Raw genomic sequence first — 57,671 nt, forward strand, 5'->3', positions numbered from 1 at the left:
GCAATCCGCCTGCGACGCGCTGCTGGCGCGCGAGAGCATCGTGCTGACCCGCGAACGCAAGCGGCGGCTGCGTGAGATGGAGTTCCGTCCCACGCTGCGCGCCCTGCGGCCGGCCACGCCCGGCGAGTTCCCCGAGGCGGAGCGCTTGCTCGAGGGGGGCGACTCGGCCAGCGTCGTGGTGGAGCTTCAGGTCCAGGGCGCGGCGCTCAAGGCCGCCGAGCTGGTGGAGCTGCTGGGCGGCGATCCCGAGAGCACCCGCGCCCTGCGCCTGGGCTTTGCGCTGGCGGAGCTGGCGGAGCCCTTGGAGGAGGAGCCCCGTGAGCGACTCCGCGCCTGAACCCCGCCTCCAGCTCCTGATGAGCACCGTCCCCGACGCCGCCACCGGCGAGCGCATCGCCGCCGCGCTGGTGGACGAAGGCCTCGCCGCCTGCGTCCAGCTCCTGCCCGGGCTGGTGAGCCACTACCGCTGGCGAGGCGAGCACGAGCGCGGCGAGGAACTGCTGCTGCTGGCGAAGACCGTCCGCGGCGCGGACTGCCTCGCGCGGCTCGCGGCGCTGCACCCCTACGACGTCCCCGAAGGCCTGCTGATCGACGCCGCCGCCACCCTGCCGGCCTACCTGCGCTGGGCCCTCGACGCATCGGCGAATTGAAGCCCTGCGACTCCGCTTAGAATCGCGCAACTTTCGTGGAAAAAGACGCTTAACCCCTGGCTTCCACCCTCACGATACCTTTAAATGGAGGCCCCCGCTGCGGAGGCGGGGCGAGGAGAGACGTCGACTCCGACCATGGCACGCGACATCGCCAGCAACAGCGCCAGCCTGCCCTTCGTCGAGGCTCTCTACGCCGCCTATCGCGCCGACCCCGGCAGCGTTTCCCCGGACTGGCGCGCCTACTTCGCCGCCCTGGACGAGGAACTCGGCGCCGCGCCCGGCCCCAACGGCGCCCCGCACTTCCCCAAGCGCAGCATCTTCGACCCCGGTGGCCCGGCGGCGCCCGGTGGCGAGGCCGACGCGGCCATCGCCCTGCAGGACCGCGTGGACGAGATCGTGCGCGCCTATCGCGTGCGCGGCCACCTGATCGCGCGCTTCGATCCGCTCGGCCTGCCGCGCGCGCCGCACCCCGAGCTGGAGCCCAGCTACTACGGCCTCGGCCCCGAGCACATGGACCTGCGCTTCAGCGCGAATACGCTCGTGGGCCGCGAGGGCGGCCGGCTGACCCTGCGCGAGATCCTCGAGCGCCTGCGCGAGACCTACACGCGCTCCATCGGCGTGCAGTACATGCACATCGACGACGTGGCGCCCAAGACCTGGCTGCGCGCCCGCATGGAGGAGAGCCGCAACCGGATCGCGCTGAGCCAGATGGAGCAGCTGCGCATCCTGATCAAGCTCACCGACGCGGTGCTCTTCGAGGAGTTCATCCAGAAGAAGTACCTGGGCGCCAAGCGCTTCAGTCTCGAAGGCGCCGAGAGCCTGATCCCCCTGCTCGACCTCGCGATCACCAAGGCCGGCGACGAGGGCGTCGACCTGGTCGTCATCGGCATGGCGCACCGCGGGCGGCTCAACGTGCTGGCGAACATCATCGGCAAGGGACTGCGGCTGATCTTCCGCGAGTTCGAGGACCGCGACCCCGAAGAGCACCTCGGCCGCGACGACGTGAAGTACCACATGGGCCACTCCGGCCGCTGGGTGACCAGCAAGGGCCGCAAGGTGCGCGTCTCGCTCTGCTTCAACCCGAGCCACCTGGAGTACGTGGACGCCGTCGCCCTCGGCCGCATGCGCTCGCGCCAGGACCGCTTCGGCGACAGCGACCGCACGAAGGGCATGACGATTCTCATCCACGGCGACGCGGCCTTCGCGGGCCAGGGCATCGTGCAGGAGACGCTGAACCTGAGCGAGCTGCCCGGCTACCGCACGGGCGGCACGCTGCACGTCGTGGTGAACAACCAGATCGGCTTCTCGACGAGCCCCGAGGAGGGCCGCTCGAACACCTACGCCACCACCGTGGCCAAGATGCTCCAGGTGCCGATCTTCCACGTCAACGGCGAAGACCCCGAGGCCGTGGCCCAGGCCGTGCGCCTGGCGCTGGACTTCCGGCGGGAGTACCAGCGCGACGCGGTCATCGACATGTACTGCTACCGCAAGTACGGCCACAACGAGGGCGACGAGCCGAGCTTCACGCAGCCGCTCATGTACAAGGCGATCCGCGCCATGGAGAACGTACGCGAGAGCTACCTGAAGCGCCTGCTCAAGCTGGGCGGCACGACGCGCGGGATGGCCGACAACATCGCCAAGGCGCGCCGGCAGCTGCTCGAGCGCGAGTACGAGGCGGCGCGCAGCCCGGACTTCAAGCAGCCCTCGCGCGAGCGCACGGGCTGGTGGGCCGACTACCAGGGCGGCCCGGACGCCGACGCCGCCGAGGTGCGCACCGGCGTGCCGGTGGAGCGGCTGAAGTCGCTGCTCCTCGCGCAGACGCGCATGCCCGAGGGCTTCCACGTGCACCCGAAGGTCCAGCGCCTGCTCGACGCGCGCGCCGAGATGGCCGGCGGCGAGAAGCCGCTCGACTGGGCCACGGCCGAGTCGCTGGCCTTCGCGAGCGTGGCCGTGGACGGCCATCCCCTTCGCCTCAGCGGCCAGGACAGCATTCGCGGCACCTTCAGCCAGCGGCACGCGGGCATCGTGGATCAGGAGACCGGCGCGCTTCACCTGCCGCTGCAGCACCTCGACCCGAAGCAGGCGCCGGTGGAGCTGCTCAACAGCCCGCTGTCGGAGAACGGCGTGCTGGGCTTCGAGTACGGCTACGCGCTGGACCGTCCCGAGGCGCTGGTCATCTGGGAGGCGCAGTTCGGCGACTTCGCCAATGCGGCGCAGGTGATCATCGACCAGTTCATCAGCAGCGCCGAGGACAAGTGGCAGCGCCTGAACGGCCTCGTGCTGCTGCTCCCCCACGGCTTCGAGGGCCAGGGTCCCGAGCACTCCAGCGCGCGGCTCGAGCGCTATCTCACGCTGTGCGCCGAGGACAACATCCAGGTGGTCTACCCCAGCACGCCCGCGCAGTACTTCCACGTCCTGCGGCGGCAGGTGCTGCGCCCGTATCGCAAGCCGCTGATCGTGATGACGCCCAAGAGCCTCCTGCGCCTGCCGGCCTGCAGCTCCGATCTGGCCGAGCTGTCGCGCGGCGGCTTCAAACGGGTGATCGAGGACGCGCTGCCGCGCGGCAAGGACGCGCGCAAGGTGCGGCGCATCCTGCTCTGCTCGGGCAAGATCTACTTCGATCTGGTGGCCGCGCGCGAGGAGGGCGGGCACGACGACGTGGCCATCCTGCGCATCGAGCAGCTCTATCCCTTCCGCGACGAGCTGCTGCAACGCGCCCTCATGGACTACCCGGTGAACACGCCCGCCTACTGGGTGCAGGAGGAGCCGGAGAACATGGGCGCGTGGCGCTACTGGCTCGCGCGCTTCGGCACCACGCTCTGGGGCGCGCACCCCTTCGACGGCATCTATCGCGACGCCTCGGCCAGCCCGGCCACCGGCTTCGCGAGCAGTCATCGTCTGGAGCAGGAGCGGCTGATCGAGGCCGCCTTCGCCAAGAACTAGCCGGGAGGCTGTGTTGTGGAACTGACGGTGCCATCCTTCGGCGAGTCCATCACCGAGGTGCTGATCAGCGAGTGGCTCGTGGACGAGGGCGGCAAGGTCGCCCAGGACGCGAACCTGGTGGTCATCGAGACCGACAAGATCACCAGCGAGGTGCCCGCCCCCACCGACTGCGTGGTGAAGCGCATCCTCAAGGCCGCCGGCGAGACGGCCACCGTGGGCGAGGCCATCGCGGAGCTCGAGGAACTGCCCGCCGGCAGCGTGGACGCGGAACCCGCCCCCGGGGGCGGGAACGGCGGCGAGGCGCCTGCGCCCGAGCAGTCCGCCACGCGCGAGTCTTCCCCCGAGCACGAGGCTCCGCGGACGGAGTCCGCGGAGGCCGCGACGATTGTCATGCCCGCGGCGGCGCGACTCGCGGCCGAGTCGGGTGTGGATGCCAGTGGCGTCAAGGGCACCGGCCCAGGGAACCGCGTCCTCAAGGAAGACGTCCAGCGCGCGCTCGAAGCCCCCGCTCCCGCCGCGGAAGTCCCGGCACCGGCCGCGCCCGCCGGCGCGCGGGCCGAGGAGCGCGTCCGCATGACGCCCCTGCGCAAGAAGGTCGCGCAGCATCTGCTCGAGGCACAGCACAACGCGGCCCTGCTCACCACCTTCAACGAGGTGGACATGAGCGGCGTCATGGCCCTGCGCAAGCAGGTGCAGGAGCAGTTCCAGGCCGCGCACGGCGTGAAGCTCGGGATCATGTCCTTCTTCGTGAAGGCGGCCGTGGAGGCGCTCAAGGCCTTCCCCGCGGTGAACGCGCGCATCGACGGCGACGAGATCGTCTACCGCGACTACTTCGACATCGGCGTGGCCGTGGGCGGCGGCAAGGGCCTGGTGGTGCCGATCCTGCGCGACGCCGAGCGCCTGAGCTTCGCGGGCGTCGAGAAGGCCATCGGCGACTTCGCCGCTCGCGCCAAGGACAACAAGCTCACGCTCGAGGAGCTCTCGGGCGGCACCTTCAGCATCTCGAACGGCGGCATCTACGGCAACCTGCTCTCGACGCCCATCGTGAACGCGCCGCAGAGCGCGATCCTCGGCCTGCACGCCATTCAAGACCGTGCCGTGGTGGTGGACGGCCAGATCGTCGTGCGCCCGATGATGTACATCGCCATGAGCTACGACCACCGCCTGATCGACGGCCGCGAGGCCGTCACCTTCCTGCGCCGCATCAAGAGCGGCGTGGAGGACCCCACCCGCATTCTCCTGGAGATCTAGGGACGATGACGACGACGGCGCAGACGCACGAGCTCCTCATCATCGGCGCCGGCCCCGGCGGCTACGTGGCCGCCCTGCGCGCCGCGCAGCTGGGCCTCGACGTGGCCTGCATCGAGAAGGAGGACCGCCTCGGCGGCACCTGCCTGCGCGTGGGCTGCGTGCCCAGCAAGGCCCTGCTCGAGTCGAGCCTGCACTTCGCGCGCGCCAAGGAGGGCCTGGACGCCCACGGCGTCAAGCTGGGCAAGGTGACGCTCGACCTCGCCGCCATGATGGCGCGCAAGGACGAGGTCGTCACCGGCCTGACCGACGGCATCGCGGCGCTGTTCAAACGCGCGGGGGTCACTCGGTACGCTGGCACGGCGCGCTTCGCCGGGCCGGGCACCGTGGCCGTGACCTCGAGCGCCGGCGAGGAGACGATCGCCGCCAAGAGGATCATCATCGCCACGGGCAGCCGCGTGGGCACCCTGCCGAACGTGGAGCTCGACGGCGACCGCGTCGGTGGCAGCACCGAGGCGCTGGCGTGGAGCGACGTGCCGGGGCATCTCGTGGTGATCGGCGCCGGCGCCATCGGCCTCGAGCTGGGCTCGGTCTGGGCGCGGCTCGGCAGCAAGGTCACCGTGCTCGAGTACCTGGATCGCATCCTGCCCGGCATGGATGCCGAGATCGCCCGCGAGGCGCAGCGCCTGCTGAAGCGGCAGGACCTGAGCTTCACGCTCGGCGCGCGCGTCACCGGCGTGGCGGTGAAGAACCGTCGTCCCGAAGTGGAGGTCGAGGGCAAGGAGACGATCCGCTGCGACCGCGTGCTGGTGTCCACCGGCCGTCTGCCCAACACCGAGGGCCTGGGCCTGGACGCCATCGGTCTCGCCACCGACGCGCGCGGCCGCATCCCCGTGGGCAAGAACTTCGCGACGGCGGTGGAGGGCGTCTACGCCATCGGCGACGTGATCGCCGGCCCCATGCTCGCCCACAAGGCCGAGGAAGAGGGCGTCGCCTGCGTGGAGGCCATCGCGGGCCGCTACGGGCACGTGGACTACGACACCATCCCCGGCGTGGTCTACACGCACCCCGAGGTGGCGGGCGTGGGCAAGACCGAGGAGACGCTGAAGGAGGAGGGCACGCCCTACCGGAAGGGCGTCTTCCACTTCAGGGCCAACAGCCGCGCGCGGGCGATGGCCGAGATCGACGGCCGCGTGAAGATCCTCGCGCACGAGAAGACCGACCGCGTGCTGGGCGTGCACATCGTGGGGCCGATGGCGGGCGAGCTGGTGGCCGAGGCGGCCACGTCCATGGCGTTCGGCGCGAGCGCGGAGGACATCGCCCGGGCCTGCCACGCGCATCCGACCCTGGCCGAGGCGGTCAAGGAGGCCGCGCTGGCCGTGGACGGTCGCGCCATCCACGCGTGAGCACACTGGCCGCACCGCGGCCCACCCCCCCGAGAGCAGACTTCACCGAGGGCAGCGTCGTGCGCGCCGTGGTGCGCATGGGCCTGCCGTCGATGATCGGCTTCGGCGTCTCGTCCATCTACGACATCGTGGACATGCTCTGGGTCAGCCGCCTCGAGGGCGCGCCCGTCGCCGCGCTGACCTTCTTCTTCCCCTTCCTGTGGGTGATCACGAGCGTCAACCAGATCGCCGGCGCGGGTTCGGTGGCGGTGATCAGCCGCCGCTATGGCGAGCGGGACATCGCCGGCACCGAGGCGGCGATCAAGGACGCGATCCTGCTCAAGCTCGCCCTCGCCTTCGTGGTGGGCGGCATCGGCTACGCCATGCTGACGCGCGGGCTGCGTCTGGTGGGCACGACCCCGGAGGCTTTCGACCAGGCGGTGGCCTACGGGCGCGTCTACCTGATCGGGCTGGGCGCGGGCTTCTCGAGCTGGACGATCTTCACCGCCCTGCGCGGCGTGGCCGACCCGGTGAAGGCCATGCTGCTCATGATCGCCGGCAACGTGCTCAACCTGTTGCTCGACCCGCTGTTCATCTTCGGCGTGGGGCCCTTCCCCGAGATGGGCATCGCCGGCGCCGCGCTCGCCAGCGTGATCGCCTACGGCAGCACCTTCGCCGCCGGGCTGTGGATCTTCTTCGCCGGCCGCAGCAACGTGCGCCTCCACCTGCACGGCGAGCTGCCGATCTCCGCGGCGCGCATGGGCCGCATGCTCAAGATCGGCGCGCCCGCGGGCGTGGGGTCGCTGTCCTTCGCGCTCGGCCGCACGGTGGTGCTGCCCTGGATCGCCGCCTTCGGCACGCAGGTCGTGGCCGCCTTCGGCATGGCGCAGCGGGTGATGGGCTTCGGCATCATGCTGATCGTCGGCATGGGCCTCGGCCTCTCCGCGCTGATTGGCCAGACTCTGGGCGCCGGCAAGCTGCAGCGCACCTGGGAGACGGCCGTGCGCTCGGTGCAGTTCAGCGGTGGCGCGATGGCGGTCTACGGCGCCCTGCTCATGCTGGGCGCGCCGGCCATCGCCGCGGCCTTCTTCGGCGGCGGCCCCGAGGCGTCGATCGCCGTGACGACCCTGCGCATCATCGCCGTTGCACTGCCTTTCCAGGGCGTCGGCATCATGTTCGAGATGACCTGCTCCGGCGCCGGCGAGACCCGCGTACCGCTGGCCTTCAACCTGTTCTACACCTGGATCCTGCAGGTGCCGGCCGTCTACCTGGCCACGCGGGTCTGGGGCTGGCCCTACCCGCTGGTGTGGTGGACCTTCGTGGTGTCCGCGTCGTTGCCGCCCTTCCTGTTCGCCGTGTACTTCCGCACGCGGCGCTGGATGGGGCGGACGGTGTAGCTCAAAGGAGACGCATGGACGAGACGACTGGGCGCGAGGGTGTCTTCCACAGCAGCCGCGAGATTCCCCACGCCCCCGAGCGGGTCTGGGCGGCCTTCGCGCGTCGCGAGTTGCTCGAGCGCTGGTGGGGCCCCGCGGGCTTCACCAACACCTTCGAGACCTTCGAGTTCACGCCCGGCGGGCGCTGGATCTTCACGATGCACGGACCGGAGGCGGGCCACTACCACAACGAGAGCACCTTCGTCGAGCTGGAGCGGCCCGCGCGCATCGTCATCCGGCACGATTGCGCGCCGTTCTACGTGCTGACGGTGACGCTGGCGCCCGAGCATGGCGGCACGCGGATCGACTGGCATCAGGTCTTCGACGACCCCGCTGTGGGCGAGCGGATCCGTCACATCGTGGGGCCGGCGAACGAGCAGAACCTCGATCGGCTCGAGGCCGTGCTGTCAGATCAGCCCGTCGACTAGTCCTCGCCCTCCGGCCGGCCGCGCATCCGCTTCTTGTCGCCCTGCAGGCGCTTCTGCTCGAGACGCTTCCGCCGCACCGCTGCCGGCACTGCCGTCGGCCGGCGCTTCTTGGGACGGTGATTCAGCTGCGCCAGGCGCGCGGCGAGCCGCTCCATCGCCAGCGTGCGGTTGCGGAGCTGGGAGCGGTGCTCGGTGGCGACCACGGTGACGCCGCTGGGCGGATGGTGGACGCGCACCGCGCTGTCCGTGGTGTTGCGATGCTGCCCGCCCGGGCCCGACGCACGGTATACGGTGATCTCCACCTCGTTCGCCAGCACCTCGAGATCGGTGCTGTAGGGCGGCGGACGGTGGCGGGGATCGTCGTCAGGCATCGCCCGCCCCGCGGGCCAGCTCCCCCAGCAGCGCGATCGACTCCACCTGCTCCATCGGCAGCTCGAGCCGGCGCGCGCGCGGGAAGACGCCGAAGGCCACGGCCTTGCGGAGGTACTCGTCGCGGCTGCCGGGGTCTTCGCCGTCGCGGTGCCAGCCGACGTCGAGGAGCAGGATGTGGCCGCCGCGGATGTCGTCGCAGCGGCCGACGTGCACGACGCCCTGCCCGGTCACGACCACGGTCATGCCGTGCAGGGCGTCGCGGTCGTGGTGAAAGGTGCGTTCCATGGGGCCTCCCGAAAGTGTCCGCTCAGGATAGGCAGCCAGCCACGGAGCGCAAGCCCTAGGGCTTCCAGACCTTCCACACCTTGCCCACCAGCTCCGGCCCCACCTCGAGCGTGGGCTTGCCGGGCATCCAGCCCGCGGGCGTGGCCTGCGCGCCGCCGGTCTCCCGCACGAGCTGGAAGGCCTGCACCTGCCGTTCGAGTTCGGCGAAGTTGCGGCCCACGGGCGGGGTCATCACCTCCATGGCCTGGATCACGCCGTCGGGGTCGATGAGGAAGCGCCCGCGGATGTCCACGCCGCCATCCTCGTCGTAGACGCCGTAGATCTGGCCGATGCGGCCGCCCGCGTCCGTGAGCATGGGAAAGGGCACGCCGCCGTCCACCATCTTGGACAGCTCCTCGGCCTGCCAGATCTTGTGGGTGAAGCGGCTGTCCGTGCTCATGGAGAGCACCTTCACGCCCAGCGCCTCGAGCTTGCGATGGTTGGCCGCGACCGCGGCCAGCTCGGTGGGTCAGACGAAGGTGAAGTCGCCCGGGTAGAAGCAGAGGACGACCCACTGCCCCCGGTAGTCGCTGAGCGTGATGTTCTGGAATGCGCCGTTGGCGTACGCCGTGGCCTCGAAGTCCGGGGCGACCTGCCCCACGCGCGCCGTCACCATTGGAGTGCCCCCGTTCGTCGGCGCGTCGTCGTGGGGGGGCGGCGCCGTCGCCAGTTTCGGTCCCCCCGCCTTCGACACGCAGCCCTCGTGCTTGTCTGCCATGTCCACCTCCCGTCGGCCCCGCCGGTGGGCAGCGCCGCCACCCATAGGCTACCCCCGAGTCCGAAATCGGCAAGGACAAAAAAGTGGGGCCCCGCCGAGTGGCGGGGCCCCGAATGGGTCGGCATCGGTGACGTTGGGTTCCCCGCCAGGCGGGAAATGATCCCAAGTCAGCGGTGACGAGGGTTGCCCGTAGCTACGGGGACGTCACCTCCGCCAAACCGCATATACCTGAACTCACTGGATCACCTCCTTTGCAGGGCGCTCCGGAAGGCGGTGAGACCCACCTCACCCGGTTCTCTTGACGGCCCGAGTCGCGAGAACCGCCGCAGTCGTCTGCGGATGATTACCTGGGACTAAGCATGGGGTATTCCAGGCGCTTTGGCAACCTAAACCTTGTGCCGCCGAAAATGTGGCTGGGCGATTTCGGGGTCGGATCGCCGCCTCGGGACCCAGCATGGAGGGTGACGACGGCGTTTCCACCCCAGCGGTGGGGGCTGGACCCGCCAGCCACATTCTCAGCGGCACAAGGATTGTGCTATGATTTACCCCAGCCGGACATCTTAGGGAACGCAGCGCCCTCTTCCCCCATGTCGCTCGCCCTCGCTCAGAAAGGAACCCCATGTCCTTCCACGGCTCTCCTCGCGGCCTTCACCGGCCCCTCGCGGCGCTCCTGGCACTGCTCCTCCTCCCCGCCCTGGCCCTCGCCCAGGACTGCCTGAACTACGCGGACTTCCAGTACTGGCTCACCGGCGTGGACACGCCCGGCTCGGCCATGGACGTGGTCCTGGACGGCACGATCGCCTACGTGGCCGACGGCGCCGGCGGCCTCCAGGTGATCGACCGCAGCGATCCGCTCCAGCTCGCCGTGGTCGCCACGCTCCCGCTGCCCGGCACGGCCAGCGATCTGGCCCTGGCAGGCGACCTCCTCGCCGTCACCACGGCCGCCGGCGGCCTGCAGCTGGTGGACGTCTCCACCCCCACCAGCCCGCAGCTCCTCGGCGCCCTCGCCACGCCGGCGGACGCCCTCGGCGTCGCGATCGTGGGCTCGCGGGCCTACGTGGCCGTCAGCGAGGCCGGGCTCGAGATCGTGGACATCGCCGACCCCAGCGCGCCGACCCTCCTCGGAGCGGTGGACACACCAGACCGGGCGCAGCAGCTGGCGGTGTCGGGCGGGTACGTCTTCCTGGCCGACGCCCTGACCGGCCTGCTCGTGATCGACGTGACCGACCCGGCGCTGCCGGCCATCGTGGCGACGCTGCCGCTGGGCAGCCGCACGCACGACCTCGCGCTGGCCGGCAATATCGTGTACGTCGGGCTCTTCGATCTCGGGCTGGTGACGATCGACGTCAGCGATCCGCTTGTCCCCACCGAGCTCGGCCTGGCGCAGACCCTGGGCTTCGGCGAGATGGATGGCGTGGCCGTCGACGGCGACCTGGCCTACATGACCACCGGCACGGGGCTGCTCTTCACCATCGACGTCGCCGACCCCGCGACGCCCACCGTGCTCGCCGACCTGCGCGCCCCGGGCTTGGCGCGCAACCTGACCCTGGACGCCGGCGCCGCCCTCGCCTACCTGCCCGTGCAGAGCGGCGGGCTGCAGGTGGTGTCGATCCCGTCGCCGAACGTGGCGCCCGTGCTGGGCTCCCTCTACCTCACGGGCTGGTCGTCGGACGTCGTGGTCGCCGGCACGCACGCCTACGTGGCGAACCACCACGACGGGCTGCGCATCGTGGACCTGTCGAACCCGGCCGCGCCCGTGCTGGCCGGCGAGTTGCCGCTGCCCGGCGAGACCACCGATCTCTTCGTGGACGGCGATCTCGTCTACCTGGCCAACTCCACGAACGGCCTTCAGGTGGTCTCGGTGGCCAATCCCGCCGCGCCGCAGGCGCTGGGCGCCGCGCCGACGCCGAGCGGTCTGGCCAAGGACGTCGCCGTGGCCGGCGGCTTCGCCTACGTGGCGGCCGACGCCGCGGGCCTGCAGGTCTTCGACGTGACGAACCCCGCCGCGCCGGTCTTCGTCGGCGGCGCCGACACGCCGGGCAACGCGGTGAGCGTGCTGCTGCGCGGTGACCACGTCTTCGTCGGCGATCGCAGCGGCGGGCTGCGCGTGTTCGACGTCTCCACGCCCTCCGCGCCCGTCGAGGTGGCGAGCCTCGCCACGCCGGCCGAAGCCTGGGACATGGATCTCGAAAGCGACCGGCTCTACGTGGCCGTGGACGCGGCCGGCGTGCTGGTGGTCGACGTCGCCTCGCCCAACGCGCCGGTGCAACTCGGCCTGATCGACGCGCACGCGCAGTGCTTCGACGTCGCCGTGACCGGCTTCATCGCCTACGTCGCCACCGCGGGCGCGGAGGTGCGGGTGGTGGACGTCACCGACCCGGCCGCCGCGGTGAACGTCGGCGGCGTGGACGTGAGCGGTTCGCCCTCGGGCATCACCGTGATGGATGGCGCCGTCGTCCTGGCCTCGGGCTCCGCGGGGTTGACGATGCTCTACGAGCAGTGCCGCGACCTGACGGCCGTGCCCGGCGACACCGCCCCCGCCCCCACGGCGCTGGCCAGTTACCCCAACCCCTTCAACCCCGCTACCACGCTCCGCTTTCAGCTGGCGCGCGCGCAGCGCGTGACGCTCAGCGTGCACGACGTTGCCGGCCGCCAGGTCCGCCGTCTGCTCGACGGCGAGCGCATGGCCGCGGGCGACCACGAGCGCCGCTGGGGCGGCGAGGACGATCGCGGCCGCGCCGTGAGCTCGGGCGTCTATCTGGTTCGCCTCGAGACGGAAGACGGCGTGGCCACGCGGCGCGCGGTGCTGGTGAAGTAGGCTTGCGGCTGGCGGCCCCTGGATCAGGGGCCGCCGGCCAGGAACTCGTCGCGCAGGTACTCGTGCATGCGGCGATCGGGGTCGGCTTCGTCGGTGGGCAGCAGGAACTGGAACGGCGATTCGCTGTCATAGGCCAAGATCGAGTGACAGAGCGTGCAGTCGTGACTGATCGCGCGCCCGGTCTCGTCCACCATGTCGGCATTGTGGCAGCGGAAGCATCCGCCCGAGCGTTTGTGGCCGATGTGCGAGGGGTAACTGTTCCAGTCGATGTTCATCCCCGGATGCACGTTGGCCGTCCGGATGTCCTGCAGCGTGGCCACCATGGCGTCGATCTGGGGACCGAACTCCGTGAGCGCTTCCGGATCTTCGCGTCGGTAGTCGCCCAGCACCGCGCGCGCCACGCCTGCGGCGGCATCGTCCACCGGATAGGAACCCGTGAGGGCGTCGAGCGCCACGCGCTTGGCGTAGGGAATCGCTCGGTCGATGCCTCCGGCCACCAGGGCGTGGTCCACGGCATCCTCCGGATCCCAGTAGATGTGAGTCGCCCGGTTGTGGCAGTCGACGCAGTCCATCTCCCGCGCGTCGGTTTCGGCGGTCGCCGCGCCATCGAGCGCGCGGTTCGTGTAGCGGTGATAGCTGTCGCCGCGCTTCACTTCGACCCAGGCCATTTCCAGCCGCTCTGGGTCCACGCTCTGGTAGCGGACAGCGTTGGCCGGCGCCACGTGCCAGTGGATGGTCCCCCGCTCCTCGCTCGCGCCCGAACCCACCTTCAGCGCGAGGGTGGTATAGCGCGGTGTCGAGGCAGCGTCGAATTCGTGGCGGACGAGCGTCTTCACACGCTCCCCGTAGAACTTCTCCGGCCAGTGGCACCTCTCGCAGGTCTCTCGCGCCGGCCTCAGGTTGTGCACGGGCGTGGGGATCGGCCGCTCGTAAAGGTCAAAGGTCGCCGAGACGATCTGCCAGAGTCCATTGAGTTTCGCATCCACCAATGCCTTCGCGCCCTCGCCCACGTGGCACTCGACGCAGGCCACGTGCGCGTGCGGCGAACGCTGGTAGGCCACCCACTCCGGATTCATCACGCTGTGGCAGGCGGTCCCGCAGAACCTGGCGCTGTCCATGAAGTGCAGCATGCGCGCGCCGCCCAGCCCGAGAAAGAGGATATTGGCAATGGTCAGCACCGCCAACGTGCCCACCAAGCTCGAACCGAGGCTGGTCAACCTCGTCATCTCCAGGGGGAAGCGCGAGTCCAGCAGCTCCCGCGTTGTCTTGCCCGTCTGCCTGCGCAGACGGGCCCAGCCCACAGGAATGAGCAGCAGGCCCACGATGAACAGCAGCGGCAGCGCCATGTAGCTGACGAGGCCCACGTAGGCGTTCGTCACGATGCCGGATACCCGCAGCAGCTCCATGAAGACGAACAGAACGAAGGCCGTGGTCGTCAGAACGACGCCCGCGATGCCGATCCAGTTGGTCGACAGTCCGAGGATGAGGTGTCGGAATCGTCGGAACATGTCGCGCCTCTACTGCTTCACTCGGTACATCTTCGCGTAGAGTTCCTGCATCTTCCCTGACTGGATGTCTGCCTTGATCTCTGCGGTCGGACGCTGCAGCCACGCGTGGAAGGGATCGGCGAGCATCGCATCGATCTTGGCGTTGAGCTCGGGGTCGTTCAGCTCGCGCAGCTCGGGGATGTACTTGAAGTAGAAGTGCTGGGCGACGTCGTAGATGCCGTGCCACCAGGTGTAGTCCGGCCCCATCATCGCCGCGCCGTGCCGGGCCCGCCGGCCCTCGTGGTGCCAGACCTCCCACCAGGTCCATTCGTACTTGTTGGAGAACGCGGCCTTGCCCTCGCCGAGCCCCTTCTCTTTCGCGAACTGGTAGAGCGCGAGGCCGGGCTTTGCGAACTTCTCGTTGTAGAGGTTCACGACGCCGTCGTACTGGGCGTAGTGGCCGTCTACGAAGCGCTGGCCATGGCAGGCCTGGCAGACGTTCTTCATGTTCGCGCGCTTCGTCTCCCAGTTCTCCTTGGTCTTGGAGACGGGCGGACGAAGCGTCCAGCTGATGCGCTGGCCGACGTCGTGCGTGACGGCCTGATCGCGCGTCGCCGACATGTGGCAGGTCGCGCAGGTGGGCGCCTCGTAGTAGTCCACGCCGACGATCCAGCGGTCGGCGTTCAAGTTCATGTCGTCAACGTGGGTGTAGTAGGCGTTTCCGTGCTTGCTCTCTTCGTAGATCTCCTTCTGGGGATGGTCCGGGCCCAGGTGGCACTTGGAGCAGGACTCGGGGCGGCGCGCCTGCGCTCGGCTGAAGGCGTGGCGAGTGTGGCAGGCCGAGCAAGCGCCCTTGCTGCCGTCGGGATTGATCCGGCCGATGCCGCTGTTGGGCCAACTGGTGATGTCCAGCCTGTTCGGGCTCGACGGGTCGATCTTCACCTTGCTGCCATGGCAACTCGCGCAGCCCGCGATCGCGGCCGGCGCGCCGCCGGCGGCATGGGCAAGGTAGGCATCGTTGGATTCAAGGATCTCGCCCGCGTGCGCGTGGTAGGAGTTCCCCACCTCGGCGGCCTCGCGCTCGTGGCAGCGGCTGCAGTCCTTGGGCGTGACCAATGTGGCGATCTGCGCACCTTCGTGCTCGAAGGCGTCGGCGTCGCCCCGCGCGGCCTGGTGGCAGTCCAGGCAAGTCACGTTGTGCTTTGCGTGTTCGCTGCCGTACCATTGCTTGTAGAGACCGGGCGACTTCTCCTTGTGGCAGGTCATGCACTTGCCCGCCACGCCGGCGTCAGCAGCCGGCTGCGCCAGAGACGGGCTCGCCGCCACAATGAGGGTCAGCACGCCGAGCGCGAGCAGTACGAGAACGGAAACGGCTTTCGAACGCATCGTCTTGACCTCCTGCTGGGATCAGCGTCCCGGGCCCGCATCCGGCGACGGCCGGCAGAGCGGGCTGTTGTCGTCGTGGACCACGATCAGGTCCGCAAGCAGCGTGCTGCTGAAGGCACCTTCGATCTCCGCGATCGCGGCGTCCATCTTGCGGTGAAGCGGGCAGAGCGTCTCGCCCCGGTGCTCCCGGCCCAGGGGGCAGCGTTCGATCCGCCGTATGGGATCGATGGCGTTGACCACCTCGAGGATCGTGATCTCGGTGGCGGGGCGCGCCAGCCGGCACCCTCCCCCCAGCCCGCGCTGGCACTCCAGCAGCCCGGCACGACGCAGCGTCTGTAGCACCTTGACCAGATAGCCGGACGGGACCCCAGTGGCCTCTGCGATTTCCCGGGATGTACTGGACTCGCCGCCACTGGCGGCGAGCCAGGTGGCGACGCGAAGCGCGTAGTCGACGGTCTGGGAAAACACGGCGCCCCCGCTAAGTGGATATTCTTACCTACAGGTCCAATTACACCCAAGGACGAAGGATGTCAAGGTCCGAAATCGTCGGGAAGAGCAAAGACGGCGGCCCCTGGATCAGGGGCCGCCGTTCGCCACAATCGGAAGGTCTACTGCAGCGGGTAGTTGAGGACGTAGTTCGTCAGCGTCTGCCCCGGCGCGCAGAAGCCGCGCGCGCCGTTCATGACCGGGCTGCCCGGGTAGGCCTCGCCGGCGGACATGTTGAACTGGCTGCAGTCCTCGCGGATCTGGTCCTCGTAGGGCCAGGGCCAGAGCGACTCGCCCGTGTCCTGATCCCAGCCCGACTCGCCAACCAGGCTGCCGCTGGCGCCGATCTTCGTCACGATGCGCGCGCCGACGCGGCCGCCGCCCTCGCCCGCGGAGCCCAGCACGCTCCCGAGCTGCACCTCCACCGGCGAGACGAGACCGCTCGTCAGCGGGTTGATGTCCGTGCGCGAGTGCGAGCCCATGCTGCCGTCGATGTTCCGGCCGCCGGTGTTGCCCCAGTAGACGTTGTAGTCGCCGTCGTCCAGGTGGTCGGAGACGGCGTACTGGCCGCTGTCCAGCGTCATGCTCATGATGATGCAGTCGCGCATGGACTCGTCGTTGTACATGTCGAAGGTCACGGGGCGGCGGCCCAGGTTGTTGATGCCGAAGGTGCAGTTGCGCAGCGACCAGCTGCCCACGTCCGCCGTGGAGGCGAAGCTGTACGGATCGTAGGTGTCGGTCTCGTCGGCGGCGTTGGTCAGGTGGTTCCACGCGATGCAGTCGGTGAGGGTGCCGATCGCGGTCGTCCCCTCGAGCCACCAGCCCGCGGCGCCCTGCATGGCGATGCTGATGCAGCCCTCGTAGTGGCAGTCCGTGCTGCCGTTGGGCGTGAAGTAGGACTTGAGGCCGTCCACGTTGGGCGTGTCGATGCCCTTGTTGTCCGTGCCGTCGATGCTGATGCAGTTCTGGTAGTAGATCTTGTCGCAGGTGTAGCTGGCGAAGCAGCCCTGCGGCTCCTGGGTGAGCGAGAAGTCCCAGCGCACCAGGCAGCGGCGGAAGATGATGTTGTTCGCACCGTTGCTCACCTGGAAGGCGTAGCGGTGCGGGCCGCCGTAGGCGTAGCAGTCCTCGAGCAGGCCGTGGTGGCTGCCGTCCGTCACCAGGCCCGTGCGCCCGTTCCAGCTGATGCGGAAGAACTTGAAGTGGTGCGCGGAGTCGTGCACGTAGATCGGCGCCAGGGCGCTGTCGATGACCCGGAAGCCCATCACCTCGACGTAGGACGTGCCCCTCAGGTTGATCGTGTAGTCCTGGTTCAGCAGCGTCGCCCGGCCGGCGTTGCGCGCGCGCACCACGGTGTAGTCGCTCGCGCTGCCGGACTTCTCGACCCGCAGGTTGACGTCCTCCTCGTAGGTGCCGTCGTCCACCCACACCTGGTCGCCGGGGCCCATCTCGGCGACGGCCGCGGCGATCGTGCCGTAGCAGTCCGCGTTCGCCCAGCCGAAGGCGCTGATGTCGCCCGTGCTGCGGCCGCTGGTGCGCGTGCCGCCGATCTTGACGCAGTAGTAGTCGTCGGGGCTGGGGACGTCGTCGGGGATCTGGAAGGTGTCGTCGCTCATGTCCTCGACGCCGCTGTCCAGATCGCGCACGAGGATGCGATAGCCGGTGGTCGCGCCGCCGTCCTGGCTCGCGATCCAGCCGTAGCTGCCGTCGTTGGCCGTGCTGGCGGCGATGGTGCTCACCATCTCGCCGCCACGCCACAGCTCCAGCGCCACCTCCGCGCCGCAGTCGCTGCGGTTCCAGCTGATCGAGTACTCCGACCCCTCCACCAATTCCTCGCCGCCGTCGGGATAGGTCACCGTGAGCGTGCAGTCGCCGCCCGCGCCGGGCTCGACGATGGAGAACGCGGCGTCGCTGGTGTCCGTGGCGCCGCTCACCAGGTCGGTCACGCGGACGCGGTAGCCGTCGGTGGCCGTGCCGTCGCGGGTGGGCGTCCAGGTGTGGGTGCCGTCGTTGGCCGTGCCGGCGGCGATGCTGCGCACCACCGTGGCGTCGCGCAGCAGCTCGAGGGAGACGAGACCGCCGCAGTCGCTGCGCTCCCAGTTGAGCGTGTAGGTCTGACCCTCGGTCAGCACCTCGCCGCCGTTGGGATCGAGCATGGCGATGTCGCAGGCGGGCGTGTCGACGATCGAGAAGGCGCTGTCGCTCTCGTCCCAGCTGTCGCTCTCCAGATCGATGATGCGGATGCGGTAGTTCGAGGTGGCGCCATCCACCTGGGCGACGGTCCAGCTGTGCGTGCCGTCGTTGCCGGTCTGGTTGGTCAGCACCTGCGCCAGATCGCCGGCGCGCCACAGTTCGATCCTGACCATCGCGCCGCAGTCGCTCACGTCCCAGCGGATCGTGTGCGTGGTGCCCGCCGTCCAGCTCTCGCCGCCGTTGGGCGCGAGCACGCGCACCTGGCACTCGGCGTCGGGCACGGGGACGGAGAAGACGCCGTCGCTCTCGTCCGCCGCGCCGCTCGACAGGTCGCGGATGCGGATCCGGTAGTTCGCGCTCTGGCCGCCGAACTGCTCGGCGGTCCACATATAGCTGCCGTCGTTGGTGGTCTCGTTGCTCAGCGTGTCGACGAGGTCGCCGTCCTGCCACAGCTCGATGGCCACGCCGCCGCCGCAGTCGCTCACGTCCCAGGTGATCTCGTGCTCCGTGCCCACGGTCCAGCTCTCGCCGCCGTCGGGGCTCGTCACCGCGATGGTGCAGGCCGGGGGATCTTCCTCGTTCACCGGCGGCACCGCGATGGTGAAGGCCTCGCTGAACGCGTCGGAGCCGCTGGTGAGGTCCTCGACGCGAACCTGGTAGTCGTCGGTGGCGCTGTCCACCTGCGCGGCGGTCCAGGTGTAGTCGCCGTCATTCTTGGAGAAGTTCGCGATGGCCGCGACGGGCTCGCCCGCCTGCCACAGCTCGATCTTCACGCGGTCGCCGCAGTCGCTGACCGCCCACTCGAGCGAGTACTGCTGGCCGACGACGAGGGTGTCGCCTCCCGACGGCGTCGTCACGAAGAGGACGCAGGGCGAGCTGTCCTCGGCCCCATCCGGCGGTGCGGCCGGCAGCCCCTTCTTGTCGCAACCGGCGGTCGCGGCGAAGAGGGTGCCGAGCAGCACAAGCGCGCCCAGGGCGGCGTGCAGTTGTGCGCGACCTAGCCGCATCGGAGAGGGGAAATGCGAACTGGCATCGTTCCGCCGATTGTCGATGGTGTCCTGTGATGTATGCATCCGGCAAGATCTCCTGTCGCTTGCATTCTGGCAAGCACAGTGTGGGCCTAATCCGGAGAAAACCGCGTTGAACTCCGGGCCGATGGTCAGCCGCGGAAAACACCGGTGACAGCCAAGTGATCAGATCCGGATGAAGTGCTGGAAGAGCGGTGCGCTGCAAGGCACTGCATGCAGTAACGTTGGAGTTACCGCGGGAAGAAGCTGACCGCTGCGACGGAGCCGACGCGCGCGAAAACCGCGTGCCGACGGCGAACGCGCGCTCTGCGACATTTCGAGAGGACGAATCTTCCGCAGGGCTCGCCCACATGGGCCCCTAGGCGAAACGAGTGGCCTTCAAAGGAAAGCTTGACAGACTGCGTCAGTTGGGTCGTTCGACCGGGCCAGCGTCCGACGGTGCGAACCCCCGGCCTACTCGTAGCGCGCCTTGACCGCGCTCCAGGAACTCCGCTCCACGCCCGAGGTCGGCGACAGCGTGCACTCCACGTAGCGCTGCAGCACCTCGTCCGGGACGGGGCAGTAGGAGTTGCCGGGGTGCCCGAGTTCCACCAGGATCCGGCCGCTGCCGTGCTCCGCCGTGAAGACCGAGGGGTTCCCCGTCATGGCCCCTTCGACCACGACATGCCACTCGGGGCCGAACTCCGTGGCGGTGTCGCCAGGATAGGAGAACTGCGCGGCGGGAAGGTCCACCGCGATGCAGTGCTCGGCATCGACGATCACGGGAGGGCAGTCGTTGAGATCGTAGTAATAGTAGAGCGTCAGCAGGTAGGGCACCCAGGTGATCGTGGCCGTGTGCCCGATGTGCCCGAAGGGATTGGGCTGCGAGACCCAGAGCCCCCCACCGCCCTCGACGTAGGACAGGTAGTCGGCCGCGAGGCTGTTGGTCATGTCGTAGTTCACGCTGTTGCCGTGGCTCTCCGGCAGGATGACGAGCGCGTAGCTGGAGAGCACGTCGAGGCCCGAGTCGCGCGGGATCGCCGTCAAGGCGCGATCGGCATTCGTGAGCGCTGCCGCATCGAGTGCGCGGCCGGGGACGGAGGCCACGAGGGCCAGCGTGACGAGCAGGGCGATACGTGTACTGCGGGGCATGGCGCGTTCTCCCTTCCCAGGGTGGGGTTCCTGCCGGCGAACCACGCTTGCGCCCCGCCGCACTTCATCGATCCCCATTGTGCCAGATATCAGTACTGAATGCACCTGACGCGAAAAACCCCTCCGCAACGTGTTGCGAAGGGGCTTCTTATCGGGTGGGCGATACTGGGATCGAACCAGTGACCTCATGCGTGTGAAGCATGCGCTCTCCCATCTGAGCTAACCGCCCGATGGTGGACCGCAGGAGGATCGAACTCCTGACCTCTGCATTGCGAACGCAGCGCTCTACCAGCTGAGCTAGCGGCCCAAGGCGGGCCCAATGTAGCCGAAGGCGAAAGCAAAAACAAGCCCCCGAACGCGTTTGCGTCCGGGGGCGGGTTCGTGACGGGAGATCTCGCTCAGGGCGGGGCCACGGAGCGGGACCCTCCCGCCGCAATCGTCTAGCGGACCTGGATCTCGCGGCCGGCCACCGACTCGGCCTTGCCGATGCTCACGACCAGCAGACCGTTCTTGAACTCGGCCTCGATCCTGTCGGCGTCGGCCTCCTTGGGCAGGCGGAAGCTGCGCTGGAAGCGGCCATAGAGGCGCTCCACGCGGCGGAACCGGCGGCCGCTCTCCTCCTGCTCGGTCTTGCGCTCGCCGCTCACGGTGAGCAGGCCGTCCTCCACCTTGAGGCTGATGTCACCCTTCTCCAGGCCGGGCAACTCCACGTGGATCTCGAACTGCTTGTCGGTCTCGGCGATGTCCACGCGCGGGCTCCAGAGGGTGGCCGGGGCGCAGTCGCCGTCGACGCAGGGCCGGGCGCCCATGAACTCGCTCCAGAAGCGGTCGAAGTCGTTCATGGCGGTGTGCTGGGGCTTCCACTTGATGAGAGTCATCTCTGCTCCTCCTGATTCGGCTCGAGTCTCTAGGGCTCGGGGCTCGGGGGTTTCACATGCTCGACCTCGCTACAGCAACCGCCTTGCCAAGTCCGTGCAGAACCTATATGTGAACTCATTACAACAGCTTACGAAACGTTCACGTGAACATCGCCGCGCCCGCCCCGCGAGCGACTGCCATCATGGCGTGCCACCAGGCTGCCACATCGGCGCGATTCTGTCGCGGCGGCAGCGCCCGTGGCAGACCGCGGCGCCGGGGCGGCACGCTGACGCTTGTGGACCGACGCCTCCGGGATTACCCTGCATCCATCTCCAGCCGCAGGGGGTCGCCATGCCGACTCGGACCACGCCCGGCCTCTCGCGCCGCGGCCGCTCGCTGCCCGCCAGCCCCATCCGCCGCCTGGTGCCCTACGCCGACCGGGCCAAGGCCGCAGGCGCGTCGATCTACCATCTGAACATCGGGCAGCCGGACATCCCCACGCCCAAGGAGATGATCCAGGCCTACCGCAACTACGACGCGACCGTCCTCGCCTACGGGCCCAGCCCGGGCCTGCCCGAGTTCCGTCAGGCGGTGGCCAGCTACTGGAAGCGCTGGCAGGTGGAGATCGGCCCCGAGCAGGTGATCGCCACCACCGGCGGCAGCGAGGCGATCCTCTTCGCGCTGCTGGCCCTCTGCGATCCTGGCGACGAGGTGCTCGTCCCCGAGCCCTTCTACACCAACTACCTCGGCTTCGCGGCGGCGGCGGCCGTGAGCGTGGTGCCCGTGCCCGCGAGCGTCGACGACGGCTTCCGCCTGCCCGCGAGCGCCGAGTTCGAGCGACGCATCACGCCGCGCACGAAGGCGATCCTCTTCAGCAACCCGGGCAATCCCACGGGCGCCGTCTACACGCCGGCCGAGGTGCGCCGCCTGGGCGATCTCGCCGCCGAGCACGGGCTCTTCCTGCTGGCCGACGAGGTCTACCGCGAGTTCGTCTACGACGGCGCGACCTTCGCGAGCGTCTTCACGCTGACCGACGTGGCCGACCGCGTGATCGTCCTCGACAGCGTGAGCAAGCGCTTCAGCGCCTGCGGCGCGCGCGTGGGCTGCCTGGTCACGCGCAACGAGGACGTCCTCGCCGCCGCCACCAAGCTCGGCCAGGCGCGGCTCTGCCCGCCCACCGTGGACCAGCTCGCCGCGGCCGCGGCCTACACCGCGCCGCCGAGCTACCTCGAGGGCGTGCTCACGGAGTACCAGCAGCGGCGCGACCTGCTGTTCGACGCCCTCAGCGGCATCGACGGCGTCACCACCTTCAAGCCCGCCGGCGCTTTCTACACCGTGGCCAAGCTGCCCGTGGCCGACGCCGAGAAGTTCGCCATCTGGCTGCTCACGGACTTCCGCCACGAAGGCAGGAGCGTCATGGTGGCCCCGGCCAGCGGCTTCTACGCCACCGAGGGCGCCGGGCTCAACGAGGTGCGCATCGCCTACGTCCTGAAGCGCGAGGATCTCGACGGCGCGATGCAGGTGCTCGCCGCCGCGCTCGAGGCCTACTCGGGCTAGGCGCGCCGGCGCGCGGTCTGTGCTATCCTTGGACCGTCCACGGGAGGTCCGCATGTCACGGCTCGCGCTCGTCGCCCTCGCCCTGCTGCTCGCCACCGCCGCCGCTGCCTCCCCGCTTCCGCGAAGCGGAGACCAGCCCCGTGCGCCCATGGCGCGCGGGGACATTGTCGAGGACTTCGAGTCCGGCAGCGTCACCCTCGACAGCTACCCCGGCCAGGACGCCGAGCCCGGCGCCTGGGAGCTCATCACCAGCGGCACCCACGAAGGCAGCGCCTTTTCGCTGCGCATCTTCGGCAACAGCTGGAAGACCGAGAGCGTCTCGCCGCGCGTGGTGACGGCCGGCACGGTGTGGCAGGTGGCGGTCCACGTCGAGGACGTGGGCGAGATGCAGGCTTTCGGCGTGGGCGACGGCGCCAACGAGCTGCTCTACACGCTGGCCGGCGACCAGCTGCCGACGGGCCCCACCTGGTGGACGGTCTACCAGGGCGCCTTCCCCACGGGCGAGTGGCGCGTCTACCTGCTCCCGATCGGCGAGGACTGGCAGGCCACGCACGGTTACCTGCCGACGGTGGACCGCCTGATCTTCGTCAACGACAACGACGACGGCGGGCAGGGCGAGACGCGCTTCGATGCGGTGGTGGACGTCACCGACGACCTGCCCGTGCCGCCCACGGTCGACGCCACCTACACCGTGACCGCGCTCACCCGGCTCGCCGCCGACCGCTGGCGCGCGGGCGTGCAGTTCGACGCCACGGTCACCGACCCCGACTCGCCCAGCCACGAGTACTTCTGGGACTTCGGCGACGGCACGAGCAGCGCCGAGCCCGCGCCCTATCACGACTTCGTCGTGCAGGCCGACTACCACTACGCGGTGGGGCTGATCGTCACCGATCCGGACGGCCTCACCGGCGGCGACACCTGTCAGGTGGCCGTGGAGCCCGGCGAGAGCCAGGGACCGATCACGGTGAACTTCGTCGGCGACATCATGATAGGTCGCAGCTACGAAAGCCCTGGGGGCATCATCGCCACGCAGGGCGTCGACGCGATCTTCGCGCCCAGCAAGCCCATCTTCGCCGACGCCGCCGACCTCAGCGTCTGCAACCTGGAGTGCGCCTTCACGGACCAGGGGACGGCCCATCCCACCAAGAGCGTCGTCTTCCGCGCGCGCCCGGAGAACTTCGTGGGAGTGGCCAACGCGGGCATCGATCTGTGCGACCTGGGCAACAATCACATCGTGGACTACGGCGAGATCGGCATGCTGCAGACCCAGCAGCTCTGCGACGATGCGGGCATCGCCTGGATGGGCGCCGGCTCCGACGACCGCCGCGCCCTCGCGTCCGCCTTCCTCAGCGAGCGGGGCATCCGCCTCGGCTTCCTCGGCCTCTCCAACCGCACCGGCCGGCGCTGGAACTACCAGCCCTTCCTCGACGCCGGCGCCAGCAAGCCGGGCTTCGCCTATCTGATCCCCAAGAACCTCGAGGAGGCCATCGACGCGGTGCGGGACGAGGCCGACATCGTGATCGTGCAGACCCACAGCGGCAACGAGTACGAGACCCAGGGCGCGCCCGACGAGGGCGAGCCCGGCGGCGCCAAGTCCCTGCCCGGCGGCTCGCTGCCGCTGGTCGAACCGCCGGTCGAGGCCGCGGCGCCCGTGCCCGGCGCGCCCGAACTGCGCTTCCGCAACGAGCCGCTCCCCTCGGAGCGCGAGCTGCGGCGGGAGGCGATCGACCTGGGCGCGGACGTCCTCATCAACCACCATCCCCACGTGCTGCAGGGCTTCGAGTCCTACGACGGCAAGCTGATCGCCCACAGCCTCGGCAACTTCATCTTCGACCTCTACTATCCCGAGACCCTGCCCACCGTGGTGCTGACGCTGGAGATCGAGAAGACGGGCATCACGGGCTACACGCTCACGCCGGCCTGGATCGACGACTACATCACCCGGCCGGCCACGGGCCGCCTGGGCCGCGAGATCCTCGACATGCTCGCCGACTACTCGCTGCCCATGGGCGCGCTGGTGGCGGTGGATCCGTCCACCGACCGCGCGCGCATCCATCTGGATCCGGCGAGCGCGCCGAGCAGCGCCGAACTGGTGCAGGCCGCGCTGCCCTTCCGCGCGGACGGCGCCGCGGCCGTGAGCCGGCCCCTCGAGCTGGCGGGGCAGGGCTCGCTGTCGCGGCTGGTCTCGCTCGCGGGCGACGGCCTCGGGGCCTGGGAGTACCGCGTGGGCCGCGAGCTGCTCTGGCACGGCGGCTTCGAGGACGAGGGCGCGTCGCTCTGGGACGTCAACACGGCCGACGAATGGTACGACGACACCGAGTCCGTGGCGGGGGCGCGCTCCCTCGCGCTGCGCCGCAGCGAGAGCGACGGCGTGGCCGCGGGCACGGACCTCGACCGCCACCTGCCCTGCGACGCCACCCGCGAGCACAGCGCCCTGGGCTGGATGAAGGGCGCGAACGCCTACGGCGCGAACGTGCTCGTGCGCTTCTACCCCGAGCGCAACGCGGGCAGTCCCGTCAGCAGCGAGGCGCTCGGCCCCGCGCTCGACGGCACCGTCGACTGGTTCGACCAGTGGATCGACCTGACCACGCCCGCCGAGGGCAACTGGTTCGAGCTGCGCTGCACGCTCGACCCGCCGCCGGGGGCCATCGCGCACGCCTGGTTCGACGAGCTCAAGTTCGTGGAGTGGGAACCCTGGCAGCCGGGTGGCGGCGACGTGGACGTCCCCCATCCGGGCAACCTGCGCTTCGTGCAGTTCCGCAGCGCGAATCCGGCGCTGACGGAGGCCACGCTCGTCTACGAGGAGACGCGCTACGCGCAGGACCTCACCGGGCTGCCGGGCGAAGCCGCGCCCCCCGCCGCGGGCACGCTGGAGCAGAACTTCCCCAACCCCTTCAATCCCAGCACGCGGCTCACGCTGTCCCTGCCGGCCGGCGCCGCCCCCACGGCGACGCGCCTGACCGTGCACGACGTGCAGGGACGTCAGGTGGCCACGCTCTTCGACGGCGCGCTCGCCCCCGGCCAGCGCCTGTCCCTCGACTGGGATGGCCGCGACGACGGCGGCCACCGCCTTGCCAGCGGCGTCTACTTCGCACGCGCCCGCTTCGGCGATCGCAGCGAGACGCGGAAGCTCGTCCTGCTGCGCTAACTCGGAGAAAAAGCTCGGGTTCAGGACTCCCCGTCGCGTCACGCCGCGGCGGGGGACTCCGTATGTGCTGCGTTACGGCTTCGGCCGAGAATTTCCGACAAGCAGTGGACTGTGCCGATGTGGTAAAATCAAGGCTACCCCTGCAGGTCCTGTAGCAAGCGGGACCGACCCGTCCGGATGTCGCCGAGTGTAGGCGGTGGGCATTCGGAATCACCGATCAATCAACGAGCTCGACCAAGAGGATGTACAGATGACTCAGAAGCCGCGCGTACGGCATTTCGCGCCTATCCTGACTCTGCTCACCCTGCTGGCCACCCTTCCCGCCTCGGCCGCCGTCATCGAGAAAGACCTGCCCCTCGACGAGGCCTGGCGCAGCGACACCCCCACCGGTCGCTGGCTGGCGGAAGTTGTGGCGAACCCCGAGGCCGACAGCAGTCTGCCTCCCACCCTGACCTGGTACTGGCTGCTGCCCGAAGGCGAGCAGCTCGCCAGCGCCACTCTCATCGACGTCGATGAGAGCACCGTCGCCCCGCTCTCCCGCTCGCCCCGGCGCCTGCCGCTGCTCGGCGACAGCGGGACCCCCACCGTCCAGCGCGGCGGCGACCTGCTCTGGTCCGACGACTTCGACCTGGAGATCGGCCCGCCCCAGCAGATCCACGGACGGCAGGTGCAGGCCATCACCCTTCACCCCTTCCGGGAGAGCCAGGGCGCGCTGCGCGCGCTCCGCGGCGCCACGCTGCGCCTGGAGACCGGCGTCGGCGACGCGCTGCCCGTGCTGCAGCCCCTGCGCGCGGACTTCCCCCTGCGCCAGCGCCTGCTGAACGCTCTCGGCGACCGCCTGCTCAACCCCGAGTCCCTGCCCGCGCCCATCCTGCGCGTGGGCGGCGACGGCTTCCCCACCGACGTCCCCGGCCTCGACGGCGCGGCCGTGGACATGGTGATCGTCACCGTGGACTCCTTCGCGGACCTCTGCCAGGTCTACGCCAACTCGCGGACCAATCAGGGCGTGCCGACCGTGGTGCGCACGCTGGAGTGGATGGCCGAGCACTACCCGCACGGCAGCGACCGCGCGGAGATGCTGCGCAACTTCGCCATCGACGCCTACTCCAAGTGGTCGCTGCGCGACCTGCTGCTGGTGGGCGACGCCGCGCAGATTCCGCCGCGCTACGCCTATACCGGCATCTTCGGCGCCCAGGGCTACACGGCCCCCACCGACATGTACTTCGCCTGCCTGGACGGCGACTGGAACGCCGACCACGACGCCTTCTGGGCCGAGGCGGCCGACACCGCTTCCAGCGACCCGGGCGACGTGGTGGACTGGCTCGCCGAACTCAACGTGGGCCGCCTGCCGGCCGGTACGCGCAGTCAGTGCCAGGTCCTGCTGGCCAAGCAGACCACCTATCGCAACGCGACGATGACGCCCTACCAGGATCGCATCCTGATGCTGGGCGAGGTGCTCTTCCCCACCAACTGGGAGCCGGGGCAGAACATCATCACCGACGGCGCCGAGTTCTGCGATTCCATCTACAGCAAGTACACGGGCCCGCAGCAGCACGTGGTGCGGCTCTACGAGAACTACACCGAGTATCCCGGCTCGCTTCCGCTCACGGTGGTGTCGGCGCGCGACTCCATGCAGAACGGCTTCAACATCGTGCTGCACAACGGCCACGGCGAGCGCCAGACCATGCACGTCGGCAACGGCAGCCTCGACAACTACATGGCGAGCCAGCTGACCAACGGCCCGCGCAACTTCCTGCTCTACATGATCAACTGCACCGCGGGCGCCTTCGACTACAACTCCATCGCCGAGAGCTTCATGAAGAACGCGAACGGGGGCGCCTGGGCCGTTATCGGCTCGACGCGGGAGACCTTCGCCAACATCAGCGCGCTCTACATGGACGTGTTCTTCGACCTCGTGGCGAACAACCCCGAGATGTCCATCGGCGAGCTGTACATGAACATGCTCGCGTACTACGCCGACGACACGCTCCTGGACAGCGGGCACCGCTGGGCGCACTCGACCTTCACGCTCATGGCCGACCCCAGCCTCTTCCTGCACTTCAAGGCCGCGAGCACCATGTCGGTCAACGCGCCGGCCTCCTTCCCCCTGGACGGCACACCGCTCACGCTCACGGTGACCGGCGGCATGTCCGCTCCGGTCCCCGACGCGCGCGTGGTCATCCGGCGCGGCAACGAGGATTACCAGTGGGCGACCACGGATGGGGCCGGGCAGGTGACCTTCAGCCTGAAGGCGGAGACCTCCGGCTCCTACTTCGTGTCCGTCGAGGCCCGCGACTTCAAGCCCATCGCCACCAGCTTCCAGGGGACGAACCCCGCCAGCACGCCGCGCCTCCACACCGCGGCCATCACGGTGAATGACGTCACCGGCGGCTCGGTGGTGGGCAACGGCAACGGCATCCCCGAGCGCGGCGAGACCGTGCGGCTGAACATCTCGGTGCGCAACGACGGCAGCGCCAGCGCCAGCAACGTGGCGGCCACGCTCAGCTCGAGTTCGCCCGAGGTCACCATCGTCGACGCGACGGACAGCTACGGCAGCATCGCGACCGGCGCGACGGCGGCCGGCGCCGGCGGCTACCTGATCGCCATCTCCGACTTCCTCGGCGAAGACGAGGTGACGACCGCCTTCAGCCTCGCCATCAACGCGAGTCAGGGCTCCTGGAGCGACGACTTCTTCGTCATCGCCAGCGGGGCCGAGCTCTCGCTCAACCGCGGCACCTTGGACGACAGCGCGGGCGGCAACGGCGACGGCATCCTGGACGACGGCGAGACGGCCGACTACGGCATGATCTTCGACAACTGGGGGCGCGGCGACGCGGTCGACGTGACGGCCGTCGCCACGCCCACCGGCAGCAGCAGCCTCACCGTCAATTCGGGCACGCAGCCGCTGGGCGATCTCTCTGCGCTGTCCCAGGACCTGGGCCCCGCGACCTTCAACGTGACGCGTTCGGGCGCCGCTCCGCCGGAGCTGCTGGTGGTGCTCACCGATGCCTACGGCCACGAGGACAGCATGATCGTCGTCCTCGACCGCCCCGTGGGCGTGCCGGGCACCCCGAGCTTCTCCTTCGGCAGCAACCCGACCAAGGTCACGGTGGAGTGGGGCCAGGCTCCCGAGAACGATGCCTACGGCTACCGCGTCTACCGCGCGCCGGCGTCGTCGGGGCCCTACGTGCCCATCTCGACGGACTGGGTGCGCAACGCCACCTTCGAGGACCCGAGCCTGGACGTCTTCACGAGCTACTGGTACCGCGTGGAGCCGCTCTCCGCTGCGGGTCTCGCCGGCGTGTCCTCCGACTCCAGCAAGGTGACCACCTCGCTGCCGGTGAAGGCGGGCTGGCCCCAGACCCTGGCGCTCGAAAGCGGCGGCACGCCGGTCGTGGGCGACGTGAACGGCGATGGCGTGAACGAGATCTTCGTCGGCGCCGACAAGATCTACGGCTACGACATCAATGGCAACGAGCTCTACGACGGCGACGCCAACCCGCTCACCAAGGGCCCCATCAGCAGCTTCGGCGGCGCCTATCGCACCGGGCCGCTGACCATGGCCGACGTGACCAGCAGCCCCGGCCTCGAAGTCGTGGCGGGCAGCTGGGACACGGGCGAAGTGGTGGTCTTCGAGTTCACGGACGTCGGCGGCGGCATCCAGGCGAGCATCGCGCCCGGCTGGCCCCAGGACATCGCCAGCCCCGGCGGCTACGGCCTCTGGGCCGGCGTGACCGTCGGCGACGTGAACGGCGACCACTCGCCGGACATCCTCGTCACCGACATCGGCGGCTACCTCAACGGCTGGCGCTCCAACGGCACGGCGCTGCCCGGCTTCCCGATCAGCGGCATCGGCAGCTGGACTCGCAGCACGACGGGCCTGGCCGACATCGACGCCGACGGCGCGCAGGAGATCTTCCTGCCCACGTCGACCGGACAGCTCCGCGGCTACCGCGGCGACGGCACGATCCTCCCCGGCTTCCCGAAGACGGGCATGACCGCCATCTACTCCAGTCCCGCCATCGGCGACGTGGACGACGACGGCCGTCCCGACATCGTGACGCTCGCCGAGAACGACTCGCTCTACGTGTTCAGGCACGACGGCACGCGGGTGCCCGGCTGGCCGATCTACTTCGAGTGCAACGTCGGCGCCTCGCTCAAGGGCCCGAGTCCCGTGCTGGCCGACGTGACCGGCGACGGCGCGCCCGAGATCTTCGCGGTCGGCGTGCACAACGCCGACCAGACGGAGCTGGGCTGGCTCGACGCGAGCGGCGCCTGGCTGCCGGGCTGGCCGGTGGAGATCGAGGACTACAGCCAGGCCGGCGCCACCGTCGGCGATCTGGACGGCGACGGCAGCATGGAGGTCATCCTCCCGCACGCCAACGGCCACATCGACGCCTGGCACGTGGACGGCACGCCGGTGGACGGCTTCCCGCTCGTCACCAGCGAGTTCGCGCGGTCGTCGGCCGGCCTCATCGACGTGGACCAGGACGGCCTGCTGGACCTGATCTTCGTGGGCTGGGACCGCAACGTGTACATCTGGGAGTTCCCCACGACCTACGATCCCGATCGGATTCCCTGGTACACCTACATGCACGACTTCCGTCGCACGGGCAACCGCTCCACGCTGGACTGGGTCGTGGGCGCCGACGACGCGGCCCCGCTCCCGGCCGGGCAGATCGCGCGGCTCGAGGAGAACTGGCCGAACCCCTTCAACCCCAGCACGAACATCCGCTTCACGGTGGGCGGCAAGGCCTCGCAGCCGGTGGTGCTCGAGATCTACGACGTCCGCGGCCGGCGCCTGCGCAGCCTCGAACGCGGCAGCATGGAGCCGGGGACCTACGTTCGCAACTGGGACGGCCGCGACGACGACGGCGGCGCCCTGGCCAGCGGAATCTACTTCGCGCGGCTCAGGGTGGGCACGGTGAGCGAGTCGAAGAAGCTAACGTTGCTCAAGTGAGCGAGGACGCACCTCTGCTCGCATGCAGAACGAGAAGCCCGGCGGCGAAGGTCGCCGGGCTTTTTCGTGCCTACACCCGTAGCGACTGCCAGCGGCCGGCGCGGAAGCGCCAGGTCAGCAGGCTGGCGATCAGCCCGAAGGCCACCACCTCGCCCAGCCACCCGCCGACGATGCCCATCTCCAGGCGATAGGCCAGCAGCAGGGCCAGCGGCAGGAAGACCACGTAGGAGCCCAGCAGGATCACCAGCAGCGGGAAGCGCGTGTCCCCGGCGCCCTGGAGGGCGTTGCTGAAGGTCATCTGCACCGCGTCGAGGATCTGGAAGATCGCCAGCAGGGGCACGATCGCGAGTCCTGCGGCCACGACGCCGGGATCGTCGTTGAAGAGCGTGAACAGGTGACGCCTCGCCAGCAGAAACACCGCGGCCACCACCAGCGAGTAGACCAGGTTCATGCGCAGTGTCACCCAGCCGCAGCGCGCGGCCAGGGCCGCGCGTCCCGCGCCCAGGTACTGCCCCACCATGGTGGTGGCCGCCTTGGAGATGCCGTTGGCGGGCATGAACGAGAAGCTGAGCAGCTGGATGCCGATCTGGCTGGCGGCGAGCTCGTCGGTGCCCAGGCGCCCCATGATCGCCATGAAGATGGTGAAGGACCCCATGTCGAGGAAGAACTGCCCGCCGATGGGCGCGCCCACGCGCAACAGGCGCAGCAACGGCGCCGGCTGGAAGGCCGCGGCGGCGCGCCGCGCGCTTCCGTAGACCGCGTTCACCGCGGGCCGCAGGAAGAGCGCGAGCCCCATCAGGGCGGCGCTGAAGTCCGACGCCGACGTGGCCAGCCCGGCGCCCAGCGCCCCCAGGGCCGGCACCGGACCGGCGCCGAAGATCAGCAGCAGGTCGAGGCCGATGTTCAGCAGGTTGGCGATGATCACGATGACCATGGGCGTCTTCATGTCGCCCACGCCCCGGAAGAAGCTGTGGAAGGCGAAGGTGGCCAGCAGGAAGGGCGCGCCCAGCATGCGCGCGCGCACGTAGCGCAGGCACTCGGCCTCCACCGCGGCCTCGGGGCCGGCGAGCGCGAGGATGCGCGGCATCTGCCAGTAGAGCAGCGCCAGGAGGCCCGTGGCGCCCACGGCCACCCAGAGGCCCTGCCAGGCGAAGAGCGCGCAGTCGTGGGGACGTCCCGCCCCCTTGGCCTGCGCGACGAAGGTGTTCACGCCCTGCACGGTGCCGACGAAGAAGGTGTAGAGAGTCCAGACCAGCACGCCGCCGAAGCCGGCGGCGGCCAGGGGCACCTTGCCCACGTGGCCGAGCAGGATGGTGTCCACCGTCCACATGAGCGTGGCCGAGAACATGCCGATCACGGTGGGATAGGCGAGCCGCCAGGCCTCGGCCATCGAGCCGGCCGCCACGCCCGGCACGATGATGCTGGGCTCCGCCACCGCGAGCCCGGGTTGCTCGACCTGCTCCATGCGCGTCCTTCGGTGATCGGGGATGCTCCGCGGCTCCGCCCGGCGGGAGGCCGCCAAGGTAGCCGATCGGTCGCCGCGCGATCAAGCGCCGGACACGAAAATGCCCGGCCCCGAGAGGGACCGGGCGCGGTGCAAGGTCTGACGCCGGGCCTAGCGCAGCAGAACCAGGCGGGTGGACCCGGCGGCGCTCGCGCCGTCCACGCTCAGGCTGTAGACGCCGGAGCTGAGGCCGCGGCCGGCGTCGTCCGTGCCGTCCCAGGTGAAGGTGGACGCCCCCGCGGGCAGCTCGCCGGCAAAGAGGGTGCGCAGGCGGCGGCCCTGGGCGTCGTGGATGCTGACGACCGCGCGCTGGGCCGCGGGCAGCTCCACCTGGATCTCGGTGCGTGGGTTGAAGGGGTTTGGGTAGGCCGCGATCTGCGCCCTCGCCGGCGCGGCCGGCTCCACGGCGGTGATGCTGCCGCAGTCGAGATAGCCGACGTGCACCGGGCTCGTCCGGCCGAAGGAAAAGAGCGCGGCGTCGCTGACCGCCACGGACCAGGTCATCTGCTCGACGGTGCCGAAGGCGCCGATGGGCTGCGGGTCGTCGACGTCGCTGATGTCGTAGACGCTCACGCCGATGTAATCGGAGACGTAGAGTGTCGTGCCGCTGACCGCCATATCCGCGCAGTAGCTGTGCGCACCGGCGCGCGGCGCGACGCTCACTGCCGTCGCCACCGGCGCCGAGGGATCCGAGACGTCCAGGGAGTGCAAGTTGGTGTCGTCGCCTACGTAGAACAGGCGGTCCCCCCAGTGCAGCATCTTGTTCACCGCTCCGACCGCACCGAGCGAGGTGTAGACCTGGAGATTGGCGGGATCGCTGGCGTCCAGGAGCGTAATGTCCCCAGCATCGACGTAGAGATAGTCGCCGATCTTGAGCATGGCCCCGGCGAGCCCGTTGGGCATCGCCACGGAACCTAGCGGCTGGGGAGTCTGGGGATCTGAGAGGTCCCAGGCTTCGACGATCCCCCCACCCCGCGTGAGGTAACCGACGTCGCCATCCACGGTGCTCGTGCCGGGGTCCAGGCCACTGATCGCGAAGTCCAGAACCGGGTTGGCAGGATCGGTGATGTCCACCGCGCACCAGGTGAAGGGCGAGTTGAAGAACGCGTGGCCGTTCACGATCGACAGGTTGCTGAACTCCGAGATGCCCGCAGCGGCGAATCCTGTCAGGGATCCGAGCTGCGTGATGTTGTTCGGGTCGTGGATGTCGTAGGTCTCGATCACCAGCGCCAGTTCCTCGTAGGGATACGAGAAGACGACGATGGCCGTATTGCCGGCCACGCGGACGTGTCCCCCGTGGCCGGGCACGCTGACCGCACCGTACGCGGGCGGCGTGTCGCCGGACGCGTAGTCGAAGCAGTCGACGGCAAGGGCGGGAATGGCGAGGAGAAGAATGGCTGCGGCGAGGCCGAGCGCCTTGGACATGCTGGCTCCCTTCTTCGCGGAAACGCCCACAGGTTTCCCGAGTTCACTCGACACACTGCGACAGGGTGGCCCGACGTCTACAATTATAACCGACCCGCGCGCGGCCGACAACCCTCCGCGCCGTCCCCTTGCATCGGCCGGGGTCTTGGACTACGATGCCCTCGCCAGACCCCCCTCCCTCTCTTGCCTGATCACACCGGTTCCAAGAGGTGCCTGCCATGGCTGAGCTCCGCGACGTGGTCATCGTCTCCGCTGCCCGTACTCCCATCGGTTCGTTTCTCGGCGCGCTGTCCGGCGTGCCCGCGCCCAAGCTGGGCTCGGTGGCGATCCGCGCCGTGCTCGAGCGTGCGGGCGTGAAGCCCGACCAGGTCGACGAGTGCATCATGGGCTGCGTGCTGCCGGCGGGCGTCGGTCAGGCCCCGGCGCGGCAGGCGGCGCTCGGCGCGGGCCTGCCCGAGTCCGTGGAGTGCCTCACCGTCAACAAGGTCTGCGGCAGCGGCCTCAAGAGCGTGATGCTGGCGGCCCAGGCCATCGCCGTGGGCGACGCGGACGTCATCGTGGCCGGCGGCATGGAGAACATGAGCCTCGTGCCGCACTACGCCCTGAACTCCCGCGGGGGCACGAAAATGGGCGACTGGACGCTCAAGGACGGCATGGTCTTCGACGGCCTCTGGGACCCCTACCACGACTACCATATGGGCAACGCGGCCGAGCTCTGCGCCCGCGAGTGCAAGGTCGATCGCGCCAGCCAGGACGCGTTCGCCACGGAGAGCTACCGGCGCGCCCAGACGGCCATCGCCGACGGCTCGTTCAAGGCCGAGATCGCGCCGGTGAGCATCCCTCAGCGCAAGGGCGACCCCGTGGTCGTGGACACCGACGAGGAGCCCGGCCGCGTGAGCTTCGACCGCATCCCCACCCTGCGCCCGGCCTTCGAGAAGGAGGGCACGGTGACGGCGGCCAACGCCAGCAGCATCAACGACGGCGCCGCGGCCGTGCTCGTGATGAGCGCCGAGAAGGCCAAGGCCCTCGGCCTCAAGCCGATGGTCAAGCTCGTCGCCCAGGCCAGCGCGGCCCAGGCGCCCGAGTGGTTCACCACGGCGCCGGCCAAGGCCATCGAGAAGGCGCTGAAGAAGGCGGGCCTGACGGCGAAGGACATCGACCTCTTCGAGATCAACGAGGCCTTCGCCGTCGTGTCCCTTGCCAACAACCAGCTCCTGGGCCTGGACGCGAGCAAGGTGAACGTGCGGGGCGGCGCGGTGGCCCTGGGGCATCCCATCGGGGCCAGCGGCACGCGCGTGCTCACCACGCTGCTCTACGCCATGAAGGACAAGGGCGCGAAGCGCGGCCTCGCGAGCCTCTGCATCGGCGGCGGCGAGGCGGCCACCCTGATCGTCGAGGCCGTCTAGCGTGAGCACGAGCAGCGCCGCCTCCCTGCGGGCCGAGCTGGCCACCGGCTATCGCGTTGACGACCGGAACGATCTCCATGTGATCGACGAGGCCTGGTGCCGCCGCGAGGCGGCGCCACGCCTGGCCCGCGCGGCCGCGCTGGCGGCCGAGCCCGAGGTCCGCGCCGCCGCCCATGCCGATGCGCGCGCCCTGGCGGCCGCCCTCGGCGCCTGGCCCGCGTCCATCGCGCCGCTCTACGCGGCCATGGGCCGCGGCGAGGTGGACGGGCTCACCGTGCCGGCGGTGAACGTCCGCGGGCTCAGCTACGAGACGGCCGCCGCCCTGTTCGAGGCGGCGCTCGCCACGGACGCCGGCGCCTTCATCTTCGAGATCGCGCGCACGGAGATCGGCTACACCGACCAGCCGCCGGCGGAGTTCGTGGCCGTGATCCTCTGCGCCGCGGTGGCCGCGGGCTATCGTGGGCCCGTCTTCGTGCAGGGCGATCACGTGCAGGTGCGGCCGAGCGCCTACGCCGAGGACCCCGAGCGAGAGCTCGCCGCGGTGGAGGCCCTGATCGCCGAGGAGATCGCCGCGGGCTTCTACAACATCGACGTGGACACCTCCACGCTGGTGGATCTCTCCCAGCCCACACTGGACGCCCAGCAGCGCCTCAACTACGCGCTCGCGGCGCGGCTCACGGCGCGCATCCGCGCGCTGGAGCCGGAGGGCGTGAGCGTCTCGGTGGGCGGCGAGATCGGGGAGGTCGGCACGGCGAACTCCACCGTCGACGAGTTCGAGGCCTACATGGCCGGCTACGCGCGCGAGCTGGAACGGCTGGCGCCGGGCGCGGTCGGCATCAGCAAGATCAGCGTGCAGACGGGCACCAGCCACGGCGGCGTGCCGCTCGCCGACGGCTCCGTGGCCAACGTGCAGCTGGACTTCGGCGTGCTGGAGTCCATCGGCGGGCGCGCGCGCGGGACCTACGGCCTGAGCGGCGCGGTGCAGCACGGCGCGAGCACGCTGCCGGCCGAGCTGTTCCACCGCTTCCCGGCCAGCTGCTGCAGCGAGATCCACCTGGCGACGGGCTTTCAGAACCTCGTCTTCGGGCACCCCGACTTCCCCGCCGAACTGCTCGCCGCCATCGACAGGCACTTGCACGACGCGCGCGGGGCCGAGCGCAAGCCGGGCGACAGCGACCAGCAGTTCGTCTACAAGCTGCGCAAGAAGGCCTGGGGCCCGTTCAAGCGGCAGCTCTGGGATCTGCCCGCGGACCTGCGCGCCACGCTGCGGGCCGCGCTGCGCGAGCAGTTCGTCTTCCTGATGCGGCAGCTCGGGGCCGCCGGCAGCGGCGCGCTGGTGCGAAGCTGCGTCCACGCGCCCCGCTCGAGCCGGCAGCCCGCGCCGGCGGGACGGGAGTCCCGCGGGTGAGCGAGACGGCGGGCCTCGCCGGACGCCTGCGCGCGCTGAGACCTCGCTTCGAGGCCGCGCTCGACGCCGTGCTGCTGCTGGGCATCTTCAGCATGCCGTTCTCCATCGCGGTCTCGCAGACGGCGCTGGCGGTGGCACTCGTCATCGCCGCGCTCGCGCTGACCGCGGGCTGGCGCCCGCCGCGCACGGGCGTCGAGCTCCCCGCGGCGCTCTTCGTGGGCTGGGCCCTGCTCGACATCGCCTTCTCGCAGATCCCCGCGGAGAGCCTCCACCACGCGAAGCGCTTCCTGCTGCTGCCTGCGCTCTGGCTCTACGCCGGCGCCGCCGTCAGGCCGGGCATGGCCCGGCGCCTGATCGCCGCGCTCGGCCTCGGCGCGACCGGCGTGGCCGTGGTGGGCATCGTGCAGTACCTGCGCGGGCCGGGCGGGCTGCTCGGGCGCGCGGATCTGGTGCAGGGCTACATGACCGCCGGCGGCCTCATGATGCTCTGCGGCCTGAGCCTGGTGGCCTTTCTCGTCCGCCTCAAGGACTGGCGCGCGCGCCTGCCGCTGCTGCCGGCGCTGATGACGGTGCTCGTCGCGCTGGTCTTCACCTACACGCGGAACGCCTGGCTCGGCTTCGGCGCCGGCACGCTGCTGCTGCTCCTGCTGCAGCGGCCCCAGGCGGCGCCGATCTTCGCGGTGCTGGCGGTGCTCGCGGTGGTCGTGGCCCCGGCCAGCTTCCGGGCGCGGATGCTCTCCTCGTTCAATCCGGAGCACCGCACCAACGTCCAGCGCGTGATCATGTGGAAGACCGGCTGGCGGATGCTCCAGGACCATCCGCTCACGGGCGTCGGCGACCTGGATCTCAAGGCGATCTACAGCGACTACCATCGCGGCGAGGACGTGGAGATCAAGGGCCACCTGCACAGCAACCTCGCGATGTTCGCCGCGATCTGGGGCTGGCCGGGCCTGCTGCTGGCGCTGCTATTCCTCGTCTCGCTGCCCTGGCAGCTCGCCCGTCGCTGGCGCGCCCTGCGCCGGCTCGGCGAGCGCGCGCCGCCGCTCGCCGCGGCCTGGACCCTGGCCGCCCTCGCCGTCTGGCTCGGGTTCATGGTGGGCGGCCTCTTCGAGTGGAACTTCGGTGACGCGGAGATCGCCCTGCTGCTCTGGACCCTGATGGGCCTCGGCCTCGGACCGGCGGCCGCGGCCGCCGAGGAGGGGGCGCGATGAAGAATGTCGAGATCGCCGACGACCTGCTCTGCCTCCGCCGCGCGCGCATGAGCGAGGCGCCGCAGCTTGCGCGCGCCGTGCAGGACAGCCTGCCCGAGCTCGAGGCCTTCCTGCCCTGGGCCTCCGCGGACTACGACGTCCGCGCCGCGCGCGACTTCCTCGACTTCTCCCGCGAGCAGGCGCGTGACGACCGCGGCTTGCACCTGAACATCTTCAGCCAGGACGACGGCCAGCTCGTCGGCGGCATCGGCCTCATGCTGCGCCCGGTGAACCAGAGCGGCGAGCTGGGCTACTGGGTGCGCAGCGACCGGGCGGGTCAGGGCCTGGCCACGCACGCCGCCAGCCTGCTGCTGCGCGAGGCCATCGGCCGGCTGGAGCTGCGGCGCATCTATCTGACCTGCGACGTGAAGAACCGCGCCAGCCGCCGCGTGGCCGAGAAGCTGGGCATGCGCCGGGAAGGGCGCCTGCGGGGCTACTTCCTGGTCCAGGGCCTGGCGCGGGATCACTACCTCTACGCGTTGCTGGCGGGCGAATTCCGCCCCGCCTTCGCCGGCTAGGCTGTCACGCGCCGCCCGGGCTCCCGTACCTGCCAGCGTCGGACGGGCCTTGACGGCGCCGTCCGTCGCCGTAATTTGTACCGAGCGAGTACACTTTCGCGACCGCCCCGCGGGCCGGTCGCCAGCGCCGGAGGCCCAACATGGTCCGGACCCTCACCCTCGCCCTGGTCGCCCTGGCGGCCCTGGCCAGCAGCGCAGGAGCCGATACGATGAACGACACGCAGCACGGCCGGCTGGAGACCGCCACCCTGGGCGGCGGCTGCTTCTGGTGCCTGGAGGCCGTCTTCCAGGAGCTGGAGGGCGTGCAGTCCGTGACCTCCGGCTACTCCGGCGGCGACGTGCGGAACCCCGACTACAAGGACGTCTGCACGGGCGACACCGGCCACGCCGAGGTGGTGCAGATCCTCTACGACCCGGCCGTGCTGAGCTACGCGGACATCCTCGAGGTGTTCTTCAGCGTGCACGACCCCACCACCAAGAACCGTCAGGGCGCGGACGTGGGCACGCAGTACCGGTCGGTGATCTTCACGCGCAACGACGAGGAGAAGCGCATCGCCGAGGCCGCCATCGCCGCGCTCGACGAGTCGGGCGTGTGGTCCAAGCCCGTGGTCACGCAGGTGCTGCCTCTCGTCCAGTTCTACCCGGCCGAGACCTATCACCAGGACTACTACCAGCGGAACTCGCAGCAGGGCTACTGCCAGGTGGTGATCTCGCCCAAGCTCGAGAAGTTCCGCAAGAAGTTCCACGACCGGCTCAAGTAGCCGCGACATTGACGCCCGCGGAACGGAGGCTATGCTGAGGCATGGCCTCCGTTCTCTGTTTCGGCGAGCTGCTCTGGGACCGGCTGCCCGGCGGCCCCCGTCTGGGCGGGGCGCCGGCCAACGTGGCGCATCATCTGGCGCAGCTGGGCGTCGAGGCGCGCCTGGCCAGCTGCGTGGGCGAGGACGAGGACGGCGAACGCGCGCTGGCCCAGCTGCGCGAGGCCGGCGTGGACGTCACCCTGGTCGCCCGCTCGCCGCGGCTGCCCACCGGGCGCGTCATCGTGGCGACGGACACGCCCGGCGCCCCCCGCTACCACATCGAGGCCCCCGCCGCCTGGGACGCGATCCTGGCCACGGCGGCGCTGCTGGAAGCCGCGGCGGGGGCGGACGCGATCGTCTACGGCACGCTGGCCCAGCGCGCGGCGCCGAGCCGCGAGGCCCTGGCGGCGGCGCTGGACGCGGCCCCCGGCGCGCTTCGCCTCTGCGACCTCAACCTGCGCCCTCCGTTCGCGGACCCCGACGTCGTGCGCGCGAGCCTCGCGCGCGCCACCGTGCTCAAGCTGAACGAGGACGAACTCGCTGCGCTGAGCCGCCTGCTCGACCTGCCCGCCGGCAACGCCCTGCCCGGCCACCTTCGCGAAGGCTTTGCGCTGCGGCGGATCTACGTCACGCGGGGCTCGGGCGGGGCGAGCGCCTTCGACGGCGAGGGGCGCACGGATCGCCCCACGCCGCCGGTGGCCGTGGCCGACAGCGTGGGCGCCGGCGACGCCTTCACGTCAGCCCTGCTCTTCGGGGAGCTCGCGGGGCGCGAGGCCGGCCGCATCCTCGAGGACGCCTGCGCGCTGGGCGCCTTCGTGGCCTCGCGGGCAGGCGCGATGCCCGCCTGGCCCGCGGCGCTGCGCGCGCGCCTGCTGGCCGAATCGGGTGGGCGCTAGCGGCTGAGTGTCAGCTTGCGCGTCACGCGCGCGTCCCCGGCCTGAAGCACCGCGAAGTAGACGCCGCTCGGCAGCTCGCCCGGCGTCCAGCGCAGCGTGCGGATGATCCCGTCGCCCGGCACCGGCGTGGCCGCGTTCACGCGTCGGCCGCGCACGTCGTAGACGGCCAGCGCGGCGCCCTCGGCGCGGCGAGAAGCGAAGCGGAAGGTAGCGCCGTCGTCGCCGCGGACGGGGTTCGGGAAGGGCGCGTCGAGCAGGAGGCCGGGCGCGACGGCCTCCGGACCGCCGGCGGCCGTGACGGCGTCGAGGTCCAGCTCCCAGGCCCCGCGGCCATAGGTGCCCGCCAGCAGCTTGTGGGCGTAGCCGTTGATCTCGAGGTCCATCACCCGCACGATGGGCAGGCCGGCGCCGCAGGGAAGCCAGTGCGCCCCGGCGTCGGCCGAGTGCCAGACGCCGGTGTCCGTGCCGATGAACCAGTTCTCGGTGCGCAGGGGATCCACGGCCACGGCCCGCACGGGCTGCAGGGGCAGGTCGCCGGAGGCGTTCTCCCAGCTCGCGCCGAGGTCGTGGCTCACGGCGACGTGGGCCACGTCGGCGTAGCTGTAGAAGACCACCAGCACGCCCTCCCGCTCGGCGGGATGCGGCAGGATCTTGGACGCGCCCGGCGTCGGGAAGCCGAAGGCGCTCACGAGGCTCCATGTGTCGCCGCCGTCGGTGGACAGGCGGGGGCTGTTGCCCGCGATGGTCCACACGACCTGCGGATCCACGGGGCTGACCGCGATCCAGGTGGCGGTGTGGGGCGCGACGTTGGTCCAGACCGTGCCGCCAGACTCCGTGCGAAAGATGCCCGCGCTGGTGGAGGTGAAGACCGTCGACGGCGCCTGCGCGCTGGCGGCCATCGGCGTCACCCAGGCGCCGCTGCCGTAGATGCCGTTCATGATGGTCGTCCAGTTCTGGCCGCCGTCGTAGCTGCGCACGTGGTTGCCGAACTGCCACTCGCTGTAGACGTGGTTCGCGTTGAGCGCCGACACGCAGGTCACCATGCCGTCGGCGAGCAGCGTGGACGCGAACCAGCTGTCGGGGTCCGTGCGGCCGGGCACGCCGTTGTCCTGGGTGCCGCCCATCATGACGAGCGGATCCGTCTGCGCGACGCCGATGTCGTAGAACTGGTAGGTCACCAGCCCCTCGCGCCGCGAGGCCCAGGTGAGGCCGTCGTCCAGCGAGCGCCAGACGCCCCCGTCGCTGCCCACCCAGAGCTCGTCGCTTGCGCCCGGCACGTAGACCGCGGCGTGGTGGTCCACGTGAACGGCGCTCTCGTCGCCGAGGATGTTCCCGTCGCCGGTGATGCTGAAGCTCGCACCGCCGTCGACGGACCGGTAGAGACGCACCCCGCCGGCCACGAGGCGGTCGGGATCGTCGGGGTCGGCGGCCAGCGTGACGTTATACCAGCCCTGCCCGCCGGTCATGTTGAGCGACGTGTTGCGGGCCTCCCAGGTCGCGCCGCCGTCCGTGCTGCGGTAGACGCCCAGGGTCTCGCTGGTGCCGCGGTTGGTGTAGTTCACGTAGACCCAGTCGGGCGCGGCGGCCGAGACGGCGAGCCGGCTGTTGCCGATCTGCGTGCCCGGCGCCTGGCCCACGCCGGCGTAGTCGAAGGTGAGGCCGTCGTCCGTGGAGACGAAAACGCCGTTCTGGCCGATGGCGTCGCCGCGCACGGCGTAGACCCGCGTCGCGTCGGGCGACCAGACCACGTCGTAGAAGAGGCCCTGGGCCACGGCGGTCCAGGTGGCGCCGTCGTCGGTGGAGCGCCAGAGGGCGTCGCGCGCGGCCGCCAGGATGACCTGCGTGAGCGGATTCGTGGCGATGGCGTTGAAGCCGTGGCCGTCGGTGAGCGCGTAGTTCAGGCTGGTCTGCTGCCAGGTGGCGCCGCCGTCGGTGGAGCGCAGCAGGCCGAGGCCCCAGACGCCCGCGCCGTTCCCCTCGCCCGAGCCGAGCAGCACGGTCTCGTGGCTCCAGGGGAGCACCTCCACCGCCCCCACCTCCAGCACGGCGAGCTGGTCGGTGGTCGTGCTCCAGGTCGCGCCGCGGTCGCTGGACTTCCAGAGCCCCCCGCTGGCCGCGCCGACGTAGACGATGTCCGTGTCCGTGGGATCGAAGGCGATGTCCAGGATGCGTCCGGAGAGCTCCGCGGGCCCCGCGCAGAACCAGTCGCCGTAGGCGCGCTCTTCCTGCCGCGCCAGACGGGCCTCGATGGCCGCCCAGCGCTGGGCCGGCGTGGGCATGGCGCCCTCGTAGAGGCTCCGCTCGTAGTCCCAGCGCGCCCGGTTGTAGGGCTTCCAGCCGCTGCCGGGCGTGGTCTTCAGCGCCGGGTGGGCGTCGTACCAGGCGGCCTTCTCGGCCAGCCAGGTCTCGAGGGTCATGGCGTTCGCCCAGGAGGCGACGCCGAGCGCCAGCAGCGTAGCGGCGAAGGCGTTGGCGAGAGCACTGCGACGGACCATGCGCCACCTCCTGAGGACGAGGTGCACAAGCATAGCACAGCGGCGGCGACTGCCGCCTACTTCACCACCAGGTTGAGCAGCTTGCCGGGCACGTAGATGGACTTGACCACCCGCTTGCCCTCGAGCTGCGGCGCGAGGCGCTCGGATGCGAGGGCGAGCGCCTTGACGGCGTCCTCGCTCGCGTCGGCGGGCACGTCGTGGCGGTCGCGCACCTTGCCGTTCACCTGCACCACCACGGTCACCATGTCCACGCTCAGGTACTTCGGATCGTGCGTCGGCCAGGCCACGCGCGCGATGGACCCCTCGTGCCCCAGGCGCTCCCAGATCTCCTCGGCGAGGTGCGGGGCGTAGGGCGCGAGCAGGCGCAGGAAGTCCTCGAGCGCGGCGCGGGAGCGCTGTTCGCGCGGAGTCATCTCGTTGACGAAGACCATCATCTGGCTGATCGCCGTGTTGAAGCGCATCGTCTCGGTCATCTCGGTGACGTCAGCGATGGTCCGGTGCAGCGCGCGCAGGGTCTCCTCGTCGGCGGGGACGTCCTGCAGCGCGGGGTGCATGGCGTCGTCGTCGCCGTCGAAGAAGAGTCGCCACACGCGCGACAGGAAGCGGTGGATGCCCTCGATGCCCTGCGTGTTCCAGGGCTTGTCGCGCTCCAGCGGGCCCAGGAACATGAGGAAGAGGCGCAGCGAGTCGGCGCCGTGTCCGGCGATCACGTCGTCCGGGTTGATGACGTTGCCGCGGCTCTTGCTCATCTTCTCGCCGTCCTCGCCCAGGATCATGCCCTGGTTGCGCAGCGCCGCGAAGGGCTCCACCGTGGAGACGAGCCCCAGGTCGTAGAGCACCTTGTGCCAGAAGCGGGCGTAGAGCAGGTGCAGCACGGCGTGTTCCGCCCCGCCGACGTAGAGGTCCACGGGCATCCAGTAGCGCTCGGCCTCGGGCGACCAGGCGGCGTCGTGGTTGTCCGGGTCGAGGAAGCGCAGGTAGTACCAGCAGCTCCCGGCCCACTGGGGCATGGTGTTGCTCTCGCGGCGGGCGGGCTTGCCCGTTACCGGGTCCTCGACCTCGATCCAGTCGGTCATGGCCGCCAGCGGGCTCTCCCCCGTGCCGGCGGGCTTGTAGCTCTCCACCTCGGGCAGGAGCAGCGGCAGTTCGTCCGCGCCCAGCACGCGCTGGCTGCCGTCCGCGAAGTGCAGCACGGGGAAGGGCTCGCCCCAGTAGCGCTGCCGGCTGAAGAGCCAGTCGCGCAGCTTGTACTGCACGCTGGCCTGGCCGAGGCCCTTGGCCTCCAGCCACGCGGTGATGCTGCCGATGGCCTCGGGCACGTTCAGCCCGTCGATGGGCGGCGAGTTGATCAGCTTGCCGTCACCGGACCAGGCCTCCTGCTCGATGTCACCGCCCTCGATGACCTGCACGATGGGCAGCGCGAACGCCTTCGCGAACTCCCAGTCGCGCTGGTCGTGGGCGGGCACGGCCATGATCGCGCCGGTGCCGTAGCCCATCATCACGTAGTCGGCCACCCAGATGGGGATGCGCGCGCCGTTCACCGGATTGATCGCGTGGGCGCCGGTGCCGACGCCGGTCTTGTCCTTGGCCATGCCGCGGTCGAGGTCGCTCTTGCGGGCGGCCTCGGCGCGGTAGGCCGCCACGGCCTCGCGCTGCCCGCCGGTGACGATCGCGTCCACCAGCGGATGCTCCGGCGCGAGCACCATGTAGGTGGCGCCGAAGAGGGTGTCGGGGCGCGTGGTGAAGACGCGGATGACGTCCTCGTGGCCTTCCACCGCGAAGTCCACCTCGGCGCCCTCGCTGCGGCCGATCCAGTTGCGCTGCAGCTCCTTGATGCTGTCGGGCCAGTCGAGGTCCTCGAGATCGGCGAGCAGGCGGTCGGCGTAGGCCGTGATCCTGAGCATCCACTGGCGCATGGGCCGGCGGATGACCGGGTGGCCGCCGATCTCGCTCTTGCCGTCCACCACCTCTTCGTTGGCGAGCACCGTACCCAGGGCCGGGCACCAGTTCACCGCCACCTCGGCCTCGTAGGCCAGGCCGCGCTCGTAGAGCTTGGTGAAGATCCACTGCGTCCACTTGTAGTAGGTCGGCCGCGTGGTGTCGATCTCGCGGTCCCAGTCGAAGCTGAAGCCGAACATCTTCAGCTGGCGGCGGAAGTTCGCGATGTTCCGGTCCGTCGTGGCGCGCGGATGGGTGCCGGTCTTGATGGCGTAGTTCTCGGCGGGCAGACCGAAGGCGTCCCAGCCCATGGGGTGCAGCACGTTGAAGCCGCGCATGCGCCAGAAGCGCGCCATGATGTCCGAGGCGGTGTAGCCCTCGGGGTGCCCGACGTGGAGACCGTCGCCGCTGGGATAGGGATACATGTCCAGCACGTAGCGCTTGGGCAGGGTGGAGCCCTGCTCGGCGCGGAAGGTCTTGTGCTCCTCCCAGTAGCGCTGCCACTTGGGCTCGATGCGTGCGGGATCGTAGGGCATGGCGAACCTCGCCGAAAGCGGGTGAGCCCGGACCTCTCGCCCGGGCATGGGCTAGGGTTATAAGACAAGCGGGGTGCAGGCGCAAGGCTCCAGCCCGAGCGGACTAGCGGAGCACCCAGTGGCGGACGTCCTGCGCCGCGAGAAAGGCCTCCGCGTCGCGGCCGTGGAGCAGGGCGAGGGTGGCCAGCAGCCCGGCCTCGAGGCAGCTGCCCGCGGCCACGCTCACCGAGCGCGGCGCGCCGGGCTGGGGCCAGCCGGTGCGCGGATTGAGCACGTGCGAGTAGCGGCGCCCCCGCCGCAGCAGGAAGCGCCGGCTGTCGCCGCTGGTGGCGAGGGCGCCGCCGGTGACGTCCAGCAGGCGCAGCGGCCGGTCGGGCACCGCGGGGTCCTCGATGGCCACGCGCCAGGGCCTGCCGCCCGCGCGCGGCCCGCTCACGCGCAGGTCGCCGCCGAAGTTCACCATGCAGGGCGACCCGCAGCGCGACGTGACCCGCTCCAGACAGCGATCCACCGCGTACTCCTTGCCCAGTCCGCCCAGGTCGATCTCCATGCCCGCGGGCAGGGTGAGCGCCGGGCGCTCCCAGCGCAGCTTCTCCCAGCCCACGAGCGGCAGCAGGGTCTTCACCCGGGCGCGCGAAGGGAGGCGGTCGCTGCCGTCGAAGCGCCAGGCGCGGCGCAGCACGCCCGAGGTGACGTCGAAGAGCCCGCCGCTCATCGCGTGACAGCGCGCGGCGAGGTCCAGGAGGCCGGCGGTCTCGTCGTCCACGGTGACGGGCTCGCCGCCCGCCGCCGCGTTGATCGCGGACAGCGCGCTGTCCTCGCGGTAGCGGCTGTACTTGGCCTCGATGCGGCGCGCTTCGTCCGCGACGGCGCGGAGCAGCGTGTCGGCGAGGACGCCGTCGGCGAGCTCGAGCTGCAGTTCGCAGGGGCTCGCCATGGCGGCGAAGCGGCCGATCCACAGGTCGCCCCTGCGCTCCATGGAACTGCTGCCGTCACCGGCGGCGCGGGACGTCAACGCGCACCCCTAGCGGGGAATGTCGAAGCGCCAGCCGACCTCGAAGACCACCGCGTCCAGATCCGGGAAGAGGTCCTGGTTCTTGAGCTGGCCGATGGCGTCGGCGGGATGGCTGTCGCCCCGCTGCTGGTAGTACTCGGCGCGCAGGCTGATCTCGCGCCCGCTGGCCAGCGTGTGGCGCCAGCGCAGCCCGTAGGTCCACGCGTCGAAGGCCGCGAGGCGCGGGTCCGCCGAGGCGTGGGCGGGCAGCGCGACGCCGTCCACCAGGCTGTGGCGATAGAAGTCCGCTGCGCTCTGCCGGTACCAGCGCAGATCGGGCTCCAGCGAGTCGCCCTCGCGGTAGCGCAGGATGTAGCGCAGCTCGGCGGTCTGCGAGCGGATGTTCCAGTCGTCCCAGAGGTAGCGGTAGCTGAGGTCGAGTACGTCCCGGCCCAGGTGACGCTTCACGCGGCCGAAGACGCTCTGCTTGAGCCGCGAGTCGGGCCGGCTCTCGTAGAGCTGACGCACCGGCTCGCCCGCGTCGGCACTGCTCTCGGGCGCCACCACGCTGACGAACTTGTAGGGGTCGTTCAGGTAGCCGCCCGAGTGGCTGGCGGAGTAGTTGACCTGGGCGACGGTGGAGCGGTCGACGATCTGCGTGTAGCCCACGAGCAGGTCCGCCGTGTTCTTGCTCTCGCCGGGCGCGCCGCCGCCCTCGTCGTCGCCCTCGCCGCTCGACTCGCTGGGCGCGGCCATCTCCCCGAGCGCCGTGGGCGCGCCGCCCTGGGGGCTCACGCTGTCGAGGCCCAGGGACAGGCCCAGGGTCAGCATGCGATTGCGCCGGTCGAACTCGCGCTTGAGGACGAGGTCCGCCCCCACCGAGGCGTAGTCCTGCTCCAGCGAGACGTGGCCGCCGTAGCTCGCGCGCGTGAGCAGGCCGTAGCGCTGCTCGAGCGAGACGTCCAGCTCGCCGCGCTTGTCGGAGAAGGCGTCGTCCAGCGGCGTCGCGTTGGGCGCGGCGGTGTAGCTGCTGCTGCCCGACGGCCGCGTGAAGGTCTGCGCCTGCGTGCTGGGCACGGCGCCGTTGGGCGAGGCGCCGGTGAGGCCGTCGAGCACGAGCTTCACGGACAGCGTGCGCAGGTCCGAGAGCGGGTGCGTCACCTGGATCACGGGCTCCACCGCGAGCACGCGCTGCGACTCGCTGTAGAGCATGACGGCGCCGTCGACCTCGGTGGTCTGCGCCACCGTCTGTGCGCCAGCGGTGTCGGCGTGCACGCCCGCCATGGCGCAGGCGGCGGCGAGGGCCGTGCGGATGGGTCTAATTGCAGCCACAGCCGCCTCCCCCGAAGCCCTGTCCGCCGCTGGAGGCCTCTTTGCTGAAGTAGATGTGCTCGTCGAGGCCGAGGTCGATGGAATCGTATTCCATCGCCATCTCCGGCTCTGCGTGGAGATCGCGCTCCCAGGCTTCGGTGCCCAGGCTGCAGGCGCTGGCCAGGAAAGGCAGGGCGGCCAGCGCCATCAGCCCCAAGGCGCGCAGTGCTCGTTTCAGCGTGTTCATGGTGCTCCTCGCGGCGCGTGCGTTTTCATCGCTCAAGGATCCGCCGGGGCCGAGGGGCGCGGCGAGGGCGGCCAGCAGGAGGGCAGGGGGGACTCTACTAGCTCATTCGGATCCGAATGGTTCCCGCTGAAGCTAGACCTGCTCGGAATCGCTGTCGAAGCGTTTCAACAACTTGCGACTGAACGCGGGCAGACCGAGCGCGGGCAGCTCCTCGCGCGAGGCCCAGCGGTACTCGATCCCCTCTCCCACCGGACGCAGCTCGGCCACCGCGCTCAGCACCTGCTGGCGCAGCAGGTAGCGCGTCACGCCGTGGCGCCCCTCCCCCAGCTCGCGGCGGGCGCTCAGCCTGAGGCCGAGGGCGGTCCAGCGCTCGGCGGCGAGGCCGGCGGCGTCGTCCAGCACGCGGAAGGGCAGGTTCCAGAGCGTGCCCAGGAGGGGACGCGCCCCGCGCGCCAGCAGCAGCCGGCCGTCGTCGTCGCGGCGGCGGAAGAGGCCCACTTCGAGCCGAAGCTCCACCGGCGACTCGCCGCGCCGGCCCTGCGGGTAGGCCGTGCTCTCGCCCCGCGCGTGCGCGAGGCAGTGCGGGGCCGCCGGGCAGGCGTCGCAGTCGGGATTGCGGGGCCGGCAGACCTTGGCGCCGAGTTCCATCACCGCCTGGTTCAGATCGCCCGGGCGCTCCCCGCGCACCAGCGCCCCCAGGCGCCCCCAGAGCTGGCCCTGGAGCGGCTGGCGGGCGGGGTCGCCGGCGAGGGCGTCGAGGCGGGTGAGGAAGCGGATGCCGTTGCCGTCCAGCGCCGGTTCGGGGCGCCCGAAGGCGATGCTCGACACGGCGCCGGCGGTGTAGCGCCCCACGCCGGGCAGGGTGGCGAGGACGTCCGCGTCGGCGGGCAGCGCGCCTCCGTGCTCGGCGAGCACCTGCCGCGCCGCGGCCTGCAGGTTCCGCGCGCGACGGTAGTAGCCGAGACCGCTCCAGAGGCTGAGCAGCGCTTCCTCGTCCACCGTGGCCAGGCTTTCGAGGTCGGGCAGGCGCGCGACGAAGCGCTCGAAGTAGGGGATGACCGTCGCCACCTGGGTCTGCTGCAGCATGATCTCGGAGATCCAGACGCGGTAGGGCGTGGGCGTCTCGCGCCAGGGCATGGGCCGGCGCTCGCGATCGAACCAGGCCAGGAGTCGGCGTCGGAGCGCCGCGTTGCGTGAGGGGGACATGGAAGACCTCGGCTGGCGTTCGGCTGCGGGTCAGGGTATCCTCGCCGGGCAGGCGGCACAAGGGCCGCCGGGAAGGAGCGACGTGAGCGACGGCGACCGCCCCCACCGCGAGCACCAGCGCCGCGCGCAGCCGGGGCTCGGCGTGATCGTGGTCACGGTGAGCGACACGCGCACCCTCGCGACCGACAGGAGCGGCGCCCTCGCGGCCGAGCTCGTGACCGCCGCGGGGCATCGCCTGCTCGATCGCGTGCTCGTGCCCGACGAGCCGGCGCGGATCGACGACGCCGTCGAAGCCGCGCTCGCCGCGCCGGACTGCTCGGCGGCGCTCTTCACCGGCGGCACGGGCGTCAGCCCGCGCGACCGCACCGCCGACGTGGTCGCCCGCCACTTCGAACGCGAGCTGCCGGGCTTCGGGGAGCTCTTCCGCATGCTGAGCTGGCAGGAGATCGGCGCGGCGGCCATGCTGAGCCGCGCCGCAGCCGGGGTGCGCGGCGATCGGCTGCTCGTCGCGCTCCCGGGCTCGCCCGCGGCGGTGCGGCTGGCCCTCGAGAAGCTGTTGCTTCCCGAGCTGGGGCATCTCGTCGGGGAGCTCAGGAAGCGCGAGGGACCGGCTGCCTAGAAAACACGAAGGCCGGCTGCACAGCCGGCCTGTTCCCCCTCGGACCCAAAGAACCGGGCGAGACGAACCTGAACCCCCTCACCGCTTCGAAGATCGGACTACCTGCTTACCCCTCACTGCTCACCACGGCGAACAGCCAACCAGTCCGACGACCTCCGAAGTCCTCTCAGTCCGTTCGTTCGTCCCGCCCATAAGCGGAGGCCCGGGCATCATCGCTTATCGGGCCTGTTGGTCTTGAATATACCCAAAAAAAGGGGCTAGTTCAACCCCTTCTCCTTCACCAGGCGACGCTTTTCCTCCAGCTTGCCCACCATCTGCGCCAGGTTCTTGCCCTCGAGCGTCAGGCGGATCTGGGCGCGGATCTTCGTCCAGTCATCGTGCAGCGGGCAGGCGGCCTCGTCGGAGCAGACGTCGATGCCCAGGATGCAGATCTCGTCGTAGTTGGCGATGTGGTCGATGGGATCGACGATGTCGTAGAGCGTGATCTCCTCGGGCGGACGCGACAGGCAGAAGCCGCCCCGGGGCCCGCGGTGCGAGCGCACCAGGCCCTTGCGGGACAGGATCTGCATCGTCTTGGCCAGGAAGTGGAAGGGGATGTCCTCCTTCTCGGCCACATCCTTGAGCTGGATGAGCTCGCCCTCGGTCTGCTCGGCGAGATAGACCATGGCGCGGATCGCGTATTCGGCAGCTTTCGAGTAGAGCACCGATCCTCCTTGCCCCTGCCTTGTTCAGGCCTGCTACGAAAAGAAGGAAAAATTACCTTGAAGTGGCAAACTTAGTCCCGCCGCACTGCGCTGTCAATAGGGCATCTGCCTTTCGGACCCGATTCACGCGGGCTTCACGACCAGCAGGGTGACGTCGTCCTCCCAGGGGGCCTCGCCCCCGAAGGACCGGGCCGCCGACACGATGCTCTCGACGGTCTCGGCCGAGGACAGCTCGAAGCAGTCCCGGAACACCGAGAGCAGCCGCTGCTCGCCGTACTCTTCGTTCCCCCTGCGGCGCTCCACCAGTCCGTCGGTGAAAAGCAGGAGCTGGCGCCCGGGCGAGACGTGCGTGAAGCCGCGGCGGTAGTTCGCGTCGGCCGTGGGACCGAGGATCACCCCGCCGACAGTCAGGCGCTCGAGCGTGTTGCCCGGCCCGATGACCATCGGCTCGCAGTGTCCGGCGTTCACGTAGATCAGGTTGCCGTTGCGCTCGAGCTCGCCGTAGAACAGGCTCACGAAGCGCGTGGAGAGCCGGCTGGCGTGGATCACCTGATTGAGGCGCCGGATCACGGCGGTGATCTTCATCTCCTTCTCGACGCCCATGCGCAGGCCGGTCACCACGTCGCGCGCCTGCAGGGCCGCGGGCAGACCGTGCCCGCTCGCGTCGCCCACGGCGATGCCCAGCGCGTCCTCGCTCAGCTCCATGAAATCGTGGATGTCCCCACCCACCTCGGTGGCCTCGGCGGCGTAGGTTCGCGCGCTGATGTCGAAGCCCGCGAAGTGCGGCGGGTGCGGCGGCAGCAGGCTGAGCTGGATGGCCTCGGCCTCGCTGATCTCCGCGGCCATGGCCGCCTGCTTGAGGCGCAGGCTGAGGCTGTGCTGGATCGCGCCGAGCGCGAAGAGCAGCGCCTCCTCCTCGGCGTGGCTGTCCAGCCCGAACGACACCACGTAGCGCCCGGCCTCCAGCGCGAAGGCCGCGAAGTTGCGCACGCCGAGGCGCTCTTCCAGCTCCGGGTCGTAGCCGGGGAAGTCCTCGTGAACGGCGACGATGCGCTCGCTCAGGATGGCCTGGATGGGCGGGTAGCTGGCCGGAATCGCGAAGCCGCGCAGGTCGTCGCCGAGGGGCGCCGTGCTGTGGCGCAGGTAGTAGCGGCCCTCGTGGAGCACGTAGAGCCGGCCGCTCACCGTGCCCAGGTCCTCGCGGAAGGCCTGGACGATCTGGTCCACCAGACGGGCCAGGTCGTGGTGCGGGCGCTCCTCGACGACGATGCCGCTCAGGAGCGCGTCCAGCTTGCGGTAGAAGGCCTTGTTGTTGAACATCCCCTACCTGGCCGCGGCGATCGCCGCGAAGATCTCCTCGTCCTCGGGGAAGCGGCCTTCGGCCTTCTTGGAGAAGACCAGCCTGCCGCCCACCGTGACCTCGAAAACGCCGCCCCCGGACCGGATCATCTCAGGGGTGACGTCGAAGCGCTCCTGGATGGCCGCCGCCAAACTGGCGGCGCGTGGCTCGTAGTTTCAAACGACGCAAAACTCGATCGTGATGGGCGTGATGGGCGTCTCGGCCACCGTCGGCCTCCTCGTGTCGCCGTGATGAACTGGGTTTGCAGGTGCGAGGAAGGAAACACAGCCCGCCGCGACTGTCAACGCGCGGCTGGGCCCGGGCGGCGGCCGAAGCGGAATCCGCGCAGCCGCAGGCTGTTCGTCACCACGAAGACGCTGCTGGCGGCCATGGCGCCGGCCGCGATCATGGGGTTCAGCACGCCGAGGGCGGCCAGGGGGATGGCGAGCACGTTGTAGACGAACGCCCAGAACAGGTTCTCGCGGATCGTGCGCAGCGTGCGGGCGGAGAGGCGCATGGCGTCGATCAGGCGGCTGAGGTTGCCGTGCACGAGGGTCACCGGCGCCGTGGCCACGGCGACGTCGGTGCCGCTGGCGAGCGCAATGCCCACCGTCGCCGCGGCCAGCGCCGGCGCGTCGTTCACGCCGTCGCCCAGCATGCCCACGCCCGCACCCTTCGCCGCCTCCTCGCGGATGCGCTTCGCCTTCTGGTCCGGCCTGAGCGCCGCGGCCCAGCGCTCGATGCCCGCCTGGGCCGCCGTGCGCTGCACCGCCTGGGGACGGTCGCCCGAGAGCAGCACCGGCTCCACGCCCATGCGGCCGAGCTGTGCCACCAGGGCCGGGACCTCGGGGCGCAGCTCGTCCTCGAGCCCGAACGCGCCGGCCAGCCGACCCTCGAGCCCGACCAGGACCGGCGTCAGGCCGCCGGCCTCGAGTTCGTCGAGCAGCTCACGCTCTTCGTCGAGCGACACGCCTTCGCTCTCCAGGTAGGCGGGCGAGCCCACGAGCACCTGCTTCCCGGTGACCTCCGCGCGCACGCCGCCGCCCGGACGGGTCGTCACGGCCAGCGCGAAGGCCTTGCCCTCCGCGCGCTCCCGGGCGTAGTCGCGCAGGGCCTCGGCGAGCGGGTGACTCACCGAGCTCTCGGCGGCCTCCACGAAGCGCAGGAGCTGGCCCTGGGGCAGGGTGCTGAAGTTGTGGAAGCGAGCGACGCTGGGACGCCCCCGGGTCAGCGTGCCGGTCTTGTCCATCGCCAGCACGCCGATCGACTGCAGGCGCTCCAGCGCGGCGGCCTCGCGGAACAGGATGCCGTGGCTCGCTGCGAGACCGCTGCCCACGAGGATCGCCGTGGGCGTGGCGAGCCCCAGCGCGCAGGGACAGGCGATGATGAGCACCGCCACGCCGCGCATCAGGATCGTCAGCGCGCCGAGCTGCGGCGCGAGGATCAGATGCAGCAGCACGGTGAGCAGCGCGAGACCCAGCACCGCGGGGACGAAGATGCCCGCCACGCGATCGGCCAGCCGCTGCACCGGCGCCTTGGAGGCCTGGGCGTCGCGCACGAGGCGCAGGATGCCGGCCAGCGCCGTGTGCTCGCCGACGGCCGTGACGCGCAGCTCGACGAAGCCGTCCACGAGCAGCGTGCCGCCCGTGACGCGCTCGCCGCTCTGCCGCCGCAGGTGACGGCTCTCGCCCGTGAGCATGGACTCGTCCACGGCGCCCTCGCCCTGGATCACGACGCCGTCCACCGGCACCTTGCTGCCCGAGCGCACCCGCAGCCGGTCGCCGGGGCGCACCTGCGCCAGGGGCAGCTCGGTCTCGCTGCCGTCGTCCTCCACGCGCACGGCGCGCTCGGGCAGCAGGCGCGCCAGTTCGCGCAGGGCGTCGGCCGCGCTGTCCCTGGCGCGGCCTTCGAGCACGCGCCCCAGCAGGATCAGCGCGACGATCACCGCGGCGCTCTCGAAGTAGAGGTGCCCGCCCAGCGCGAGGCTCGCCCAGGAGCCCAGGTACGCGGCGCCGGTGCCGAGGGCGATGAGCGTCTCCATCGCGGTTCCGCGCCGGCGCAGGAGCTGCCACGCGCGCACGTAGAAGCGGCGGCCGGGCCCGACGAGAACCACGGTGGCCAGCGCGCCCTGCGCCACGCTCCAGGGCAGCCCCTTGGGTCCGAGCATCGCGAGGATCATGAGGAGAACGCTGAGAAGGATGGCCAGGCGCAGGTCCCGCCGCAGCAGCTGCGGGTCCTCGACGGTGGACGGGATCTCGGAGAGCGCTTCGTCGTCGGCGGGATCGGCCTCGAAGCCCGCTCGATGCACGGCCTCGAGCAGGCCGAGCGCGGGCAGGTGGCCGCTGCCGTGCACGCGGGCTTCGCCGGTGGCCAGGTTCACGCTGACCTGGTCCACGCCGGGCACCGTGGCCATGGCCTTCTCGACCTTGCCCACGCAGGACGCGCAGTGCATCCCCTTGATCTGGAAGCGAAGTTCAGCCACGTCTCTTTCCCGGACCGTCAGGACTTGTATTGCATTCCTGGCAGGTTTACAATAGTGCGCGCAATCGGGGTCGATAACAAGCGGGAAGGATCCATGAAACGCACGTTGCCGCTGCTCCTGGCTTTGACGCTGATTCCCGCCGCGGCCCTCGCCAATGAGGGTGCGCAGCCCTCCGCCCCCCCCGCCACCGACAAGCCCGCCGTCGACACCGTGCGAAACGCGCCCCCCCAGGCGCCCCGCGACGTCGCGCTGACTGCGAAGTCCCGCGAAGATGCCGAGCAGCTCGACGCGGAGCCCACGAGCTGGAGCAACGTCAAGGCCCTCTGGGGCAACTAGCGCGCGTCCGCCGTTCGACGCGCGAGACGGTTTCCCGCTCCTGCAATTCCTCCTTGCCAGATTTCCAGCCGCTGCGTAGAGTCCCGGCGTTCGTCACTATGCGCACTCGTCTCTGGTCTACAGCACATGAGGCGCAAGCCATCTACATCGTCAGCGAGGAGGTCCCATGGGACGCAGTGTGGCCGTCGTCTGCCCCAAAGGTGGGGTCGGCAAGACAACCGTGGCCGTGAACCTGGCGTCGGCGCTGGCCGACAAGGGTTACCGCTGCCTGCTCGTGGGCGTGGATCCGCAGTGCGGCCTCATCAGCAGCTTCGGTCGGGATCGCTTCGACGTCGACAACGGTCTGCTGGACCTGTTCGATCCCGACGGTGACATCGACGCGGCGATCCAGCCCAGCGGCATCGACAATCTCGACTTCATCACCAGCAACGTGTGGTCGCGCGAGGAAGAGCACGAGTTGCTGCAGGGCGCGGCGGCGCACCCCGAGCGCGTGGCAGCGCTGATCGCGCGTCAGCGCGAGCGCTACGACTACATCTTCCTGGACTGCCCGCCGAACCTGGGCGTGCTCACCGGCGCCGCGCTCGAGGCGGCCGACGAGTGCCTCGTCCCGCTGCAGGCGGAGGAGCTGCCGTACCGCGCGCTGCCGCGCCTCTTCGACGGTCTCGACGAGATGCGCCGCCAGGGTCGCCATGTGCCCGAGCTGATGGGCATCGTGCTCAACCAGGTGGATCCGCGCACGCGCCTGGCCGGTGACGTCACCAGCCGCGTGCGCGAGGAGTACGAGGGCCTGGTCTTCGACACGGCGATCCCACGCAGCGTGCGTCTCGCCGAGGTGGCCCAGCGGGGCCGTCCGGTGAATCACTTCAACCGGGCGGGGACCGCGTCGGCCGCCTTCGCATCGCTGGCCGAGGAAGTGCTGGCCGCCGCGCTGAAGCGCCGCGCCGCCGCCGCGAGCAACGCCGGCTCGGGCGAGCACGAGACGCTCCGCCGCCAGGCCGCGGAGTCGCGGGCGGCCGAAGCGGTCGGTGAGCCGGTGCAGGCCAAGAGCCCCTGGGCCGCGGCCGTCGGCGGCGAGGACTTCGGCTTCGACGGCGGCTTTCGGGACAGCGACGACCACGACGTCGACGCCGACGACCGCTTCGTCTCCTTCGACGAGATGAAGGATGACGACGACGACGGCGGCTCCCGCCATCGTCCCAGCCTCGACGACTACGACGGCAGCTCGGAGGACGAGCGCTACCACTAGCCTTCAGCCCCCGGGGGCGGCCATCGCCCCCGGGAGCCCCCTCCCCGCCAAATCCACAAAAGACGCCGTCAATGCCCGGTTTGGCATCGCATTGACATTTCAGCGTTTGTGCGTTTTACCCCGCCGGGACTGTCGGAGCTCGGGTTGACAGCCGCGATCCGCCTGCGTACCTTGGAGCCGTTCCGGCCATTGTTGGTCTGTTTTTCCGATTGGGCTGACGCAAAGAAAGGCGGGACTCATGAGCCGACTTCTCGATCAGGCCATCACCGTGGTCTCCCCCGAGCACTGCAAGGGCTGCAGCCTCTGCGTCATCTCCTGTCCTCAGGACTGCCTCGCCCTGCTCAGCAGCTTCAACAGCCGCGGCTATCACCCCGCCAGCTACAAGGGCGAGGGCTGCACCGGTTGCGGAATGTGCTTCTACGCCTGCCCGGAGCCGGCGGCGATCACCGTCTTCAAGAAGGGCGCCGAGTACCCGGACTAGGAGGAAGGCCATGGCCAAGGAGTTCATCAAGGGCAACGACGCCATCGTGAAGGCCGCGCTGCTGGCTGGCTGCCAGTCCTACTACGGCTATCCCATCACGCCGGCCAGCGAGATCGCCCACGCCGCCGCCAAGTACTTCCCGCGCGTGGGACGCACCTTCCTGCAGGCCGAGAGCGAGATCGCGTCGATCCAGATGGTCTACGGCGCCGCGGCCTCGGGCGAGCGCACGATGACGGCCTCGTCGAGCCCGGGCATCAGCCTCAAGCAGGAGGGCCTGAGCTACCTGGCCGGCAGCGAGCTGCCCTGCGTGGTGGTCGACATCACGCGCGGCGGGCCGGGGCTCGGCAACATCGCCCCCGAGCAGAGCGACTACAACCAGATGGTCAAGGGCGGCGGGCACGGCAACTACAAGCTGATCGTGCTGGCCCCCAACGGCGCGCAGGAGATGTGCGACCTCACGATCAAGGCCTTCGCGCTGGCGGACAAGTACCGCAACCCGGCGATCATCCTGGCCGACGGGTTCATCGGCCAGATGATGGAGCCGGTGGAGTTCCCGCCGCCCGTGAAGGACATCCCCGCCAAGCCCTGGGCGCTGAAGGGCGAGAAGATCGACGCCGAGAACCTGATCAACTCGATCTTCCTCGATCCCGACGAGCTCGAGGCCCACAACCGGCACCTCCAGGACAAGTACCGGCTCATCGCCGAGAACGAGATCATGCTGGAGGAGTACCGCGTGGACGACGCGGAGCTGATCCTCGTGGGCTACGGCATCGTGAGCCGCATCCTGCGCTCGGTGGCCGAGCGCGCGCGGGCCGAGGGCCACAAGGTGGGCCTGCTCAGGCCCATCACGCTGATGCCCTTCCCCAGCGACCGCATCGCGGAGCTGTCGAAGCAGACGGGCGCCTTCCTGGTGAGCGAGCTGAGCAACGGCCAGATGGTGGACGACGTCCGCCTCGCCGTGGCGGGCCGCGTGCCGGTGCACTTCCACAACCGGATGGGCGGCAACGTCCCGTCCGTGGAGGAGATCTACGACGTGGTGACGCGCCAGCTCGGCGCGGGCGCCACAGCCTGAGGAGCATCCCATGGCCAAGAAGATCCTGGAGCGGCCCAAGGGCTTCTACGAGGAGTTCGAGCGGAAGCCCGGCGACAAGAGCACCACGCACTACTGCCCGGGCTGTGGCCACGGGAACATCCACAAGCTGCTGGCCGAGGCGATCGAGGACCTCGAGATCCAGGACCGCACCATCATGGTGAGTCCGGTGGGCTGCTCGGTCTTCGTCTACTACTACTTCTCCACGGGGAACATCCAGGTGGCGCACGGGCGCGCGCCGGCGGTGGCCACCGCGCTGAAGCGCGCGAACCCCAACGCGATCGTGGTGAGCTACCAGGGCGACGGCGACCTGGCGGCCATCGGCGGCAACAACATCCTGCAGGCCGCCAACCGCGGCGAGCACTTCACGGTGATCTTCGTCAACAACGCGATCTACGGCATGACCGGCGGGCAATTGGCGCCGACATCGTTGCCCGGCATGAAGACCACCACCACGCCCTACGGCCGCGACGTCATGAACGAAGGCCCGCCCATGAAGATGGCCGAGCTGCTGGCCACGCTGGACGGTCCCACCTACATCGAGCGCACGGCGCTCTGGGACAACAAGGCCATCAGCGGCACGCGCCGGGCGATCCGCAACGCGCTGCGCTGCCAGATGGAGGGCAAGGGCTTTTCCATGGTCGAGGTGCTGAGCGCCTGCCCGTCGGGCTGGAAGGTGGACCCCGCCGACCAGTCCGCGTGGATGCTCGAGCACATGGCGCCCTACTTCCCCCTCGGCGTGAAGAAGGACCTGCGCGAGACCCGCGAGCCCTGGTTCCGCGAGAAGATGGACGTGGACGAGGACGCCCTCCTCGAAGCCCTCGACCTCGCACAGGCCGAGCCGACGGCCTTCCCCGCCACGCTCCGCAAGCCCGGCTACGCCA

The 57,671-nt window shown here is 70.3% G+C and carries 44 protein-coding genes and 2 tRNA genes (1 of these 46 running past the window's edge); 23 read left to right on the forward strand and 23 right to left on the reverse strand.

Features of this window, described 5'->3' with window-relative positions; all coding sequences use genetic code 11:
* The 7 genes from H6693_07445 to H6693_07475 form a co-directional block, all read left to right on the forward strand.
* A partial coding sequence (locus H6693_07445; protein MCB9516014.1) for a hypothetical protein occupies positions 1-337 on the forward strand: 337 nt, incomplete at its 5' end.
* Between the two features lie 19 nt (positions 338-356).
* Positions 357-650: a divalent-cation tolerance protein CutA gene (locus H6693_07450; GenBank protein MCB9516015.1), complete on the forward strand. Its 294-nt coding sequence runs from the start codon at positions 357-359 to the stop codon at positions 648-650.
* A 135-nt stretch (positions 651-785) separates the two neighbouring features.
* Positions 786-3,593 (forward strand): 2-oxoglutarate dehydrogenase E1 component, encoded by a 2,808-nt coding sequence (locus H6693_07455; protein ID MCB9516016.1) that lies wholly within the window; start codon positions 786-788, stop codon positions 3,591-3,593.
* Positions 3,594-3,608: 15 nt separating this feature from the next.
* Positions 3,609-4,844, forward strand: a complete 1,236-nt coding sequence (gene odhB, locus H6693_07460; GenBank protein ID MCB9516017.1) for a 2-oxoglutarate dehydrogenase complex dihydrolipoyllysine-residue succinyltransferase — start codon at positions 3,609-3,611, stop codon at positions 4,842-4,844.
* 5 nt (positions 4,845-4,849) lie between these two features.
* Entirely contained in the window at positions 4,850-6,247 is a 1,398-nt protein-coding gene (gene lpdA, locus H6693_07465; GenBank protein ID MCB9516018.1) for a dihydrolipoyl dehydrogenase, read from the forward strand.
* The gene (locus H6693_07470) at positions 6,244-7,623 is read left to right on the forward strand and encodes an MATE family efflux transporter (protein ID MCB9516019.1); all 1,380 of its coding nucleotides are present in this window, start codon (positions 6,244-6,246) and stop codon (positions 7,621-7,623) included. Before lpdA ends, H6693_07470 begins: the two co-directional genes overlap by 4 nt.
* A 14-nt stretch (positions 7,624-7,637) precedes the next feature.
* A complete protein-coding gene (locus H6693_07475; protein MCB9516020.1) occupies positions 7,638-8,090 on the forward strand; it encodes an SRPBCC domain-containing protein in 453 nt (150 codons plus the stop codon).
* On the opposite strand, the gene H6693_07480 is transcribed toward H6693_07475, so the two are convergent.
* The 3 genes from H6693_07480 to H6693_07490 are packed head-to-tail and all read right to left on the reverse strand — an operon-like array spanning position 8,087 to position 9,504.
* Positions 8,087-8,461 (reverse strand): peptide chain release factor-like protein, encoded by a 375-nt coding sequence (locus tag H6693_07480; GenBank protein ID MCB9516021.1) that lies wholly within the window; start codon positions 8,459-8,461, stop codon positions 8,087-8,089. The genes H6693_07475 and H6693_07480 overlap by 4 nt on opposite strands.
* Positions 8,454-8,747 carry a hypothetical protein gene (locus H6693_07485; protein MCB9516022.1) on the reverse strand — a complete coding sequence of 98 codons (294 nt, stop codon included), beginning with the start codon at positions 8,745-8,747 and terminating at the stop codon, positions 8,454-8,456. The genes H6693_07480 and H6693_07485 overlap by 8 nt, the downstream gene beginning before the upstream one ends.
* Positions 8,748-8,802: 55 nt before the next feature.
* Positions 8,803-9,504 carry a peroxiredoxin gene (locus H6693_07490; protein ID MCB9516023.1) on the reverse strand — a complete coding sequence of 234 codons (702 nt, stop codon included), beginning with the start codon at positions 9,502-9,504 and terminating at the stop codon, positions 8,803-8,805.
* 619 nt (positions 9,505-10,123) lie between these two features.
* Between H6693_07490 and H6693_07495 the strand changes: the two genes are divergently transcribed.
* Positions 10,124-12,322, forward strand: coding sequence for a T9SS type A sorting domain-containing protein (locus tag H6693_07495; GenBank protein MCB9516024.1), 2,199 nt, complete (start codon positions 10,124-10,126; stop codon positions 12,320-12,322).
* 23 nt (positions 12,323-12,345) lie between these two features.
* Here H6693_07495 and H6693_07500 read toward each other — a convergent pair whose 3' ends face one another.
* From H6693_07500 to H6693_07535, 8 genes are all read right to left on the reverse strand, one after another.
* Entirely contained in the window at positions 12,346-13,830 is a 1,485-nt protein-coding gene (locus H6693_07500; GenBank protein ID MCB9516025.1) for a NapC/NirT family cytochrome c, read from the reverse strand.
* Between the two features lie 9 nt (positions 13,831-13,839).
* Entirely contained in the window at positions 13,840-15,195 is a 1,356-nt protein-coding gene (locus H6693_07505; protein MCB9516026.1) for a hypothetical protein, read from the reverse strand.
* 21 nt (positions 15,196-15,216) lie between these two features.
* On the reverse strand, positions 15,217-15,663 hold the full coding sequence (locus H6693_07510; protein ID MCB9516027.1) for an Rrf2 family transcriptional regulator: 447 nt from the start codon (positions 15,661-15,663) through the stop codon (positions 15,217-15,219).
* A gap of 140 nt (positions 15,664-15,803) precedes the next feature.
* The gene (locus H6693_07515; protein ID MCB9516028.1) at positions 15,804-18,881 is read right to left on the reverse strand and encodes a hypothetical protein; all 3,078 of its coding nucleotides are present in this window, start codon (positions 18,879-18,881) and stop codon (positions 15,804-15,806) included.
* A 474-nt stretch (positions 18,882-19,355) separates the two neighbouring features.
* A complete protein-coding gene (locus tag H6693_07520) occupies positions 19,356-20,033 on the reverse strand; it encodes a hypothetical protein (GenBank protein ID MCB9516029.1) in 678 nt (225 codons plus the stop codon).
* 156 nt (positions 20,034-20,189) lie between these two features.
* Positions 20,190-20,262, reverse strand: a tRNA-Val gene (locus H6693_07525).
* A 2-nt stretch (positions 20,263-20,264) separates the two neighbouring features.
* Positions 20,265-20,340: transfer RNA gene (locus H6693_07530), tRNA-Ala, on the reverse strand.
* A gap of 133 nt (positions 20,341-20,473) precedes the next feature.
* The gene (locus H6693_07535; protein MCB9516030.1) at positions 20,474-20,911 is read right to left on the reverse strand and encodes an Hsp20/alpha crystallin family protein; all 438 of its coding nucleotides are present in this window, start codon (positions 20,909-20,911) and stop codon (positions 20,474-20,476) included.
* Between the two features lie 331 nt (positions 20,912-21,242).
* Between H6693_07535 and H6693_07540 the strand changes: the two genes are divergently transcribed.
* From H6693_07540 to H6693_07550, 3 genes are all read left to right on the forward strand, one after another.
* Entirely contained in the window at positions 21,243-22,448 is a 1,206-nt protein-coding gene (locus H6693_07540) for a pyridoxal phosphate-dependent aminotransferase (GenBank protein MCB9516031.1), read from the forward strand.
* 52 nt (positions 22,449-22,500) lie between these two features.
* The gene (locus H6693_07545; GenBank protein MCB9516032.1) at positions 22,501-25,596 is read left to right on the forward strand and encodes a CapA family protein; all 3,096 of its coding nucleotides are present in this window, start codon (positions 22,501-22,503) and stop codon (positions 25,594-25,596) included.
* Between the two features lie 250 nt (positions 25,597-25,846).
* Positions 25,847-30,556, forward strand: a complete 4,710-nt coding sequence (locus H6693_07550; GenBank protein ID MCB9516033.1) for a VCBS repeat-containing protein — start codon at positions 25,847-25,849, stop codon at positions 30,554-30,556.
* A 70-nt stretch (positions 30,557-30,626) separates the two neighbouring features.
* On the opposite strand, the gene H6693_07555 is transcribed toward H6693_07550, so the two are convergent.
* Both H6693_07555 and H6693_07560 read right to left on the reverse strand, forming a co-directional pair.
* On the reverse strand, positions 30,627-32,021 hold the full coding sequence (locus H6693_07555) for an MATE family efflux transporter (protein ID MCB9516034.1): 1,395 nt from the start codon (positions 32,019-32,021) through the stop codon (positions 30,627-30,629).
* Positions 32,022-32,171: 150 nt separating this feature from the next.
* Complete coding sequence (locus tag H6693_07560) at positions 32,172-33,485, reverse strand: T9SS type A sorting domain-containing protein (protein ID MCB9516035.1); 1,314 nt, start codon at positions 33,483-33,485, stop codon at positions 32,172-32,174.
* Between the two features lie 218 nt (positions 33,486-33,703).
* On the opposite strand from H6693_07560, the gene H6693_07565 reads away from it, so the two are divergent.
* The 6 genes from H6693_07565 to H6693_07590 all read left to right on the forward strand — a co-directional run bounded on the left by H6693_07565 (position 33,704) and on the right by H6693_07590 (position 39,763).
* Positions 33,704-34,891: an acetyl-CoA C-acetyltransferase gene (locus H6693_07565; protein MCB9516036.1), complete on the forward strand. Its 1,188-nt coding sequence runs from the start codon at positions 33,704-33,706 to the stop codon at positions 34,889-34,891.
* A 1-nt stretch (position 34,892) separates the two neighbouring features.
* Positions 34,893-36,299, forward strand: a complete 1,407-nt coding sequence (locus H6693_07570; GenBank protein ID MCB9516037.1) for a class II fructose-bisphosphate aldolase — start codon at positions 34,893-34,895, stop codon at positions 36,297-36,299.
* A complete protein-coding gene (locus H6693_07575; protein ID MCB9516038.1) occupies positions 36,296-37,510 on the forward strand; it encodes an O-antigen ligase family protein in 1,215 nt (404 codons plus the stop codon). The genes H6693_07570 and H6693_07575 overlap by 4 nt, the downstream gene beginning before the upstream one ends.
* On the forward strand, positions 37,507-38,067 hold the full coding sequence (locus H6693_07580) for a GNAT family N-acetyltransferase (GenBank protein ID MCB9516039.1): 561 nt from the start codon (positions 37,507-37,509) through the stop codon (positions 38,065-38,067). The genes H6693_07575 and H6693_07580 overlap by 4 nt, the downstream gene beginning before the upstream one ends.
* Before the next feature lie 209 nt (positions 38,068-38,276).
* Positions 38,277-38,828, forward strand: a complete 552-nt coding sequence (gene msrA, locus H6693_07585) for a peptide-methionine (S)-S-oxide reductase MsrA (protein MCB9516040.1) — start codon at positions 38,277-38,279, stop codon at positions 38,826-38,828.
* A 41-nt stretch (positions 38,829-38,869) separates the two neighbouring features.
* Complete coding sequence (locus H6693_07590; GenBank protein ID MCB9516041.1) at positions 38,870-39,763, forward strand: carbohydrate kinase; 894 nt, start codon at positions 38,870-38,872, stop codon at positions 39,761-39,763.
* On the opposite strand, the gene H6693_07595 is transcribed toward H6693_07590, so the two are convergent.
* The 6 genes from H6693_07595 to mutY form a co-directional block, all read right to left on the reverse strand.
* On the reverse strand, positions 39,760-42,258 hold the full coding sequence (locus H6693_07595; GenBank protein MCB9516042.1) for a T9SS type A sorting domain-containing protein: 2,499 nt from the start codon (positions 42,256-42,258) through the stop codon (positions 39,760-39,762). The two genes, H6693_07590 and H6693_07595, sit on opposite strands and share 4 nt — an antisense overlap.
* 56 nt (positions 42,259-42,314) lie before the next feature.
* A complete protein-coding gene (locus tag H6693_07600) occupies positions 42,315-44,732 on the reverse strand; it encodes a leucine--tRNA ligase (GenBank protein MCB9516043.1) in 2,418 nt (805 codons plus the stop codon).
* A gap of 103 nt (positions 44,733-44,835) precedes the next feature.
* Complete coding sequence (locus H6693_07605) at positions 44,836-45,711, reverse strand: FAD:protein FMN transferase (GenBank protein ID MCB9516044.1); 876 nt, start codon at positions 45,709-45,711, stop codon at positions 44,836-44,838.
* Between the two features lie 45 nt (positions 45,712-45,756).
* The gene (locus H6693_07610; protein ID MCB9516045.1) at positions 45,757-47,058 is read right to left on the reverse strand and encodes a DUF3570 domain-containing protein; all 1,302 of its coding nucleotides are present in this window, start codon (positions 47,056-47,058) and stop codon (positions 45,757-45,759) included.
* The gene (locus H6693_07615; protein ID MCB9516046.1) at positions 47,045-47,284 is read right to left on the reverse strand and encodes a DUF4266 domain-containing protein; all 240 of its coding nucleotides are present in this window, start codon (positions 47,282-47,284) and stop codon (positions 47,045-47,047) included. The genes H6693_07610 and H6693_07615 overlap by 14 nt, the downstream gene beginning before the upstream one ends.
* A 132-nt stretch (positions 47,285-47,416) precedes the next feature.
* Positions 47,417-48,490, reverse strand: a complete 1,074-nt coding sequence (mutY, locus tag H6693_07620) for an A/G-specific adenine glycosylase (protein ID MCB9516047.1) — start codon at positions 48,488-48,490, stop codon at positions 47,417-47,419.
* Between mutY and H6693_07625 the strand changes: the two genes are divergently transcribed.
* On the forward strand, positions 48,489-49,109 hold the full coding sequence (locus H6693_07625) for a MogA/MoaB family molybdenum cofactor biosynthesis protein (protein ID MCB9516048.1): 621 nt from the start codon (positions 48,489-48,491) through the stop codon (positions 49,107-49,109). The genes mutY and H6693_07625 overlap by 2 nt on opposite strands.
* Positions 49,110-49,366: 257 nt before the next feature.
* Here the strand turns inward: H6693_07625 and H6693_07630 are convergent, their stop codons facing one another.
* The 4 genes from H6693_07630 to H6693_07645 all read right to left on the reverse strand — a co-directional run bounded on the left by H6693_07630 (position 49,367) and on the right by H6693_07645 (position 53,634).
* Entirely contained in the window at positions 49,367-49,813 is a 447-nt protein-coding gene (locus H6693_07630; GenBank protein ID MCB9516049.1) for an Rrf2 family transcriptional regulator, read from the reverse strand.
* A gap of 123 nt (positions 49,814-49,936) precedes the next feature.
* The gene (locus tag H6693_07635; GenBank protein ID MCB9516050.1) at positions 49,937-51,133 is read right to left on the reverse strand and encodes a PP2C family protein-serine/threonine phosphatase; all 1,197 of its coding nucleotides are present in this window, start codon (positions 51,131-51,133) and stop codon (positions 49,937-49,939) included.
* A 3-nt stretch (positions 51,134-51,136) separates the two neighbouring features.
* The gene (locus tag H6693_07640) at positions 51,137-51,304 is read right to left on the reverse strand and encodes a SelT/SelW/SelH family protein (GenBank protein MCB9516051.1); all 168 of its coding nucleotides are present in this window, start codon (positions 51,302-51,304) and stop codon (positions 51,137-51,139) included.
* Positions 51,305-51,453: 149 nt separating this feature from the next.
* Complete coding sequence (locus H6693_07645; protein ID MCB9516052.1) at positions 51,454-53,634, reverse strand: copper-translocating P-type ATPase; 2,181 nt, start codon at positions 53,632-53,634, stop codon at positions 51,454-51,456.
* Positions 53,635-53,727: 93 nt separating this feature from the next.
* On the opposite strand from H6693_07645, the gene H6693_07650 reads away from it, so the two are divergent.
* From H6693_07650 to H6693_07670, 5 genes are all read left to right on the forward strand, one after another.
* On the forward strand, positions 53,728-53,970 hold the full coding sequence (locus H6693_07650; protein ID MCB9516053.1) for a hypothetical protein: 243 nt from the start codon (positions 53,728-53,730) through the stop codon (positions 53,968-53,970).
* Positions 53,971-54,136: 166 nt separating this feature from the next.
* Positions 54,137-55,216, forward strand: coding sequence for a ParA family protein (locus H6693_07655; GenBank protein ID MCB9516054.1), 1,080 nt, complete (start codon positions 54,137-54,139; stop codon positions 55,214-55,216).
* Positions 55,217-55,454: 238 nt separating this feature from the next.
* The gene (locus H6693_07660) at positions 55,455-55,697 is read left to right on the forward strand and encodes a 4Fe-4S dicluster domain-containing protein (GenBank protein ID MCB9516055.1); all 243 of its coding nucleotides are present in this window, start codon (positions 55,455-55,457) and stop codon (positions 55,695-55,697) included.
* Positions 55,698-55,707: 10 nt separating this feature from the next.
* Positions 55,708-56,769 (forward strand): 3-methyl-2-oxobutanoate dehydrogenase subunit VorB, encoded by a 1,062-nt coding sequence (locus tag H6693_07665; protein MCB9516056.1) that lies wholly within the window; start codon positions 55,708-55,710, stop codon positions 56,767-56,769.
* A 10-nt stretch (positions 56,770-56,779) separates the two neighbouring features.
* On the forward strand, positions 56,780-57,671 hold the 5' portion of the coding sequence (locus tag H6693_07670; protein MCB9516057.1) for a 2-oxoacid:acceptor oxidoreductase family protein. It continues 533 nt past the right edge of the window; the window shows 892 of its 1,425 coding nt (coding positions 1-892); the start codon lies at positions 56,780-56,782; its stop codon lies off the right edge, out of view.

This window comes from Candidatus Latescibacterota bacterium (genome assembly GCA_020633725.1).
GTDB lineage: Bacteria > Krumholzibacteriota > Krumholzibacteriia > JACNKJ01 > JACNKJ01 > VGXI01.

Excerpts from the sequence above, each read along its gene's own strand:
- H6693_07590 (MCB9516041.1), top strand. The coding sequence starts at position 38,870 with ATGGCCTCCGTTCTCTGTTTCGGCGAGCTGCTCTGGGACCGGCTGCCC.
- H6693_07665 (MCB9516056.1), top strand. The coding sequence starts at position 55,708 with ATGGCCAAGGAGTTCATCAAGGGCAACGACGCCATCGTGAAGGCCGCG.
- H6693_07580 (MCB9516039.1), top strand. The coding sequence starts at position 37,507 with ATGAAGAATGTCGAGATCGCCGACGACCTGCTCTGCCTCCGCCGCGCG.
- lpdA (MCB9516018.1), top strand. The coding sequence starts at position 4,850 with ATGACGACGACGGCGCAGACGCACGAGCTCCTCATCATCGGCGCCGGC.
- H6693_07550 (MCB9516033.1), top strand. The coding sequence starts at position 25,847 with ATGACTCAGAAGCCGCGCGTACGGCATTTCGCGCCTATCCTGACTCTG.
- H6693_07520 (MCB9516029.1), bottom strand. The coding sequence starts at position 20,033 with ATGCCCCGCAGTACACGTATCGCCCTGCTCGTCACGCTGGCCCTCGTG.
- H6693_07505 (MCB9516026.1), bottom strand. The coding sequence starts at position 15,195 with ATGCGTTCGAAAGCCGTTTCCGTTCTCGTACTGCTCGCGCTCGGCGTG.
- H6693_07500 (MCB9516025.1), bottom strand. The coding sequence starts at position 13,830 with ATGTTCCGACGATTCCGACACCTCATCCTCGGACTGTCGACCAACTGG.
- mutY (MCB9516047.1), bottom strand. The coding sequence starts at position 48,490 with ATGTCCCCCTCACGCAACGCGGCGCTCCGACGCCGACTCCTGGCCTGG.
- H6693_07480 (MCB9516021.1), bottom strand. The coding sequence starts at position 8,461 with ATGCCTGACGACGATCCCCGCCACCGTCCGCCGCCCTACAGCACCGAT.
- H6693_07635 (MCB9516050.1), bottom strand. The coding sequence starts at position 51,133 with ATGTTCAACAACAAGGCCTTCTACCGCAAGCTGGACGCGCTCCTGAGC.
- H6693_07605 (MCB9516044.1), bottom strand. The coding sequence starts at position 45,711 with ATGGAGCGCAGGGGCGACCTGTGGATCGGCCGCTTCGCCGCCATGGCG.
- msrA (MCB9516040.1), top strand. The coding sequence starts at position 38,277 with ATGAACGACACGCAGCACGGCCGGCTGGAGACCGCCACCCTGGGCGGC.
- H6693_07565 (MCB9516036.1), top strand. The coding sequence starts at position 33,704 with ATGGCTGAGCTCCGCGACGTGGTCATCGTCTCCGCTGCCCGTACTCCC.
- H6693_07455 (MCB9516016.1), top strand. The coding sequence starts at position 786 with ATGGCACGCGACATCGCCAGCAACAGCGCCAGCCTGCCCTTCGTCGAG.
- H6693_07485 (MCB9516022.1), bottom strand. The coding sequence starts at position 8,747 with ATGGAACGCACCTTTCACCACGACCGCGACGCCCTGCACGGCATGACC.
- H6693_07600 (MCB9516043.1), bottom strand. The coding sequence starts at position 44,732 with ATGCCCTACGATCCCGCACGCATCGAGCCCAAGTGGCAGCGCTACTGG.
- H6693_07615 (MCB9516046.1), bottom strand. The coding sequence starts at position 47,284 with ATGAACACGCTGAAACGAGCACTGCGCGCCTTGGGGCTGATGGCGCTG.
- H6693_07650 (MCB9516053.1), top strand. The coding sequence starts at position 53,728 with ATGAAACGCACGTTGCCGCTGCTCCTGGCTTTGACGCTGATTCCCGCC.
- H6693_07560 (MCB9516035.1), bottom strand. The coding sequence starts at position 33,485 with ATGTCCAAGGCGCTCGGCCTCGCCGCAGCCATTCTTCTCCTCGCCATT.
- H6693_07540 (MCB9516031.1), top strand. The coding sequence starts at position 21,243 with ATGCCGACTCGGACCACGCCCGGCCTCTCGCGCCGCGGCCGCTCGCTG.
- H6693_07655 (MCB9516054.1), top strand. The coding sequence starts at position 54,137 with ATGGGACGCAGTGTGGCCGTCGTCTGCCCCAAAGGTGGGGTCGGCAAG.
- H6693_07495 (MCB9516024.1), top strand. The coding sequence starts at position 10,124 with ATGTCCTTCCACGGCTCTCCTCGCGGCCTTCACCGGCCCCTCGCGGCG.
- H6693_07475 (MCB9516020.1), top strand. The coding sequence starts at position 7,638 with ATGGACGAGACGACTGGGCGCGAGGGTGTCTTCCACAGCAGCCGCGAG.
- H6693_07625 (MCB9516048.1), top strand. The coding sequence starts at position 48,489 with ATGGAAGACCTCGGCTGGCGTTCGGCTGCGGGTCAGGGTATCCTCGCC.
- H6693_07555 (MCB9516034.1), bottom strand. The coding sequence starts at position 32,021 with ATGGAGCAGGTCGAGCAACCCGGGCTCGCGGTGGCGGAGCCCAGCATC.
- H6693_07545 (MCB9516032.1), top strand. The coding sequence starts at position 22,501 with ATGTCACGGCTCGCGCTCGTCGCCCTCGCCCTGCTGCTCGCCACCGCC.
- H6693_07660 (MCB9516055.1), top strand. The coding sequence starts at position 55,455 with ATGAGCCGACTTCTCGATCAGGCCATCACCGTGGTCTCCCCCGAGCAC.
- H6693_07450 (MCB9516015.1), top strand. The coding sequence starts at position 357 with ATGAGCACCGTCCCCGACGCCGCCACCGGCGAGCGCATCGCCGCCGCG.
- H6693_07595 (MCB9516042.1), bottom strand. The coding sequence starts at position 42,258 with ATGGTCCGTCGCAGTGCTCTCGCCAACGCCTTCGCCGCTACGCTGCTG.
- H6693_07535 (MCB9516030.1), bottom strand. The coding sequence starts at position 20,911 with ATGACTCTCATCAAGTGGAAGCCCCAGCACACCGCCATGAACGACTTC.
- H6693_07515 (MCB9516028.1), bottom strand. The coding sequence starts at position 18,881 with ATGCGGCTAGGTCGCGCACAACTGCACGCCGCCCTGGGCGCGCTTGTG.